The organism is Arthrobacter sp. SD76, assembly GCF_049726125.1.
GTDB lineage: Bacteria > Actinomycetota > Actinomycetes > Actinomycetales > Micrococcaceae > Arthrobacter > Arthrobacter nitrophenolicus.
The window spans coordinates 4,414,542-4,471,224 of the sequence record NZ_JBNBLR010000001.1 but is presented as its reverse complement, the minus strand read 5'-3'; the positions used below and the strand labels follow the sequence as shown (position 1 = coordinate 4,471,224).

The 56,683-nt window shown below is 66.6% G+C and carries 43 protein-coding genes and 15 pseudogenes (1 of these 58 running past the window's edge); 27 read left to right on the top strand and 31 right to left on the bottom strand.

Annotation, left to right across the window (positions count from 1 at the left end; translation table 11 throughout):
• Positions 1–227: 227 nt before the first annotated feature.
• From rpsN to ACPEE0_RS21605, 5 genes are all read right to left on the bottom strand, one after another.
• On the bottom strand, positions 228–533 hold the full coding sequence (gene rpsN, locus ACPEE0_RS21625; protein ID WP_009358853.1) for a 30S ribosomal protein S14: 306 nt from the start codon (positions 531–533) through the stop codon (positions 228–230).
• 2 nt (positions 534–535) lie between these two features.
• Positions 536–703 (bottom strand): 50S ribosomal protein L33, encoded by a 168-nt coding sequence (gene rpmG, locus ACPEE0_RS21620; RefSeq protein WP_003798558.1) that lies wholly within the window; start codon positions 701–703, stop codon positions 536–538.
• The gene (rpmB, locus tag ACPEE0_RS21615) at positions 703–939 is read right to left on the bottom strand and encodes a 50S ribosomal protein L28 (RefSeq protein ID WP_009358852.1); all 237 of its coding nucleotides are present in this window, start codon (positions 937–939) and stop codon (positions 703–705) included. The genes rpmG and rpmB overlap by 1 nt, the downstream gene beginning before the upstream one ends.
• A gap of 273 nt (positions 940–1,212) precedes the next feature.
• On the bottom strand, positions 1,213–1,974 hold the full coding sequence (locus tag ACPEE0_RS21610) for an SGNH/GDSL hydrolase family protein (protein WP_009358851.1): 762 nt from the start codon (positions 1,972–1,974) through the stop codon (positions 1,213–1,215).
• Positions 1,975–2,038: 64 nt separating this feature from the next.
• Positions 2,039–2,518: a MarR family winged helix-turn-helix transcriptional regulator gene (locus ACPEE0_RS21605; protein ID WP_009358850.1), complete on the bottom strand. Its 480-nt coding sequence runs from the start codon at positions 2,516–2,518 to the stop codon at positions 2,039–2,041.
• A gap of 74 nt (positions 2,519–2,592) precedes the next feature.
• Between ACPEE0_RS21605 and ACPEE0_RS21600 the strand changes: the two genes are divergently transcribed.
• Complete coding sequence (locus ACPEE0_RS21600; RefSeq protein WP_009358849.1) at positions 2,593–2,898, top strand: YciI family protein; 306 nt, start codon at positions 2,593–2,595, stop codon at positions 2,896–2,898.
• Here ACPEE0_RS21600 and ACPEE0_RS21595 read toward each other — a convergent pair.
• From ACPEE0_RS21595 to ACPEE0_RS21570, 6 genes and pseudogenes are all read right to left on the bottom strand, one after another.
• Positions 2,895–3,757: pseudogene (locus tag ACPEE0_RS21595) on the bottom strand (SGNH/GDSL hydrolase family protein). The gene ACPEE0_RS21600 and the pseudogene ACPEE0_RS21595 sit on opposite strands and share 4 nt — an antisense overlap.
• A gap of 253 nt (positions 3,758–4,010) precedes the next feature.
• Entirely contained in the window at positions 4,011–5,048 is a 1,038-nt protein-coding gene (locus tag ACPEE0_RS21590; protein WP_407710477.1) for a siderophore-interacting protein, read from the bottom strand.
• 44 nt (positions 5,049–5,092) lie between these two features.
• Positions 5,093–5,903 (bottom strand): annotated as a pseudogene (locus tag ACPEE0_RS21585) (ABC transporter ATP-binding protein).
• Position 5,904: 1 nt separating this feature from the next.
• Positions 5,905–6,949, bottom strand: a pseudogene (locus tag ACPEE0_RS21580) (FecCD family ABC transporter permease).
• Positions 6,950–6,963: 14 nt separating this feature from the next.
• Positions 6,964–8,001, bottom strand: a complete 1,038-nt coding sequence (locus ACPEE0_RS21575) for a FecCD family ABC transporter permease (protein WP_235046970.1) — start codon at positions 7,999–8,001, stop codon at positions 6,964–6,966.
• 64 nt (positions 8,002–8,065) lie between these two features.
• On the bottom strand, positions 8,066–9,157 hold the full coding sequence (locus ACPEE0_RS21570) for an iron-siderophore ABC transporter substrate-binding protein (RefSeq protein ID WP_009358843.1): 1,092 nt from the start codon (positions 9,155–9,157) through the stop codon (positions 8,066–8,068).
• 352 nt (positions 9,158–9,509) lie between these two features.
• Between ACPEE0_RS21570 and ACPEE0_RS21565 the strand changes: the two genes are divergently transcribed.
• Positions 9,510–10,007, top strand: a complete 498-nt coding sequence (locus ACPEE0_RS21565; RefSeq protein WP_009358842.1) for an FBP domain-containing protein — start codon at positions 9,510–9,512, stop codon at positions 10,005–10,007.
• Here ACPEE0_RS21565 and ACPEE0_RS21560 read toward each other — a convergent pair.
• The 5 genes and pseudogenes from ACPEE0_RS21560 to ACPEE0_RS21540 form a co-directional block, all read right to left on the bottom strand.
• Positions 9,998–10,747 (bottom strand): hypothetical protein, encoded by a 750-nt coding sequence (locus ACPEE0_RS21560; protein ID WP_035753383.1) that lies wholly within the window; start codon positions 10,745–10,747, stop codon positions 9,998–10,000. The two genes, ACPEE0_RS21565 and ACPEE0_RS21560, sit on opposite strands and share 10 nt — an antisense overlap.
• Positions 10,748–10,827: 80 nt before the next feature.
• Positions 10,828–11,508, bottom strand: coding sequence for a hypothetical protein (locus tag ACPEE0_RS21555; protein ID WP_354176224.1), 681 nt, complete (start codon positions 11,506–11,508; stop codon positions 10,828–10,830).
• Between the two features lie 185 nt (positions 11,509–11,693).
• The gene (locus tag ACPEE0_RS21550) at positions 11,694–15,158 is read right to left on the bottom strand and encodes an ATP-binding protein (RefSeq protein WP_009358840.1); all 3,465 of its coding nucleotides are present in this window, start codon (positions 15,156–15,158) and stop codon (positions 11,694–11,696) included.
• Positions 15,155–15,957: pseudogene (locus ACPEE0_RS21545) on the bottom strand (DUF4194 domain-containing protein). The gene ACPEE0_RS21550 and the pseudogene ACPEE0_RS21545 overlap by 4 nt, the downstream one beginning before the upstream one ends.
• Positions 15,950–17,407, bottom strand: coding sequence for a DUF3375 family protein (locus ACPEE0_RS21540; protein WP_009358838.1), 1,458 nt, complete (start codon positions 17,405–17,407; stop codon positions 15,950–15,952). The pseudogene ACPEE0_RS21545 and the gene ACPEE0_RS21540 overlap by 8 nt, the downstream one beginning before the upstream one ends.
• A 230-nt stretch (positions 17,408–17,637) precedes the next feature.
• Between ACPEE0_RS21540 and ACPEE0_RS21535 the strand changes: the two genes are divergently transcribed.
• The 3 genes and pseudogenes from ACPEE0_RS21535 to ACPEE0_RS21525 all read left to right on the top strand — a co-directional run bounded on the left by ACPEE0_RS21535 (position 17,638) and on the right by ACPEE0_RS21525 (position 20,881).
• Positions 17,638–17,940: a hypothetical protein gene (locus tag ACPEE0_RS21535; RefSeq protein WP_009358837.1), complete on the top strand. Its 303-nt coding sequence runs from the start codon at positions 17,638–17,640 to the stop codon at positions 17,938–17,940.
• 61 nt (positions 17,941–18,001) lie between these two features.
• Positions 18,002–20,001, top strand: a pseudogene (locus tag ACPEE0_RS21530) (acyl-CoA dehydrogenase family protein).
• A 64-nt stretch (positions 20,002–20,065) separates the two neighbouring features.
• Positions 20,066–20,881, top strand: a complete 816-nt coding sequence (locus tag ACPEE0_RS21525) for a TIGR04086 family membrane protein (protein WP_009358835.1) — start codon at positions 20,066–20,068, stop codon at positions 20,879–20,881.
• A 42-nt stretch (positions 20,882–20,923) separates the two neighbouring features.
• Here the strand turns inward: ACPEE0_RS21525 and ACPEE0_RS21520 are convergent, their stop codons facing one another.
• The gene (locus ACPEE0_RS21520) at positions 20,924–21,322 is read right to left on the bottom strand and encodes a YchJ family protein (RefSeq protein ID WP_035753380.1); all 399 of its coding nucleotides are present in this window, start codon (positions 21,320–21,322) and stop codon (positions 20,924–20,926) included.
• Positions 21,323–21,485: 163 nt separating this feature from the next.
• Here ACPEE0_RS21520 and ACPEE0_RS21515 point away from each other — a divergent pair, with 163 nt between their 5' ends.
• From ACPEE0_RS21515 to ACPEE0_RS21495, 5 genes and pseudogenes are all read left to right on the top strand, one after another.
• Entirely contained in the window at positions 21,486–22,214 is a 729-nt protein-coding gene (locus tag ACPEE0_RS21515) for a hypothetical protein (protein ID WP_424575210.1), read from the top strand.
• 80 nt (positions 22,215–22,294) lie between these two features.
• Complete coding sequence (locus ACPEE0_RS21510) at positions 22,295–23,299, top strand: aldo/keto reductase family protein (RefSeq protein ID WP_424575209.1); 1,005 nt, start codon at positions 22,295–22,297, stop codon at positions 23,297–23,299.
• A 66-nt stretch (positions 23,300–23,365) separates the two neighbouring features.
• Positions 23,366–24,161, top strand: a pseudogene (locus tag ACPEE0_RS21505) (NmrA family NAD(P)-binding protein).
• 58 nt (positions 24,162–24,219) lie between these two features.
• The gene (locus tag ACPEE0_RS21500; RefSeq protein WP_009358831.1) at positions 24,220–25,338 is read left to right on the top strand and encodes a sulfite oxidase; all 1,119 of its coding nucleotides are present in this window, start codon (positions 24,220–24,222) and stop codon (positions 25,336–25,338) included.
• 47 nt (positions 25,339–25,385) lie between these two features.
• The gene (locus ACPEE0_RS21495; protein WP_009358830.1) at positions 25,386–25,769 is read left to right on the top strand and encodes an RNA-binding S4 domain-containing protein; all 384 of its coding nucleotides are present in this window, start codon (positions 25,386–25,388) and stop codon (positions 25,767–25,769) included.
• A 50-nt stretch (positions 25,770–25,819) separates the two neighbouring features.
• Here the strand turns inward: ACPEE0_RS21495 and ACPEE0_RS21490 are convergent.
• A pseudogene (locus ACPEE0_RS21490) lies at positions 25,820–26,331 on the bottom strand (hypothetical protein).
• A gap of 280 nt (positions 26,332–26,611) precedes the next feature.
• Between ACPEE0_RS21490 and ACPEE0_RS21485 the strand changes: the two are divergent.
• Both ACPEE0_RS21485 and ACPEE0_RS21480 read left to right on the top strand, forming a co-directional pair.
• Positions 26,612–27,124, top strand: coding sequence for a uracil-DNA glycosylase (locus tag ACPEE0_RS21485; RefSeq protein ID WP_424575208.1), 513 nt, complete (start codon positions 26,612–26,614; stop codon positions 27,122–27,124).
• Entirely contained in the window at positions 27,121–28,071 is a 951-nt protein-coding gene (locus ACPEE0_RS21480) for a hypothetical protein (RefSeq protein ID WP_009358827.1), read from the top strand. Before ACPEE0_RS21485 ends, ACPEE0_RS21480 begins: the two co-directional genes overlap by 4 nt.
• A gap of 22 nt (positions 28,072–28,093) precedes the next feature.
• Here the strand turns inward: ACPEE0_RS21480 and ACPEE0_RS21475 are convergent, their stop codons facing one another.
• Both ACPEE0_RS21475 and ACPEE0_RS21470 read right to left on the bottom strand, forming a co-directional pair.
• Positions 28,094–29,338: a type II toxin-antitoxin system HipA family toxin gene (locus ACPEE0_RS21475; RefSeq protein ID WP_009358826.1), complete on the bottom strand. Its 1,245-nt coding sequence runs from the start codon at positions 29,336–29,338 to the stop codon at positions 28,094–28,096.
• Positions 29,335–29,601, bottom strand: coding sequence for a helix-turn-helix transcriptional regulator (locus tag ACPEE0_RS21470; protein WP_009358825.1), 267 nt, complete (start codon positions 29,599–29,601; stop codon positions 29,335–29,337). The genes ACPEE0_RS21475 and ACPEE0_RS21470 overlap by 4 nt, the downstream gene beginning before the upstream one ends.
• Before the next feature lie 183 nt (positions 29,602–29,784).
• Between ACPEE0_RS21470 and ACPEE0_RS21465 the strand changes: the two genes are divergently transcribed.
• The 4 genes and pseudogenes from ACPEE0_RS21465 (at position 29,785) to ACPEE0_RS21450 (ending at position 34,570) form a co-directional block, all read left to right on the top strand.
• The gene (locus tag ACPEE0_RS21465) at positions 29,785–30,492 is read left to right on the top strand and encodes a FadR/GntR family transcriptional regulator (RefSeq protein ID WP_009358824.1); all 708 of its coding nucleotides are present in this window, start codon (positions 29,785–29,787) and stop codon (positions 30,490–30,492) included.
• Between the two features lie 24 nt (positions 30,493–30,516).
• The gene (locus tag ACPEE0_RS21460; RefSeq protein ID WP_009358823.1) at positions 30,517–31,578 is read left to right on the top strand and encodes an asparaginase; all 1,062 of its coding nucleotides are present in this window, start codon (positions 30,517–30,519) and stop codon (positions 31,576–31,578) included.
• Positions 31,579–31,586: 8 nt separating this feature from the next.
• Positions 31,587–33,043 (top strand): annotated as a pseudogene (locus tag ACPEE0_RS21455) (aspartate ammonia-lyase).
• Positions 33,044–33,062: 19 nt separating this feature from the next.
• Positions 33,063–34,570, top strand: a pseudogene (locus ACPEE0_RS21450) (amino acid permease).
• A gap of 89 nt (positions 34,571–34,659) precedes the next feature.
• Here the strand turns inward: ACPEE0_RS21450 and ggt are convergent.
• Positions 34,660–36,512: pseudogene (gene ggt / locus ACPEE0_RS21445) on the bottom strand (gamma-glutamyltransferase).
• Between the two features lie 184 nt (positions 36,513–36,696).
• Between ggt and ACPEE0_RS21440 the strand changes: the two are divergent.
• From ACPEE0_RS21440 to ACPEE0_RS21425, 4 genes are all read left to right on the top strand, one after another.
• Positions 36,697–37,644 carry an L-lactate dehydrogenase gene (locus ACPEE0_RS21440; RefSeq protein ID WP_424575207.1) on the top strand — a complete coding sequence of 316 codons (948 nt, stop codon included), beginning with the start codon at positions 36,697–36,699 and terminating at the stop codon, positions 37,642–37,644.
• Between the two features lie 137 nt (positions 37,645–37,781).
• Positions 37,782–39,098: an ATP-binding protein gene (locus ACPEE0_RS21435; RefSeq protein ID WP_009359186.1), complete on the top strand. Its 1,317-nt coding sequence runs from the start codon at positions 37,782–37,784 to the stop codon at positions 39,096–39,098.
• A 56-nt stretch (positions 39,099–39,154) separates the two neighbouring features.
• Positions 39,155–39,706 (top strand): flavodoxin domain-containing protein, encoded by a 552-nt coding sequence (locus ACPEE0_RS21430; RefSeq protein ID WP_354176216.1) that lies wholly within the window; start codon positions 39,155–39,157, stop codon positions 39,704–39,706.
• 3 nt (positions 39,707–39,709) lie between these two features.
• Entirely contained in the window at positions 39,710–40,966 is a 1,257-nt protein-coding gene (locus ACPEE0_RS21425; protein ID WP_354176214.1) for a low temperature requirement protein A, read from the top strand.
• On the opposite strand, the gene ACPEE0_RS21420 is transcribed toward ACPEE0_RS21425, so the two are convergent.
• Positions 40,947–41,594 (bottom strand): HD domain-containing protein, encoded by a 648-nt coding sequence (locus ACPEE0_RS21420; RefSeq protein WP_407710232.1) that lies wholly within the window; start codon positions 41,592–41,594, stop codon positions 40,947–40,949. The genes ACPEE0_RS21425 and ACPEE0_RS21420 overlap by 20 nt on opposite strands.
• Positions 41,595–41,603: 9 nt before the next feature.
• Positions 41,604–42,484: pseudogene (gene gluQRS / locus ACPEE0_RS21415) on the bottom strand (tRNA glutamyl-Q(34) synthetase GluQRS).
• A gap of 326 nt (positions 42,485–42,810) precedes the next feature.
• On the opposite strand from gluQRS, the gene ACPEE0_RS21410 reads away from it, so the two are divergent.
• From ACPEE0_RS21410 to ACPEE0_RS21400, 3 genes are all read left to right on the top strand, one after another.
• Positions 42,811–43,272 (top strand): Lrp/AsnC family transcriptional regulator, encoded by a 462-nt coding sequence (locus ACPEE0_RS21410; protein WP_009359183.1) that lies wholly within the window; start codon positions 42,811–42,813, stop codon positions 43,270–43,272.
• A 107-nt stretch (positions 43,273–43,379) separates the two neighbouring features.
• Positions 43,380–44,402, top strand: coding sequence for a WXG100 family type VII secretion target (locus ACPEE0_RS21405; RefSeq protein ID WP_424575206.1), 1,023 nt, complete (start codon positions 43,380–43,382; stop codon positions 44,400–44,402).
• A gap of 489 nt (positions 44,403–44,891) precedes the next feature.
• The gene (locus ACPEE0_RS21400) at positions 44,892–45,563 is read left to right on the top strand and encodes a hypothetical protein (protein ID WP_009359182.1); all 672 of its coding nucleotides are present in this window, start codon (positions 44,892–44,894) and stop codon (positions 45,561–45,563) included.
• 8 nt (positions 45,564–45,571) lie between these two features.
• On the opposite strand, the gene ACPEE0_RS21395 is transcribed toward ACPEE0_RS21400, so the two are convergent.
• Entirely contained in the window at positions 45,572–46,027 is a 456-nt protein-coding gene (locus ACPEE0_RS21395) for an Lrp/AsnC family transcriptional regulator (RefSeq protein WP_083875100.1), read from the bottom strand.
• Between the two features lie 105 nt (positions 46,028–46,132).
• Between ACPEE0_RS21395 and ACPEE0_RS21390 the strand changes: the two genes are divergently transcribed.
• Positions 46,133–46,789: a LysE family translocator gene (locus ACPEE0_RS21390; protein WP_009359180.1), complete on the top strand. Its 657-nt coding sequence runs from the start codon at positions 46,133–46,135 to the stop codon at positions 46,787–46,789.
• Here ACPEE0_RS21390 and ACPEE0_RS21385 read toward each other — a convergent pair.
• From ACPEE0_RS21385 to ACPEE0_RS21360, 6 genes and pseudogenes are all read right to left on the bottom strand, one after another.
• Positions 46,776–47,754, bottom strand: a pseudogene (locus ACPEE0_RS21385) (hypothetical protein). The gene ACPEE0_RS21390 and the pseudogene ACPEE0_RS21385 sit on opposite strands and share 14 nt — an antisense overlap.
• A 9-nt stretch (positions 47,755–47,763) precedes the next feature.
• On the bottom strand, positions 47,764–48,141 hold the full coding sequence (locus ACPEE0_RS21380; protein ID WP_035753655.1) for a nuclear transport factor 2 family protein: 378 nt from the start codon (positions 48,139–48,141) through the stop codon (positions 47,764–47,766).
• Between the two features lie 41 nt (positions 48,142–48,182).
• Positions 48,183–48,686 (bottom strand): DUF456 domain-containing protein, encoded by a 504-nt coding sequence (locus ACPEE0_RS21375; protein WP_009359178.1) that lies wholly within the window; start codon positions 48,684–48,686, stop codon positions 48,183–48,185.
• Positions 48,687–48,773: 87 nt separating this feature from the next.
• Positions 48,774–49,972 (bottom strand): annotated as a pseudogene (locus ACPEE0_RS21370) (NAD(P)-dependent malic enzyme).
• A 274-nt stretch (positions 49,973–50,246) separates the two neighbouring features.
• Positions 50,247–50,873: a TetR/AcrR family transcriptional regulator gene (locus ACPEE0_RS21365; protein WP_424575205.1), complete on the bottom strand. Its 627-nt coding sequence runs from the start codon at positions 50,871–50,873 to the stop codon at positions 50,247–50,249.
• Positions 50,874–51,013: 140 nt separating this feature from the next.
• A pseudogene (locus tag ACPEE0_RS21360) lies at positions 51,014–52,299 on the bottom strand (MFS transporter).
• Between the two features lie 111 nt (positions 52,300–52,410).
• Between ACPEE0_RS21360 and rraA the strand changes: the two are divergent.
• The 3 genes and pseudogenes from rraA (at position 52,411) to ACPEE0_RS21345 (ending at position 56,286) form a co-directional block, all read left to right on the top strand.
• Positions 52,411–52,905: a ribonuclease E activity regulator RraA gene (gene rraA / locus ACPEE0_RS21355; protein WP_009359173.1), complete on the top strand. Its 495-nt coding sequence runs from the start codon at positions 52,411–52,413 to the stop codon at positions 52,903–52,905.
• A 95-nt stretch (positions 52,906–53,000) separates the two neighbouring features.
• Complete coding sequence (locus ACPEE0_RS21350; protein WP_009359172.1) at positions 53,001–54,656, top strand: MDR family MFS transporter; 1,656 nt, start codon at positions 53,001–53,003, stop codon at positions 54,654–54,656.
• A gap of 192 nt (positions 54,657–54,848) precedes the next feature.
• Positions 54,849–56,286 (top strand): annotated as a pseudogene (locus ACPEE0_RS21345) (sugar porter family MFS transporter).
• A gap of 22 nt (positions 56,287–56,308) precedes the next feature.
• Here the strand turns inward: ACPEE0_RS21345 and ACPEE0_RS21340 are convergent.
• Positions 56,309–56,683: the 3' portion of a GNAT family N-acetyltransferase gene (locus ACPEE0_RS21340; RefSeq protein ID WP_009359170.1), read on the bottom strand. Its footprint extends 147 nt past the window's final position; only the last 375 of its 522 coding nucleotides appear in the window; its start codon lies beyond the right edge, outside the window; it ends in the stop codon at positions 56,309–56,311.

The following is a 56,683-nucleotide window of genomic DNA, read 5'->3' as shown; positions in this document are numbered from 1 at the left end:
CCCCGAACCCCACCGCAACCCGACCCCACCACCCCACCAAAACCCCGCAAACACGCGCCAAAACCACCCACCACAACCCCCAAACCACCACCCGCCGTCGCAATAACTTCCTGTGGGCTGCAACACAGGCCGAACTCCGGCAGTTCCGGCTGTGGGTTAAGCAAGAAGGGCCGGCAACCGTGATGGTTGCCGGCCCTTCCCGAGCAGCTGGTATCAGCTTTGCGGGATTACCAGGAAGACTTGGTGATGCCCGGGAGTTCGCCCTTGTGGGCCATGTCGCGGAAGCGGACACGGGAGATGCCGAACTTCTGGAAGGTGCCACGGGGGCGGCCATCGATGATGTCGCGGTTACGCAGACGGATCGGGGACGCGTTGCGGGGCAGCTTCTGCAGGCCCAGGCGGGCTGCTTCGCGTGCTTCGTCGGTTGCGTTTTCGTCAACCAGGGTCTTCTTCAGTTCGAGGCGCTTGGCAGCGTAACGCTCAACGATGACCTTGCGCTGCTCGTTGCGAGCAATCTTGGACTTCTTAGCCATGTTTAGCGCTCCTCTCGGAATTCGACGTGCTGGCGGATCTTGGGGTCGTACTTCTTCAGGACCAGGCGGTCCGGGTCGTTACGACGGTTCTTGCGGGTTACGTAGGTGTAACCCGTGCCCGCAGTCGACTTGAGCTTGATGATCGGACGTACGTCCTTGTCCTTTGCCATTAGAGCTTCACCCCACGAGCCAGGATTTCGGCGACGACTGCGTCGATGCCGCGTACGTCGATGGTCTTGATGCCACGAGCAGAGACCTGCAGTGTGACGTTACGGCGCAGGGACGGAACCCAGTAGCGCTTCTTCTGGATGTTCGGATCGAACCGGCGCTTGTTGCGGCGGTGCGAGTGCGAAATGCTGTGCCCAAAGCCCGGCTCGGCCCCGGTCACTTGGCAGTGTGCTGCCATGACTTCTCCTCAAGAATTGAATGTAATGATCCGCATATCTGCTGCTGGACCATGCTGCTAAGGGCGACCCAAAAATAAAGAAGGGCGAACGGTTAGTCACGCAACTTGAGCCCCTAACTACCGGCCACCCTGGAGAAAATACCGGGCAACCGGAGCAATTGCGCACGCTCCGCGCACTTAGCGCCTACCAAGTCTACGAGTTCGCGCAATTAAAGACCAATCCGGGGGAAATGGGTGTATAAGCGGGCCCGACGGCGGCACCTGCCCGTGCGCCTAAAGCCGGGTCAGCTGGGGGTACTTGGGCGAGAGGTTGTCTCCCGACGATTTGCCTGTGACGCGGCGGACCACCCACGGCCCGGCGTATTCGCGGAACCACTGGGCGTTGGCGCGCAGGGCCTCGGCACCGCGAAGTTCCGGTACCGGGGTCATGGGCGGGATGTCGATGGAGTGGTCATACTTGAGCACCTCCATCACCCGCTTGGCCATATTGGCGTGCCCCGCAGCGGACATGTGCATGCGGTCCTTCGCCCACATGCCCCAGTCGTAGTACTCGCTGAAGCGCCAGTAGTCGACCAGAAGGGCCCCATGATCACCTGCGATGCCGCGGACCAGCTCGTTGTAGATGGCTGTGCGGCCGCGCATCGTGCCGAAGACCTTGGAGCCGCGGGCGTCGAATCCGGTGAACATCAGCACTGTGGCGCCGGTGGCAGCCAGCTTACGGATGCCGTCGTCGTACTCTGCCAGCAGGTCGTCGATGTCGATGCGGGGGCGCAGGATGTCGTTTGCGCCCGCGTAGATGCTCGCCAGGGTGGGTTTGAGCTCGACGGCGGCGTCCACCTGTTCGGCAAGGATCTGCCGGAGCTTCCTGCCGCGGATGGCGAGGTTGGCGTAGCCGAATCCCGGGTCCGCAGCACCAAGCTGCTCTGCCACCCGGTCAGCCCAGCCCCGGACGCCGTTGGGACGGGTGGGATCGTCGTCGCCCACCCCTTCGGTGAAGGAGTCGCCGAGGGCCACGAACCGGGAGGTGAAATCCATAGCGGCTAGTTTGCCATCCGTTGCCGGGAGCAACCAACCGGGCGGGAGCCCCGCGGTCGGGTGACTAGTTTTCGCGGAGGATCCAGTGGTCCGCGTCCAGGCGGCCCACAACTTTTTCGCCGATCCGGGCGAGGTCCAGGACGTCCTGCTCGGTCAGGGCGTCAAGGAAGAGGTCGCGTACCGATTCCACGTGGTCCGGCGCCAGGCCGACGATGGTGGCCATCCCTTCATCGGTGAGGTGGGCGATGGTGACCCGGGCGTCGTGGGGATGCGGCCGGCGCTCCACCCATCCGCGCTTCTGCAGCTTGGTCACCACGTGGGACAGCCGGGACAGGGACGCGCTGCTCCGGGCAGCGAGTTCGCTCATGGGCAGGAACCGCTCGTCCGCCTCGGACAGCATTGCCAGAACGGTGTAGTCGAACAGCGAGAGTTTGCCGGCAGCGTGCAGTTTTGTGTCCAGGGCTGCGGGCAGCAGGGTGTTGATGCTCACCAGGGCCAGCCAGGCACGTCGTTCATCGGGGTTGAGCCACCGCGGTTCGGTCATTCCCATATTCTACGATTGATCTTTCAAGCGAAGCCCCCGGGCCCGGCTGTCCGGGCGCCGGTAGGCTATGGCGCATGTATGTTGTCTCCCTGACCTACCGGGTTCCGCAGGACATCGTCGATTTCCACAATGACGCGCACATCAGCTGGCTGCAGAAAGCATTCGACGACGGCGTCTTCATCGCCGCAGGCCGCAAGGTTCCCCGGACCGGCGGGCTGCTGCTGTCCCGGGCGGACCGCGCCACGCTGGACGCCAGCCTGGCGCAGGACCCGTTCTACACCAATGGCGTGGCCGATTTCGAAGTGGTGGAGTTCCACGCCGGCCGGGTGGCGCCGGGCTTCGAGAACCTGCTGGACACTCCTCCCCCAGCCACCAGCTAAGACGGCTGGGTCGGCTGCCGCGCGGTGCCGCCGTCGAACGACTCCGCCGCCAGCTTCTTCAGCCCGCCTTTCCTGGGACTTTGACCGGTTGGGGCCAGCGCGGGCTCAGTTGGTCCCCCAACGTGACGCCGCGCAACTTGCGTCCGAAAAGCGGCAGGACCCAGTCGTTCACCCAGCGGCGCTGCCGCCGTTCCCATTCCCGCAGCGTGACAGGCGTTGGCGGCTCCCAGTCCATGGGTTTGATCTTGTGCGGCACGCCCAGCTGGTCCAGCACCTGCCCGGCCAGGTACTTGTGTCCGGCCTTTGACATGTGGAGCCGGTCCGAGTCCCACATCCGCCGGTCGTGGAAGGCATCCAGGCACCAGTCAATCCACCAGGACCGCCCCGTACTTGGCGGCTATGTCACGGACGCGTTGGTTGTAGAAGGAATTGCGCTTCCTCAGCGGTTCGAGCAGCGCGGACACCTTGACGTCGAAGCCGGTGAACAGCACAACGGTGGCTCCGGTTCCCGCCAACTGGCGGACGAACTCCTCATAGTCAGCCATCAGCACAGCCATATCTGTCTTGAGGTCAAGGATGTCGTTGCCGCCGGCGTAGAGGGTGACCAGCGTCGGCCGCATCTGCAACGCAGGCTCCAGCTGCTCATCGATGATCTGCCGGAGCCGCTTGCTGCGGATGGCCAGGTTTGCGTACTTCCACCCCGGCTGTGCCTTGGCGAGTTTCTCCGCCACGCGGTCGGCCCAGCCCCGGACCCCGTTGGGCAGCCGCTCGTCCCGGTCCCCCACTCCCTCGGTGAATGAGTCCCCAGGGCAACGAACACCCGCCGCCCGAAGTCAGGAAGCAAAGGTTCACGCACCACAGCGCCAACCTAGCCACCAAAAGAAAAGGAAGTACGACGCCGAAATGAACAGTAAGTGCGAGAGCGTCGGGTTTTACGCCGCCAAACGTGAGCGGGCGGTTGGTGACGTGCGGATAAGCCGTGACTGGCGGCTTGCGTAGGAGCGCATCGCCGACCAGAGCTGAATGAGGCCGCCCGCGGCCGAAGGAAGCGGCGGGAGGTGTCTAAGCGACGGCAAGCCGGCAGTCACGGTGACCCAACCACGCGGATGGGCTTACCCCTCGGCTTTGCCCTGCCTCCAGTACCCCATGAACGCAACCTGCTTCCGGTCGATGCCCACGTCGCGGACGAGGTACCGGCGCATGTCCTTGATGACGGCTGCTTCGCCGGCGATCCACGCGTAGAAGGGCATGGCACCGGCCGGCATGTCCGGGTTCTTGGTGGCGATGATCTCGGACGTTTCCATGCGGGACGGGGTTTCCCAGAGGATGTCCACGTCCACGTTGACGTCCTCGGGCTCGGGTCCGGCGCCGCCGTCCACTTCTTTGATCCCCACCCAGCCGGGTACGGGAACGGCTTTGCGGACTGCTTCCTGCAGCAGTTCTCCGTGCGGCCGGGACCGGCCGATCTGCGCGCCCCTGGCCAGCCAGGTGATTTCGACGTCGGCCGGTGAGGTGAGTTCCAGGAAGTCGCCCGCCTCGGGGACCTCGAGGAAGGCGTGGCCGGTCATGTACTCCGGCAGGCTTTGCAGGATGGCGGAGATGGCCGGGACAGCCGTTTCGTCGCCGGCAAGCAGGATCCGCTGGGCCAGGCCGGGCCGCCATTCGATGCCGGAGTAGATCTCGGCGGTGACGCAGTGCGCGGCGCGGTTGTTCGGGCCGATGATGGTGATGGCGTCGCCCGGCTTGGCGTTGAGGGCCCAGTTGGCAGCCGGACCGCCGTGGCCGTGGTCATCGAAATGCATCACGAAGTCGACGTCGATCTCCGGGTACACGGCGTCCAGCCGGGCCTGCCGGACCGTATAGGTGCGCATCGAACCGCGGACGGCGGGGTCCATCTCCAGCCATTCGCGGTACCACCCTGCCTCGGCCATTTCGAAGACCGGCAGCGGAATCTGCGTGCCGTCTGCGGCGAGGGACGGGATCATGAGCTTGATCCGCAGGTCCAGGGTGCCCCCGTGGACGCCGAAGTCCCGCAGCGAGTAGCCGCCGAACGTGATCCTGCGGAAGTTGGGGCTGAGTTCCTGGACGGATGAGACGGTGACCTCGAACGCCAGGGTCATCGGCTCCGTGTTCATCGGTTTGGTGTTCATCGGCTTGGTGTTCATCGGCTTGGCGGACGCAGCATCTCGGGTCTTCATGAAACAAGCTCCAGTTCGGTGGGGACGTGGTGGCGGCCGATGGGAATGATCAGGGGTGTTCCGGACACGGGTCCGGGATGACGCGGGAGTCGAGGTTAAAGACGCTGCGGACCAGGCTTTCGGTGACCACCTCACGCGGGTTGCCCACGGCCACCACGGCGCCTGCTTTCATGGCGATGACGTTGTCCGCGTAGCGGGCAGCGAGGTTGAGGTCGTGCAGGACGATTGCCACAGTGGTGCCGCGCTTGCGGTTCAGGTCCGTCACCAGGTCCAGGACCTCCACTTGGTGGGCGAGGTCCAGGTAGGTGGTGGGTTCATCCAGCAGCAGGACGTCGGTTTCCTGGGCGAGGGCCATGGCGATCCACACCCGCTGCCGCTGCCCGCCGGAGAGTTCATCCACGTCCCGCTCGGCGAGGGCCAGCGTCTCGGTTGCTTCCAGCGCGCGCTGGACGGCGGCGTCGTCCCCTCCCTCCAGCTGCGGAAGAAGCCCTGGTGCGGGTAGCGGCCGCGGCCCACCAGGTCGCGGACGGTGATGCCGTCCGGAGCAGTGGGGTGCTGCGGCAGGAGGCCCAGGATACGGGCCAGCTCACGGGCGGGCCGGGAGTGGATGTCCTTCCCGTCCAGCGTGACGGCACCGGATGCGGGTTTCAGGAGCCGGGACAGGCCGCGGAGCAGCGTGGACTTCCCGCAGGCATTGGCGCCGACGATCATGGTCACCTTGCCCTCGGGGATTTCGACACTCAGGCCGTCCACCACGCAGCGCTGGTCGTATTTCAGCGTCAGGTCCTTGGCATTGAGAACAGCCACGTCAGGCGTCCTTTCGGTTGGCCGTGACGCAGGAGCCACAGCAGGAAGGGGGCGCCGAGCGCGCCGGTGATGACGCCGACCGGCAGGACGGTGCCGTCCAGCAGCAGCGGGGCAAGGTTGGCGGCGAAGTAGTCGGCCGCGAGGACGATGAGCGCGCCCACCAGGGCCGACGCCGGGAGGCTGGCCTTGCCGGTGAAGCGGCGGGCGATGGGCCCGGCAAGGAAGGCGACGAACGCTACCGGGCCCGCTGCCGCCGTCGCGACGGCCGCGAGGGTGACGGCGATGATCACGAGGGCGAGGCGCGACGCGTTGACGCGGACGCCCAGGCCGGCGGCGGCGTCGTCCCCGAGTTCAAGGATGCGCAGCGGCCCGGCGATGACGGCCACGGCGGGGATGAGGACCACCAGCGCGAAGAACAATACGCCGGCGCGGTCCCAGTTGGCGGAGTTCAGGGAGCCGTTGAGCCAGACCAGGGCGTCGGCGGCGGTGCGGATATCGGCGCGGGTCATCAGGAAGTTGACCACCGCGTGGAGTGCGGCCGCGATGCCCACGCCGGCCAGGACCAGCCGGTTGCCGGCAGCGCTGCCGCGGCTGGTTCCGCGCAGGGCTCCCCCGGCGGAGATTGCGTAGATGAGCCCGGCCACGGCCAGGGCACCGGCCAGGGCCGCCCCGGAGACGACCGCGCCGGACGCGCCGAAGATCACGATGGCGATGACGGCGGCGGCGCTGGCACCGTAGCTGATCCCAATGACGTCGGGGCTGGCCAGCGGATTACGGAGCATTGTCTGGAACAGCGCACCGGCGAGGCCGAACGCGAGCCCGATCATGGTGCCGATGACCGCCCGCGGAAGCTTGTTTTCCATAACGATGAAGCTGGCACCGGGAATCTTCTCGCCGCCCGTCAGGTGCGCGGCCAGGATCCTGAAGAAGTCCGGGATGGTGACGGTGTAGCTGCCGAGCAGGACGTACACCGCAAACAGGATCACGACGCCGGCAGCCAGCACGGCGGTCCGGTTCAGGGACAGGCGGCCGCGGCGTTGCTCCATCACGGGGGCGAGGGTCACAGTCCGGCCCCTTTCCCGCGGCGGATCAGCCAGACGAACACGGGAGCACCCACAAGGGCGGTCATGATGCCTGCGGGAACTTCGCCGGGGAGCAGCACAACCCGGCCGATGATGTCGGCGGCAAGCAACAGCACGGGAGCAGCCACCAGGGAGAACGGCAGGATCCACCGGTAGTCGGGTCCGGTGAGGAACCGGACGGCGTGCGGAACCACCAGGCCAACGAAGGCGATCGGCCCGGCAAGGGCGGTGGCCGTCCCGCAGAGCAGGACGATGCCCAGTGCAGTGACCGCGCGGGTCAGGCCCACGCGCTGGCCGAGTCCCCGGGCAATATCATCGCCGAGGGCAAGGCTGTTGAGGATGCGTCCGGTCAGGAGCACAATGACGGCGCCCACGGCCAGGAAAGGTATCCCGGGAATGACTACGGACCAGTCACGGCCGGCCACGCCGCCCACCTGCCAGAAGCGGAAACGGTCCAGGGTGTCCTGGCTGGAGACCAGGATGACGTTCATCAATGAGTAGAGGCCTGCGCTGAGCGCGGCACCGGCGAGTGCCAGCTTTACGGGCGTGGCACCGTCCCGGCCGAGCGATGCGATGAGGTACACCACGACGGCGGCAACCGCGGCGCCGATGAAGGCGAACCAGATGTAGCCGGAGAAGGTGGCGACCCCGAAGACGTAGATGCCGGTCACCACTGCCAGTGCGGCTCCGGCGTTAACGCCCATAATGCCGGGATCGGCGAGCGGGTTGCGGGCGACGCCCTGCATGGCCGCGCCCGCGAGGCCCAGCGCGCCGCCGGCCAGGAGGCCGAGCACGGTCCGGGGGATCCGGGCGTGGACTACTGCGTGGTCCCCGTTCGCGGGATCAAAGGAGGTCAGCGCCTCCCATACGGTGCCGAGGGGAATGCCCCGGGCGCCAATGGCCAGGGACGCCCCGGCCAGGATCGCCAGCACGACGACGGCGGCCAGCAGCCAGGCGGCCCGCTTTCCTCCAGAGGCGGGGCCGCGGGAGGGACCCTTCGGTCCTTTCACCTGCACCGCGGTGCCGGTGTCCCCTCCCCGGGAGGCCGCCGTCGTCGTACTGTGCGTCACGGAACGGTGCTTACTTCACTGCGTCCGCTGCGCTGGCCAGCTGCGGCAGGAACGTGTCCAGCGACCACGGCAGGCTCAGCGGGGAGGCGGCGGAGATGGACAGCGTCAGCGTGTTGTCCGAATCTGCAACCAGGGCACCGTTCTTGATGGCGGGGATCTGGCTCAGCAGCGGGTCGGCCTTGATGGCGTCCGCGGTGGAGGAATCCGGAACCCAGGTCACGAAAACGTCGGATTCGAGCTCATTTGCCTTCTCGGCAGACCACGGGATGAAGAACTCCTTGGAGTCCTTGGAGTTTTCCTCCACCACGGGGGCAAGCGTCATGCCGATGTCGGAGAGGAAACGGGGGCGGTTGTCGTTGGCCGTGTAGACGTTGACACCGTCACCCTTGGCCGGCTCCAGGTTGCCGTAGATAAAGCTCTTGCCTTCGATCTGCGGGTACTCGGCGACCTTCTCCTTGATGGTGGCCTCAGTGTCGGAGATTAGCTTGGTGGCTTCGGCGTCCTTGCCGAGGGCCTTGCCGATGATGGAGGTGGAGTCCTGCCAGGAGGTGCCGTAGGCCAGTTCCGGGTGGGCAACGACCGGTGCGATCTCGCTGAGCTTCTTGTAGTCCTCTTCGGTCAGGCCCGAGTAGGCGGCCAGGATGACGTCCGGGGTGAGCTTGGCGATCTCGGTGAAGTTGATGCCGTCCGCCTCGGAGTACTGGACCGGGGCCTTGTCTGAGCCGAAGCCGGCGCCGAGCTCCTCGAGGGCTGCGTCCTTCCAGGGGGTGGAGCCCTGCTCGTTGCCGCCCCACTCATTCTTGGGGACACCAACGGGAACAACACCCAGGGCAATGGCGACGTCGTCATTGACCCAGGAGACGGTGGCTACGCGGGTGGGCTGCTTCTCAATGGTGGTTTTGCCGAATGCGTGTTCGATGGTGACCGGGAACTGCGAGCTGCTGGAGCTGGAGGCGCCGGCGTCCGTGGTGGAGGACGCGGGGCCGGTGGAGCAGGCCGAGAGGGTGAGTGCCGCTGCGGCCAGAACAGCCGTCGCCTTGCCGGCTGATTTGAACAGCGTGCGGCGTGTGGCACTAAGGCCTGTGAAGAGGGGGGAAGTCACGGAACTCCTTAAGTGAACGATGCGAACTTAAGTAAGGCTAGCCTACCCTCCACTGCATTACGCAACGTTTACGTGTCTTATTCCCCATCGTGACGAAGGACACAAGGACAGGCGCGTGCCGCTGCCTTGGACAGGGCATGCCTCTTTTGGCAGGATGACACTGCTGGTTCCGCAAGTGGCCAGCCAGCCGGCAGAAGAGACGGGATACACGGAGAAATGTGCACGCGCAGGGCCTTGGGCGCCGCCGCTGCCATGGGAAGCGGGGCGGCCGCTTTGGCCTGCTCCGCGGGGAATGACTGACCCCTTTTTTCCTGACCCACCATCGGGTCCAATCTCTTACGAAAGTACAGCCATGCAATCAGTCACGCCCCAACAGATCCGGGCATCCTTCATCAATGCAAGCCGCTCCGAGGCGGCCAAACTCAACCTGCCCAAGGATTTCGACTCCCTCGACTGGGACAACCTCGAGTTCCTGGGCTGGCGGGACGGGAAGATGCCCCTCCGCGGGTACCTGGTAGTCCCCGGCCCCAAGGGCCTGACCGGCATCATGCTGCGTGCCCCCGAAGGCGGCGCCCGGAAGAACCGTTCAGTCCTCTGCGAGCTCTGCCGGGACGTCTTTTCCAAGGAGGACGTGCTCCTGTGGGTGGCCAGGCGGGCCGGCCAGTCCGGACGCGACGGCAACACCGTAGGCACCCTCATCTGCGCCGACTTCCTGTGCTGCGGAAACGTGCGCAAGGAACCGCCGGCCAACGAGATCAATCCGGACCCTGCCGCCGTCGTCCTTCGCCAGATTGAAGGCCTGAAGGACCGCACCGCCCAGTTCCTGGGTCGGGTGCAGGATCAGCGGTAGGAAAAGCTCATCAGCACTTCTTTGAGGGCCTGTCCTTCTGCGCCGGCGAACCACGCCTTCGCCGCCTCGTCGCCGGCAAAGGGGCCTCCGGTGAATACGACGCCGGCCATCAGGATGCGGTTTCCGCCGATGATGGAAGCGTCAGCAACTTCCCTGCCGTCAGGCGAGAGGGCCGCTCCTGCAGTGAGGGACAACTTGTAATGGAGTTCGCCGTAGATGTTGTCCACATAGAAAGAGGCATGGGTGTCCGCCGGGCCTGACTGCCCCTGCAACCCCGGGACCGGCTCTGAAAAGAACACGGTCCTGGTGAGGGGGCCGGCAACGGCACCGCCCACCTCGCTGTAGAAGATCCTGATCTGTTCGTTTCCGGCGGCGTCATACACGGTGGCATGTTCAACGGAGGGTGATTCCACACCCTGGCTGTGCGCCACCCGCCAGCCGGCCGGATGCGCAAAGGCCAGGCGGCCATCGGGAAAGGTATAGGTCACGGAAGCGGCGGGGGCTGGAGCGGAAGCCGACGACGGAGGCGGGGCGGCCGGCGCAGCTTCCTCTACCGGTGTGGTGGCAGGGGACGTGGTGACGCCGGGCAGGGCCGGTTGCGGGGCGGGGGCCGATTGCGACGCCGGGCCCGTGGCTGTGCCGCCGCTTCCGGGCTCGGCATTGGCCATGCAGCCGGTCAGCGACAGTGCGGCGGAGGCAGTAGCCGCGAGGAAAAAGATCACACGTCGTGCCGAGCGCATGTAAGTGCCTTCCAGTAAAAGGGATGTGGTGCGGAAGCCCGCCCTGGCGGAATGCCAGGACGGGCTTCCCTGACTGCCGGTCAGTGGTAGGAGAAGCTCATGAGCACGGACTTCAGGGCCCGGCCCTCGGCACTCCAGTACCAGGTTTGCGCCGCCTCAGGACCCTCGAACCGTGGTTCATCGAACAGCACATCTGCGGTCAGAATGCGGTCGCCGATTCTGACGAGGCCGTATTGCACCTGCCCGTCGGGCGAGACGGGCGATCCTGGCGTGAGTCCCATCCGGTAAGTAACCACGCCATCGGCGCGATCAATGAAGAACGAAGAACTGGGTGTGGGAACGGAGGCGCCGATCAGCCCTGGCACCGGATCCGTCTCAATGATGTTCCTGCTGACGTTTCCGGCCGTGGCGTCGCCGACCTGGCTGTAGTACACGGCGATCTGCTCCTTGCCGCTGGCATCCAGGACGGTCGCCGTCTCCACGGCGGGGGACGCTGACACCTGCTCGTGCTTCACGCTCCAGCCCGCCGGGTACGCAAATGACAGGCGGCCGTCTGCGAACGTGAAGGCCTCCGGCCCCTGGGGCACGGGAGAGGAGGTGGCGGCGGGAACAATGGACGGCTCCGGGCTGGGCGCGGCCGTTGAGGCGGAGGGCGCCGGGGACGCGCTCCCCGCAGGGGTGCCGGCAGCACAGCCCGCGAGGGACAGCGCCGCCGCAGCGACCGCGGCCAGGAGGAAGGATGCTCGTTGTTGTGGGTGCATCGGAATGCCTTTCAAGATGACGCCATCGTCCTCTTGGGGAACAGTGCGGAACCCCAGATTGTCCGCAGTACCTATGGGATTTACTAAGGCGAGGTGGGTTGGTAGAGCCAAGAGTGGCACATCAAAATCGCAGCCCACCAGAGCCGGAGCAATAAATCCATCAATTTGTTATATATGGTTTCGGATCAGCGGAGGACGATATCCACCGGGTTGGCTTCGGACCGCCAGGCCCCCTCCTCACCAGGCCGGGGCTTGATCACCGGGGCTGTCAGGACGCCGGACCGGTTGGTGCGCCGGTCCCGGAGGATCTCGGTCACCGAGCCCAGGTGCCGGGACAGGTCAATCACGTTTTCCGGGGCAGCCAGCAGCAGCTGGAATCCGAACTCGTGCAGCGCCTTGATGCCGGCACCGGCGAATTCCTCCGAGGCCAGGACGAAGGCCTCATCCATCATCACAGTGCCGTACGTGGTGAACCCCTGTTCGGCGATGCCCAGCTGGTAGCTCAGGGCAGCGGCCATGATGAAGGCGGTGAAGCGCTGCCGCTCACCGCCGGACATGGAGCCCGTGTCCGCATGCATGAAGACGTCGGTCTTCTTGCCGCTGTTTTTCCCGTTTGACGGGGTTCCGGCCACCTCACGGTGCTCCTTGCACTGGATGAACAGGTGTCCACGGACGTCCAGCACCTCGGCCCGCCAGCGCCGGTCCTCCGGCGCCTGCGAACCCAACCGCTTCACCAGCGTCTCCAGCGACTTGTAGCGCGCGGTGAGCTCGTCGTCGTCGTTCTTGTCCCCGCCCGCGGCATCGGGACGGGAAGGCCGGGCGTGGCGGGCCTTGAGCGCGTTCTGGATGGCGTCCTTGAACTGCTTGGCCGTGGGCGGCAGGGTCTGCTTGATGTCCAGTTCCAGGTAGCTGCCCTCGTGGAAGTTCACCTGCGACAGGATGCCGTTGAGGGGCAGGATCCGGCTGGTGATGGAGCGGCGCTCCTCGTCCAGGAGGTGCAGCAGGGTGCTGAAGGACTCGTGCGTGCGCTGGTTGAAGAACTGCCGGAACTCGGCTTCCTGCGCCGGCAGCCCGTCGCTCACAATCGCGTGGTACCGGCTTTCGAATTCACTGGCAGCACCGATGGAAGTGCCGTGGTCGGCGGAGATGGCACTCCCCCAGTCCCGTACGAAGCCCTCGAAGATACGGGTCAGCCGCTCGGCGGTGGCCTGCCCGCGGGACTCGGCCGCATGCAGCTCGCCCAGCAGCGCAGTCCGCACCCGGTTGGCCAGGTTGTCCAGTTCGTGCATTTCGGTCACGTCGCCAAAGTCGGCGAAGTACGGTTCCAGCGCGGCAACCGTGGCGTCCGACGGCGGCGACTGGGCCAGGCGTTCACGCGCGCCTTCCAGCATGGAATCGGCGGCGGTCAGCTGCCGGTCCAGTGCCTTGTACTCACTCTGCAGGACCGCGGCGGCCTCCGTGCTGGACTGGTGCTTCTGGCGTACCTCCTCGATGGTGGCGCGCAGGGGTTCAAGGTCGGCCTGGGCGGCAAGGGCGTCCTTGAGCCGCTGCTCAATGCGCGCCAGCTCATCCGCTGCCACCGCGGCAGACACCTGTTCCCACGGGCGGTCGTCCTCCGCGATGCGGCGCAGGGCGTCAAGCTGCCGGCTCATGCCCTGGTGCGAATCCTCGCGGCTTTGTGCGAGTTCGGCGGCCTTGGCCACTTCCTGCCGGAGATCCTCCACCTGGCCGGCCACGAGTTCCAGCTTGGCGGCGTTGTCGAAGCCCAGGACGTAATCCTGCCGGCTGGTGAAGCGGTCGTCCTTTTCCACGGTGTGGCGGTTTCGCTTGACTACGCCGCCCAGGCTCAGGCCCTTGTCCAGCCCGGCCAGTTCGTCGGGGTCCTCCACGCAGGGGTAGGCGAAGTCGAGGGCGATCCGTTCCCGGATCCATGCCCCTGGTTCAGCAGCCGCACCCGTGGCGAGGATGTCCAGCTTGGTGAGCAGGTCGCCGTCGCGCACGTCCTCCACGGCCAGCGCGCCGCCGGCCAGCGGCTTGGAGACATCCACTGCCCGCAAGGCGCCGCGCACCTTGTTGTCATTCAGGTACCGCGTGACGGCGGCGAAGTGCTCGCCCGGAACCAGCAGCGTGGTGGCCAGGCTGCGGAGCGCGCGTTCGGCCGCCGGCCGCCAGCGCTCCTCCCCCTCAGCCAGGTCCATCAGCTCACCGGCGAACGGCATCCGCTCTTCCGGGATGCCGGTGGCGGCAGCAATCGCGGAACGGTTTTCAATGCTCGACGGCGGCAGCAGGGACTTGCGCGTCTTCAGTGAGACGAGTTCCTGCTCAGCCGCTGCCAGTTCGCGTTTCTTCGTCGCGTGGGCGTCGAAGGCCTCGAACCGCAGCTCCTGCAGGGCCTGCGAATCGTCCTTCAGCTCGGCAGACCGTGCCGCCGCCTGCTCATGCGCCTGCTCCCAGCCCCCGGCCGTCCACTCAAGCCGCAACCCGGCGTCGGCGAGCGCCTGCTGGGCCGATTCCTCCACCTGCTGGCGGAGCTTCAACCCCACCCGGGCGTTTTCCAGCGACTGCTCGATGGCGGAAATCGCGTTGCCGCCCTGGCTGTTGTAGTCGGTCTCCAGCTGGCGCAGTTCCTTGGCCAGGCCGTCCCGGACGGCGCGCTCGGCCCCAAGCTCCTTGGCCTTCGCCTGGGCCAGCTCCTTGAACCGGACCAGCGTCTTCTCGTGGACCGTGACGGCCAGCCGCTGCCGGTACGCCTCGAACTCCTCGCCGGCAAGCTCCCGCAGCCGGTTCGCGTCCAGGAGCGACTGCGCATACTCACGGTTCAGCCCTGGAACGGGAGCCAGCTGGTCGCGCTGCTGCCGTACGTCCTCCAGCCGCTGCCGGATGGACATCAGGTTGCTGAACTCCTCCACCACGTCGTCCGCGGCGGCAAGGGTGGCGGGCGCATCCAGCACCTGGTCGCGGAAGAACGTGTTGACGCTGCCGCCCAGTCCCTTGCCCGCCTGGATGACGCGCAGGAGCGGAAGCGCCTGGTCCGAGTTGATGCCCAGCAGGCGGCGGAAGCGCTCGGCGAAAGCCTTGTGCACGTCGAAAACCTGGGCGTGCGGGAACGTCGACTCAAGCACAGCCTTGGTGAACCGCTTGTCGGCGATGCCCTCCACGGCCTCCAGGTCCAGGGGCGTGCTGTCGATCAGGTAGAACCGGCCCACGCTGGATTCCGTGCCGTTCTTCGGCAGGTCGAACAGCGCCGAGACCGTCACCCTGGTGCCGGCCGCGTTGTCGAACGTCAGCGCGACGGCGGACCAGGTGGCACCCGGGCGCTGGAACGCACTCGCCGATCCCTCGCCCACGGCCTTGTCACCCACCTTGCCGCGCATGTAGGTGAAGGTGGTCCGCTTGTCCTCCACGGCCCCGCCCGAACGCTGCGCCGCCGCTTCGTTGGACCGCGGCCGGGCATCGAACACCCGGAGCATGGCATCGAACAGCGTCGACTTGCCCACGCCGGAGTTGCCGGTGAGCAGCGTGCCGTCCCGGTCCACGTGCATGGTGTGCGCCCCGTGGAAGGTTCCCCAGTTGACCACCTGCACCAGCGCAAGCCGCATCTGGCCCGGGTTGGTCACCTCGCCCATCGGAAGCATGCTGGCGATACTCACTGTGCTGACTCCGCTTCGTCTTCCTCGGTTTCGACGGGCTCAACCACCGGATCGGCGTCGAGGTCGAGGAGGGGTTCTGTTCCTGACTGGTCTGCTGATGCTGCCACCAGGGCTTCGATGTGGGCCGGGATGTCGCCGATGTTTTCGAACGGGAGGGCCAGGGGCAGGGCGTTGGAGATGGTGTAGACATCATCCAGGCCCGTGGGAAGCAGGAGCTGGCGGGCCAGGAGCTTGGTGACGGCGCGGGTGACGACGTCAGAGTCGCGCAGGGCGTCCTGCTGGCCGGCGGGCTGGTAGTGGGCCACCAGGTCGGCGATCTCCTCGCGGGTGATGGTGGGATCCGTCTGGGCCGTGACGTGTCGGTCCAGCAGCAGGCGCAGCCGGAGCAGCACGATGGTCTCCACCCGGCTGAGTGCGCGTTGTTGCCGCAGGATGCTGGAGCGGGCGCCGCCGCCGATCACCTCCGGATCCACCGGGCGCAGGACCGCGATCTTGCGCTCATGGTCCAGCTGCATGGCCAGGAACAGCTCGGAAAGCCTGCTCCGCAGGATCACCTGGTTGTCCAGCAGCACCGTCCACAGCTTCTCGTCCCGGCCGCCGTCGATGTACGGGCCCTTCAGGAGCTTCACCAGCGCCTGCCGCACCTTCATGGACAGCACGCCGGTGTCCCCGGGGAACAGGGCAGCACCGTCAACGAACGTGTCGCGCGGAGTGACTGCTCCGGTGATTGAGCCAGTCGAAATCGGGGCTTCCCTGTTTCGACGGGCTCAACCACCGGCGTCGTGATTTCTTCAGTCATTTGAATCCTTTGCGAGCGTGACCATGGGCAGGTAGGCCCTGCGCGTGGTGCCGTCTATCTGTTCGAAATCCAGGCCATCCCAGGCCCCGCGGTTGAAGTCGGCCCCGGCGTGCAGGGCTTCCGACAGGAGGGCACGGATGCTGTTGATGTGCTGCTCCTCGGGCGGCAGGTTCTGCCACGCCTCCGCGAGGGTTTCGGCACCTGCCATTGCCAAGCGGATGGCCTGGGGTTTGGCCTTGCCCGTCCGCACGGAGCGCACCCTGTCCGAGTCGCTGAAGGCGATGGGGTCCGCGAGTTTTGGCGGGGCGGCGAACTCGTCGGGGTCGAAGAGTTTCACCATGGAGAGGGACTCGAAGCCCGCGTTGTAGAGCACGGGTCCCGGCACCAGCCCCGGGCGGTCGCGCTCATAAGGCAGGGCGCGGATGGCCTGCTCGGCCTCGCGCAGGACCTGGCGGAGGCGGAGGGATTGGCGGAAGTCGTCGCTCTGGATGTAAGTGTTGAGGCTTTCGCTGAGCTTGCCGTAGATGCGCTGGATCTGGCTGTGCTGCTGGCGCAGTTCAGCCACCAGGTTCTTCAGGGTTTCGCGGTCCTCGGCGGAAAGCTCGTCCGCGAACTGCCGGCTCAGCACCTCGCCGATGGCGGAGCGGAACCGCAGTTGCTGCTGGGGATCCTCAAGGAAGGCCGTGAACGAGCGGAAGGTCCTGCCCTCCGGGCTCTGGCGGAGCCGCTTGTCCGCCTCCAGCACCTGGGCCATGGTGGCGCCCTTGGTCAGGGATTCCTCGATGATCTGGTTGCGCAGCTCACCCACCAGCTCCTCGATCCGGTCACGCATCTTCTTGTAGTCCGCCGGCAGGCTCGCGGCGAGGTCAAGGATGTTGCCGGCGGCCTCCACCGCTTCGTCATCGTCCAGCAGCCCGTCGAACTCGCCGCTGCTGATGTCCTGGATCAGCTGCTGGCGTTCCTCGATCTCCTCTTCCAGGGATTCGAGGCGCGCGCTCTGGTCCGGGTTTGTCTCGTTGGCGAGCTTTTCCACGTCCCCCAGGAGGGTGCCCAGGCGGGAGCCGTTGAGGGTTGAGCGTTCGCTGGACAGGCTGTCCAGGAAGGCGAGGACGCGGGCGGCAGGCTCGGTCACCTCGTACACGATCTGGCCTGACTGGTTCCGTCGGGTCAGGAACTGGCGGCGCGTCCACTCATCGCCGAAGGATTTGCCGTTGGCTCCGCCGCCCAGCCCGGGATCCTGCCGGCGCAGCTCTTCAAGGAAGGAGTCGACGTCGGCGTGGAACTCCTCAAGCGGAGCCTGCGGACGGGTGCGGGTGAAGGATGCCTGCAGCACCGCGATCACCCAGGGCGCCGAGCGCGTCAGGGCCCAGGCGGGCCCTTTGGTGAGGAGTTCGAGGTCCCGGAGCCGGGCGCTGATGGCGTCAGCTGATGACCTGGCGGAGCGGGGCACACACTCTCCTTGGGCTGTTTACGGGGCGGGGGCGGCGGCTTGGAACGGAAAACTGCCAGCTACAAGGTTAACCCAGCAGCCGCGACCGCTCCGTGACCTACTGCGCCGTAGGATTTCGATCCCATATCAACAGCTGTTTCCGGACGCCGGGGCTCTGGCCCCCCGCGAAGAAGTACCCCTACGCTTCTGCTACTGATCTTCGCCACCGCAACGCCGCAGCAGGGGGATTCATGCAGTTCGACCTAAGCACACTGGAAACCGGCACTCTTGTCTTTATCGGAACGCTGGTCTTTGCGCTCATCCTGGCAGCCTTCGTCCTTGCCGCAGGGCTGGCAGCGCTGGTGCTGCTGGGCGTGGGCAAGCTGGCATGGGTGGTGGTTGTGAACTCGCTCCTGGCGGTGGTCCATGGCATCAACGCGGGCTGGGACCGGCTGGTGCACCACGCCTCCACAGTGGACGTTGCCGGCGAACTCCAGGCCCAGTCCACCCCTAGCACCGGAACCTACCCGCGGGTAATATTGAGAGACAGCTAAAGGGTTCTCCAACCCGGCGGATCCATGGCTTCACCGGCCATTCCGGCCAAGGAGATAACCCATGACCTCCGCCACTGAGTCCCCGTCCACAGACGCCCCTGCCGAGGAAACTCCCGTACCGGCCGGCCATATCGGAGCCGGCGCCACGTCAGCGGACGCCCGGGCCGTCGCAGAGGCCGCCCGGCAGACAGACTGGGACCGCCCCAGCTTCGCCAAGGGCCTGTATTTGGGCAGCTTCGACCTCAGCCTGGTCCATCCGTGGCCCACCCCGGACCCCCGGGATGTGGAGCGGGGCGAAGCGTTCATGGCCCGCCTCACTGAATATGCGCGGACCATGGACGGCCGCATTATTGAGCGCGAGGCGAAGATCCCGGACGAATACATCCGGGGCCTGGCCGATCTCGGCGTCTTCGGCATGAAGATCCCGGAGGAGTACGGCGGGCTGGGATTGTCCCTGGTCTACTACGGACGCGCACTCGCCCTGCTGGGCAGCGTGCATCCCAGCCTCGGCGCCCTGCTCTCGGCGCACCAGTCGATCGGCGTTCCCGAACCGGTCAAGGTGTTCGGCAGCCCGGAGCAGAAACGGGAGTACCTGCCGCGCTGCGCGGCCGGAGCCATCACCGCGTTCCTCCTCACCGAACCGGATGTGGGCAGCGACCCCGCCCGGATGGGCAGCACCGCGACGCCAACGGACGACGGCGAGGCGTACCTCCTGGACGGCGTGAAGCTTTGGACTACCAACGGGGTGATCGCCGAGCTGGTGGTGGTGATGGCGGTAGTTCCGGCCTACACGGCCGCCGACGGAACAGGCACAAGGGCGGGATCAGCGCCTTCGTGGTGGACATGGACTCGCCCGGCATCACGGTGGAAAACCGGAACGCCTTCATGGGCCTGCGCGGGATCGAAAACGGGGTCACCCGGTTCCACCAGGTCCGCGTACCCGCGGCCAACCGGCTGGGACGCGAAGGCCAGGGCCTGAAGATCGCGCTGACCACCCTTAATACAGGGCGGCTCTCCATCCCCGCGCTCTGTGTGGCGTCGGGGCGCTGGAGCCTGAAGATCGCCCGCGAATGGTCCAACGCCCGCACCCAGTGGGGCCGGCCGGTGGGTGAACATGAGGCCGTGGGCAAGAAGATCGCCTTCATCGCCGCCTCCGCGTTCGCTTTGGATGCCGTCTTTGAACTCTCCGCCGAGCTCGCCGACGCCGGCCAGAAGGACGTGCGGATCGAAGCCGCGCTGGCCAAGCTGTGGGCAACCGAGATCAGTTGCCGGATCGCCGACGAACTGGTCCAGGTCCGCGGCGGGCGCGGCTTCGAGACGGCGGAATCACTGGCGGCACGCGGTGAACGGGCAGTGCCGGCGGAGCAGCAGCTGCGGGACCTGCGCATCAACAGGATCTTCGAAGGATCTTCCGAGATCATGCGCCTGCTGATCGCACGGGAAGCGGTGGATGCGCACCTGGCCGCAGCGGGTGACCTCGCGTCCCTGGACGCGAGCCTGTCGGACAAAGCGAAGGCCGCCGTCGGCGCGTCAGGCTTCTACGCCAAGTGGCTGCCCAAGCTCGTGGCCGGGGCCGGCATGGACCCGCGGTCCTACGGGGAGTTCGGAAGGCTGGCCAAACAGTTGCGCTTCGTGGAGCGCTCGTCCCGCCGCCTGGCCCGGCAGACCTTTTACGGCATGGGCCGCTGGCAGGCCAAAATGGAGCGGAAACAGGCCTTCCTCGGCCGCGTGGTGGATATCGGTGCCGAGCTGTTCGCCATTACTGCCTGCTGCGTCCGCGCCGAGATGCTCCTGCACACTGCCCCGGAACGGGCCGCGAGCGCCTATGAGCTCGCCGAAGCGTACTGCGAGCAGGCGCGGGTGCGCGTGGAGGAATACTTCGACCAGCTGTGGCGTAACACGGACGACGCCGACCGGGGACTCACGCGCAAGGTCCTCGCCGGTGACTACACATGGCTGGAGGAAGGCGTCCTGGACCAGTCCGAAGGGACCGGTCCGTGGATCGCCGACGCCTCTCCAGGCCCCTCCAAGAAGGACAATCTGCACCGCCGGTACCGGTAAAACCGCAGGTCACAAAATAGTAAGCACGCTTGCTACTGGCTCGGCTGGGTGGTTGAGTTGAGCCATGAGCAGCTCAACTGACCCAGAGAACCTGCCTCCGCGGCGCGCCCGGGAGGACGACACCCCGAGCGGGAGCTACCGCACCGCAGACGCGGACAGCCAGAGCACCCGCTCCTTCGACCAGGTACCGGCAACGGACACCACGCCGGCCTCCGCATATTCGGAGCGGCCGGCAGCCTATGCCGAACGGGACTACACTCCCGCCGCAGCCCCGGCCGTGGACCCGAACCTCACCGACCGGCAGACCGCAGTGGCGCGGGAAAAGGAACAGTTCGGCGGGATCAAGGTGGGCTCGGCGTTCTTCGGCTGGCTCACCGCCACCGGCATGGCTGTCCTGCTGACCGCCCTGGTGGCAGCCGCGGGAACGGCAGTGGGCCTTGCCAGCAACACTGATGTCAACGAGGCAGTGAACCAGGCGGCGCAAAACCAGGGCACGGTTGGACTGGTGGGCATTATCGTCCTGCTGGTGATCCTCTTCCTGTCCTACTACTGCGGCGGCTACGTGGCCGGGCGCATGGCCCGCTTCAACGGCGCCAAGCAGGGACTCATGGTCTGGATCTGGGCACTGATCGCGGCGATCATCATCGCTGTCCTGGGGATGGTGGCCGGGCAGCAGTTCAATGTCCTGGCCAACCTCAACAGCTTCCCGCGCATCCCCGTCAACGAGGGCCAGCTGACAACCACCAGCATCATCGCCGCCGTCGTGGTTGCGGCCGTCGCCCTGGTGGGTGCGGTCCTGGGCGGACTCGCCGGCATGAGGTTCCACCGCAAAGTGGACCGGGCCGGGTTCACTCCGGACAGCGACTACGACGACGAGTAAGCCGGTGGGACAGCCGTGGCTTCACCAGCACACCCGCATCCGTCAGGCGCGGACGTCCCCGTCCACGTAGTACCACCGGCCGTCCTCCCGGACGAACCTGCTGACCTCGTGCAGGACTCCGCGCACGCCGTCGTGCCGGTAGTGGGCCTTGAACTCAACCGTCCCCGCGCTGTCGAACGGACCGCCTCCGCTGGTGGACAGGATGTCCAGGCGGCGCCAGCCCATCCCGCGATCCAGTTCCAGGGTGGCAGGGGCCGTGTCCGGATGCCAGGTGCGCAGCAGGTAGTCCGCGTCCAGGCGCACAAACGCGCTGTAGCGGGACCGCATGAGCTGCTCCGCGGTGGCGGCCTCCGCCGCGCCGGAGTGGAAGCGCCCGCAGCACTGCGCGTACGGCTCCCCGGACAGGCACACGCAGTTTTCCTGCCCCGCACTTTTTGTCATACCGGGATGCTGTCATATCCGATAACAGCTTTGCTACAACAGCCGGACCGCCGCCTCCACCGGCGGCACGGGACAGCAAAAATCCGTATGGTGGAGAAGGTGCCATGGCCCGGGCACAGTGGCAGAGGCGTGTGTTCCGCTGCCTGCAGAAAGGAGAGGTGACGTGGAAAATCCGGATACGCTCGTCCTCAACCTGACCTTCCTGGGCACCGTGGGCGTTGCCTTCCTGATGTTCTTCATCCTCTTCCTCCTGGGCGTCATCACCCTGGTGCTCGCAGGCGTGGGACGGCTGGCCGCCATTATCCTGATGGGCCTGTTCGGCTGGCGTCCGCGGAAGGAATCCATACCGCTTGTCCAGCTCTACGGCACCCGGGTGGAGGACCGGAAGGACACCGTCGACGGCGGTGCTGCCGCGGCACCGGCATCCGGCCCGGCACGCCCGGGGCTGCTTGCCCGCGCCTTCGGGAAACCCGCTGCCGGGCAGACCGGCGGGAGTCGGCCGCGCGATTGGCGCGCCGCGTTGAAGCCCGCACACCTTAGAACGGCGCTGCGCACCGCCGTCGACCATCACCCTGCGCTGACCGCCGCGCGGCGCGAACCGCCCGTCCTGGCCGAGGACTGGGCCTCCGCCGTTGCCGAGGCCGACGCCCGCGCCATTGCGCGGGCACGGGCAGCCGCGCCCGAGATCAAACTCTCCGTGCGGGACCTGCCGGATCCCCGGGTGCCGGCCGAGAAGTGGCCGAGGTGGCCCCGCTGGTGGAGTCCGCCCTGCACAACCACCAGCCCCTGCACGAGGTTCCGAGGTCCTTCAAGAAACCTCCGCACCCGCCAACCCTTGCGCCGCTGGACACCGGGTCGCTTGTGTCCCTGGCCGGCCCGCCGCACATGCTGAAGGAAACATCGCCCGCCGGCGAACAGGGAGATGGGAAGAAGCCCTTACCCTGAGCAACCATCTGGGCTAGCGTGAAACGCATGGAATTCAGATACCTCGGAAACAGCGGTTTCAAAGTCTCGGAAATCACGTTCGGCAACTGGCTCACCCACGGCTCCCAGGTGGAGAACGACGTCGCCACCCAGTGCGTGCGGGCGGCCCTGGACGCCGGAATCAGCACCTTCGACACGGCCGATGTCTATGCCAATACCGCGGCGGAGACTGTCCTGGGCGAGGCGCTGAAGGGCGAGCGCCGTGAATCGCTGGAGATCTTCACCAAGGTCTACGGACCCGCCGGCCCCAAGGGCAAGAACGATCTTGGCCTGTCCCGCAAGCACATCATGGAATCCATCAACGGCTCGCTGCGCAGGCTGCAGACAGACTACGTGGACCTCTACCAGGCCCACCGCTACGACTTCGAAACGCCGCTGGAAGAAACCATGCAGGCGTTCGCGGACATCGTCCGCCAGGGCAAGGCCCTGTACATCGGGGTCAGCGAGTGGACGGCAGATCAGCTGCGCGAAGGCCACGCCCTCTCCAAAGAGCTCGGCTTCCAGCTCATTTCCAACCAGCCGCAGTACTCCATGCTGTGGCGGGTCATCGAGGCCGAGGTAGTGCCGGCATCGGAGGAACTGGGCGTGTCCCAGATCGTTTGGTCTCCCATGGCCCAGGGCGTCCTCAGCGGCAAGTACCTTCCCGGCCAGCCCGCCCCTGAGGGCAGCCGCGCGACGGATGACAAGGGCGGGGCCAAAATGATCGAGCGCTGGATGCGCGACGACGTCCTGTCCGGCGTGCAGGACCTCAAGCCGATCGCGGAGGAAGCCGGCCTCTCCATGCCGCAGCTGGCCGTCGCCTGGGTGCTGCAGAACCCCAACGTGGCATCGGCCATCGTGGGCGCCAGCCGTCCGGAGCAGATCGCGGACAGCGTGGCGGCGGCCGGGGTGACGCTGGAGCCGGAGGTCCTGAAGAGGATTGACGACGCCATCGGTTCGCTGGCTGAACGCGACCCGGCAAAGACCCAGTCCCCGCCCAAGCGGGAAGCGTAACCGGTGGCTTCCGCTGCCGCGCTGCCGGACCTGGCGGTCACGGGTTCCACCGGGGGGCTGGGCGGGATGGTGGCGCGGCAGCTGGCCGACGCCGGATTCGCCCAGCGCCTGCTGGTGCGCGACACCAAGCGGGCACCCGCGCTGGGGGATACCTTTCCCCTGGCCTGCTCCTACGCGGACTCCGGGGCGGCGCGGTCCGCCCTCGAAGGGGTCAAGACCCTGTTCATGGTGTCCGCCGCGGAGAACGCGGAACGGGTGCAGGAGCACTATGCCTTTGTGGACGCCGCTGCCGCAGCCGGAGTGGAGCACGTGGTGTACACGTCCCTCTTCGGGGCGGCCCCGGACGCGGCCTTTACGCTGGCGCGGGACCACTACGCCACCGAGGAGCGCATCAAGGCGTCCGGGATGGCTTACACCTTCCTGCGGGACAACCTCTACCTGGATGTCCTGCCGCTGCTCGCCGGCACGCGCGGGGTCATCCAGGGGCCCGCCGGCAGCGGCACCTTTGCCGGCGTGGCCCGCGAGGACATCGCCCGCTGCGCCGTTGCGGTGCTCCGGGATCCGGCAATCCACAAGGGCAAGACCTACAACCTGACGGGCCCGGAGGAACTGTCCCTGGCACGGGCTGCCGAGGTCCTGACGCAGGGTACCGGCCGGACCGTCACGTACCAGCCGGAGACGGTGGACGAGGCCTATGCATCCCGCGCCTCCTATAACGCGCCGCAGTGGCAGCTGGACGCCTGGGTGAGCACCTACACCTCCATCGCCCGCGGGGAGATGGCCGAGTCTCCCGGATGTGCATGGGCTGACGGGGCAGGACCCGATCAGCCTGGCGGAGTTCCTCACCCGTCCGGTCCTGTAGTTCCGGGCTCCCGGGAAGAGGCGTTGACGTGCCGGCGGTGCGGGCGTAGACCTGTGGCATGACCCAGACGTCCCGGCACGAGCAGTCCACCGGAGCCAGTGAAGCATCCGCCCAGCCGGGGGCCGGCCCCACCACCGGCCCCCTGACCCGGGAAGAGCTGCAGCTGTCAGCCCGGAACCATTCCATGCCGCTGGAGGCACTGCGCAGGGATGTCACGCCGCCCGGCCTTCACTACGTCCTCACGCACTTCGACATCCCGGACCTGGACGCCGGTTCCTGGCACCTGAGAATCAGCGGTGCTGTGGAGCGCGCACTGGAACTGAGCATGGCAGCGCTCCGGAAGGACCCCGCCATCACTGTGCCCGTGACGCTGGAGTGCGCCGGCAACGGCCGTTCCCTCCTCTCACCCCGGCCCATGAGCCAGCCCTGGATCCAGGAAGGGGTAGGCACCGCGCACTGGACCGGCGTTCCGCTCGCCTACCTCCTGGGCAAGGCGGGTGTTCACCAGAACGCCGTGGAGGTGGTCTTCACCGGTGCCGATGCCGGGGTGCAGGGCGGCGTCCCCCACCACTACGCGCGGAGCCTGCCGATCCGTGAAGCGCTGCGTGCCGACGTCGTACTCGCATACACAATGAACGGCGCCGAGCTGCCGCCCCAGCACGGCTACCCCCTCCGCCTGGTGGTCCCGGGCTGGTACGGCATGGCCAGCGTGAAGTGGCTTGAGTCCATCGAGGTGGTCACTGCTCCCTTCACCGGATACCAGCAGCAGGTGGCGTACCGCTACCAGGAGACCGCGGACGACGCCGGCACTCCGGTTTCACGGATCAGGGTGCGTTCGCTGATGGTTCCGCCGGGGGTCCCCGACTTCTTCACCCGGAACCGCATCCTGGCCCCGGGCCCGGTGCTGCTGCAGGGCCGTGCCTGGTCCGGAGAGGGTGCGGTGACGGGCGTGGAGGTGGGGATCGACGGTACGTGGCTGCCCGCCCAGCTGGACAAGCCGGCCGGCGGGTTCGCGTGGCGGAAGTGGACGCTGCCCTGGGTGGCGGACCCGGGCGTGCACATCCTGTCCTGCCGTGCCACGGATGCCACCGGAGCCACCCAGCCCCTGGAGCAGAACTGGAACTACCAGGGGATGGGCAACAACATGGTGCAGCAGGTCAGCGTGACGGTGGAATGACGCTGCACTGATTGCCGGCGCGCCCGGGGCTATACTCGGTGCCAGCCATGACCAGCCTTCCTTCCTCCCCCGCCAGCGTCCGTATCGATGCGTGGTTGTGGGCGATCCGCGCCTATAAGACCCGTTCCGCCGCCACCGCAGCCTGCCGGGCGGGGCACGTCCGGTTGAACGGCAGCCCGGCCAAAGCCTCTGCCACCCTGGTGACCGGCGATACCGTGACAGTCAGGATGCCGGGCTATGAACGCACCCTCGAAGTGCGGCGGCTCATTGCCAAGCGTGTGGGGGCGGAAGCGGCGTCCCACTGCTTTACTGACCACACCCCTCCCCGGCCGATCGCGCCGGCGCTCGGGCTGCCGCAGCGGGACAGGGGGACCGGGCGGCCCACCAAGAAGGACCGCCGCGAAATGGAGCGGCTCCGCGGGCAGGCCTGAATCCAGCGGGCGGGGACGCCGGGTTGTGTCCGTTTGTTGTGTCCCTGCCGTCAGCGGCCGGTCTTTGCCCGCGCCTGCACGAGGTTGGCGAACGGCAGCTTCCCGAATTCCGCCAGGAACGCTGCGTGGTAGCCGGCTTCCGCGTCACCCAGCTGTTCCGGGGCCAGCTCCTTCCAAGCAATGGAGAGCGATCCGGCATCGGCGAGCTGCCAGATGGTCCGGCCATCCCAGTGCCCGGGCGGTTTTCCCTGCCCGAAGTCCACGAATTCCTGGATCTGCCGCCGCAGGCCCCTGCTGCCCTTGCTTCCCGGTCCGGCCTTCCCGATGTAAAGAACGACGGCGTCCTCCACCCACTCCGCGGTCAGCGCGGCTTCGGGAAGGGTCGGGTCCTTTTTCTTGAAGGTGCCCGCGGTGCTCTTCTTCAGGAAACGCGGCTGGAATCCTTGCGGGGCAACCACGGCGAACAGGCCTGTCCCTGCGGGATCCGCATGGTTTCGAGGTCGCGGACAGGGCGGAAGCCGGTGAAGCCGTCGGCTTTCAGGCCCTTCCTGGTGAACTGCATAGTGTCATTCAACAGCACCCGTGCTGCTGCCTTCTGTTTCTGCAGCGCGCACTTTGAACAGCTGCTCCGGGCATGGGGGTGCCATGGCCAAATTTCCCTGCCCACCCTCAGGGCGGAAGCGTAGAGTGGCCTAAGACGCCTGATTCTGACCACCTTGCTGTGAGGGAGAGATCGTGACGATTGACTGGGACGAAAAAAAAAGGCCCTGCTACAGGAACCGAACATCGCGAAGGTAACCCAGCTTTGCGACGAACTCATGGAGAGGAAGCCCGGCTCTACCGTGCCGTACATCGACCCCGTCCACGATGAGGATGAATGCCGGCTCGTCAGCCTGCAGGGGAGCCCCGGAAAAGGCACCGAGTCCGGTTTTGTCTCGCACAACAATGACGATGAAGCCGCCCGTCGGGCCACCCAGATCTACGAACTGGCCGAGCTCGACCCCCGCTACGTGATGCCGTGGAACGCCTACCCTTGGGTCCGGGAGCCCGGCAGCCCGTCAGCGCTGAGCGTTCAGGAAAAAACCGACGGCCTCCGCCCGTTCCGCCAGTTCCTCAAGATCAACGCACGCGTCTCGGCGATCATCGCCCACGGCACCGACGCCTCCGCCTTCCTCACCCTGTACGAAAAGACCTACCACTCCGCCCTGAAGAACAGCGGCATCAAGATCTACAAGGCGACAGCGCTCGGAGGCCGGGCGTTCGCAGTCTCCGAAGCCAAGCAGGAAGAACTCCTGGCCAAGAACGTCGAGACCTATAAAGACGCCATGCAGCGGGCCGGCATCCAGCACCTGTGACACCTGCCGCGCAGCAGGACGTCCTGGACTGGCTCCTGGCCGGTGACCCGGCCATCCGCTGGCAGACCCTGCGGGACCTGGCTGTTGCCCCTGCCGCGGAAGTCAGGGCCGAACGGAACCGGGTCGCCACCGAGGGCTGGGGGTCCCGCTTGCTTTCCCTGCAGGGATCGGACGGGCAGTGGGCGGGCGGCACGTACTGGCCGGCAGTGGACGATGACCCCGTCAACCAGCCCTGGACCGCAACCACCTACAGCCTCCTGCTCCTCCGCGATTTCGGCCTGGTCCCGGACAGCCCGCAGGCCCGCCGAGCCGTCTCACTCGTCAGGGAAAACAGCCGCTGGGAACAAGGAAACCAGCCGTTTTTCGAAGGTGAAGTTGAACCGTGCATCAACGGCATGGCCGCCGCGCTGGGCGCCTACTTCGGGCAACACGTGGACAGTGTGGTGCAGCGGCTGACGGGTGACCAGTTGCCCGACGGCGGCTGGAACTGCGAGGCCGAACGGGGATCCTTACGGTCCTCGTTCCACAGCACCATCTGCGTCCTCGAAGGACTCCTGGAGTACGAGCAGGCCACCGGAGGGACGCCGGCATCCCGGGCTGCCCGGGAAGGGGCTGAGGAATACCTCCTGGAGCGCCGGCTGATGCGTCGGAAATCAACCGGTGGCATCATCAGCGAGGACTGGCTGCTCTTCTCCTATCCGACCCGCTGGTTTTATGACGTCCTCCGCGGGCTGGACTACTTCCGGGCCACAGGAGCTGCCCCGGACCGGCGCCTGGCAGATGCTGTGGAGCTGGTCCGCATAAAACAGCAGCCAGACGGAACCTGGCTGCTGGAGAACACGCATCCCGGAAAGGTCCACTTCGAGCTGGAGGACGGCGATGGAAGCCCCAGCCGCTGGAACACACTGCGCGCCCTGCGGGTGCTGCGCTGGTGGGACGGTTCCTGACCCTCCACCACACGGGGTTTGCCTAACCCTCGAGGAGACGCCGCCGGTGCTTCAACTCTTTGACCCACGCCCTGGTGACCATGTCCGGGAAGGGCGAGCCGCCGTCGTCGTCCCCCTGTGAACCTTTGACGACGGCGAAGGCCGTTCCCGCCTCAAGGTCCGCCAGCAGCGGTCCCGACGCTTTAAGGGCTAGCTCCAGCACCTGGACGGCCGAGCGTTCCGGGAGTCCGAGCTCCGTTGCCCAGCCCAGGAAGTGGCGGCGCGAGATCCCCGTCCGCTTGCCGTCCAGGGTCAGGGCCAGGGTTTTGTCGCCGTAGACCACTGTGGAGGGGATGTCGTAGACGGGTGCGATCGCCCACTCGCCATGCGGCTGCTGGACCATGGAGACGTTCTTCGCATGCAGGTCGCCGTTGCCGGTGAGCCATGCGAAGGCGCCCTGGATGGCGAGGTTCCGGAGCGCGGGAAGCGGCGCCGAGCAATGTTCGGCCAGCGCATGGCAGACCTGCCCGTACCCCACGTTGTACTTGTCCGCCGGATAGAGCTTCAGAACCTGGGCCCCGTCCTCGACCGCCAGGCGCAGCACGTCATCCAGGCCTCCGCCGGGCAGGGGCACCCGGTCGAAGCGTTCCACCAGCAGGCCCGGCCGGCCGGCGATGTCGCGGATCAGCTGGACGCGGCTGAGCGGAATCCGGAGCCTGGCGGCATAGCGGAACATGACCAGTTCGTTCTCCACCACATGCGGGAACTCCGGGGCGTTGAGTTTGAGGATGAACCTTTTGCCAGCACTGGCCACCGGAAGCGAAATCATGCCTGCGGACAGCTTGTCCTGAACGCCGGCAAGCGCCACCGGGTCGATCAGGTCCGGATCACCCAGCAACTGGCCGAAATCCACGGGCTGTTTCTGGTCCAGCTCCACCGCGTGTTCGTCGGGGTCCAGCGGTTCCCCGTGGCCCACGATCTGCACGTCCCCCACCGGGTTTCCGCCCGCGGCGATGAGCAGGGACAGGTCATCGTCAGCACTGGTTTTGATGGAACGCCGCAGCGCGTTGAGCCGGCGGCCCTCGGGCAGCAGCCCCGTGAAGTATGGCGGGGCGGCCCCCGCGGCGGACAGGACAGGCTCGGGGCTGAGTGGCAGGGAGGAGGCGACGGCGGGTCCCCCGGACGCGAGGTAGGCCGGGAGGTAGCTGAACCGGGTTCCGCCGTCGTACCGTTCCAGCCTCGCCGCCAGGACGCCTGCCTTGTAGATATCGGCGATCCGGTGCCTCATGATGGTCCGCCTTCAGCACGTCCCGCTCCCGCCCGGGTACGGGCGGCCTGGCTGGTCCGGGTGGTGAGGTGCAGTTCAAGCCCCAGGGTGTCGAGGACCGCGACCAGCGAATCCAGCTGGATACTGGGCTTGCCCTGTTCCACGAACCGGACGAACCGTTCGGAGACACCTGCCATGTCGGCCAGGTCCCGCTGGGTAAGGCCGAGGACGGTGCGGCGAGAGCGCACTTCGCCAGCCAGGAAGTCCGTGAAGTGCTTGTCCATGATCGCCCTATAGGTACGTTCGTGCCGGTTAATGCTGTATCTGGAAGCTTAGTCCCGAAGCGGCCTGGAGAAAGAGAAAACCGGTACGAACGTGCCGCTAAACCCGGGCAACAACGAACCCTGCCGCCAACCGCAGGGGCATCCCGCATTGACACCAGTTGTGACCGGTGCCATGCTTAAAGCGTGAACCTGTCAGACAGCCGGACAGCAGGACAGCCTGCTCCCCTCCCCCTCGCGCGGCTCAGTGCTGCCGAGGCGGTGTTCAACGCCATCCGCGGCGACATTGAGGCCGGACAGATTCCCGTGGGCGGCAAGCTCAGCTCCGAGGCGACGCTCGCACAGCAGTACGGGGTGAGCCGGTCGGTGATCCGGGAAGCGCTGCGCTCCTGCACTGCTTTGGGCCTGACGGTCACCAAGACGGGCAAGGGCACGTTCGTCGTCGCCAACAAGGTGGCCAACGACCTCACCCTCGGCCAGTACTCGGCCCGGGACCTGACCGAGGCGCGCCCGCACATTGAAGTTCCGGCAGCCGGGCTGGCGGCGGAACGCCGGTCCGACGAGGAGCTCGAGACCCTCCGCCACATCGTGGCCGCCATGGCCACCGAAACGGATCCCGAGTCCTGGGTGGCCCTGGACTCCAGCTTCCACGCCACCATCGCGCGTGCCAGCGGCAACAAGGTGTTCGAAAGCGTGGTGGCGGACATCCGTGATGCCCAGGCACACCAGTCGGAAACACTGAATATGGTGGCCGACCGGCAGCACGCCTCAGACATTGAACACCAGCAGATCCTTGCAGCCATCGAGGCCGGCTCCGCCGCTGACGCGAGTGCGGCCATGGCCAACCACCTGCGCGCCGTGGGCGAGGCCCTCGACTCCATCCTCAACAACTAGCAACAAAGCAACCCCAAGGACCCCATGCCCTCCCCTGTGTTTTCCGCTGCCCGCATTGATGCCCCGGCACCATCAAGCCTGCCGCAGCACACTCCCCTGGTCGCCGCCATCCGCGACGGCCTGGTGGAGAGCGTCCACTACGGCTCGGCCATCGCCCTCGACGCCGACGGTTCCACGCTGGCAGCCGCTGGGGACCCGGCGACCCCCTTCTACCCCCGGTCCTCACTCAAGCCGCTGCAGGCCGTCGCCATGATCCGGGCCGGGCTCGAGCTCCCGGCAGACCTCCTGGCGCTGGCAGCGGCCAGCCACTCCGGCGCGGCAGAACACCGTGACGGCGCCCTGCGCATCCTCGACATGCACGGCCTGTCCGTCACCGACCTGGAAAACAGCACCGACCTCCCCTACGGCGGGGCCGAACGCGAAGACTGGCTGCGCACCGGCGGCCGCGCCACCCAGCTCACCCAGAACTGTTCCGGCAAGCATGCCGCCATGGCCGCAACCTGCGTCATCAACGGCTGGCCCGTCCAGGGCTACCTCCACCCGCAGCACCCGCTGCAGCAGCTCGTCCGGTCCACTGTCGTCGAACTGGCCGGCGAGGAACCGCCCGCCGTCAGCACGGACGGCTGCGGCACCCCGCTCTTCGCGCTGACGCTGGGCGGCATGGCCCGCGCCTTCGGCCGGATCGCCCAGGCCGCCTCCTTCGCGGCCCGAGACGACGACGGCGGCGCGGAAGCCGCCGTCGGCCTCGCCATGCAGCAGCACCCGGAGATGGTGGCCGGGGAAGGGCGCGACGTCACCGACCTCATGCGGCTGCTCCCGGGGGCCGTCGCCAAGGACGGCTTTGAAGGCGTCCAGCTGGTGGGCCTGCCCGACGGCCGCGCCGTGGCCGTGAAGATTTCCGACGGCGGCGACCGCGCCCGGATGCCCGCCACCGTGAGCCTGCTGGAGGCGATCGGCGTCGACACCGCCGCGCTGGCCGGCATCGCCACCGCCCCCGTGCTGGGCGGCGGACACCAGGTGGGCCTGCTGCAGGCCACCGACTTTTTGAGCAACAGCCTGTCCAAACCCGACAACGAAGCCCTGTGAGGACTCCCATGACCATCGTCGAAACCGCCGCGGACGACACTTCCGTTCCGACAACCCGGTCCGAGCACGACCTGCTCGGCGACAGGGACGTCCCGGCCAACGCCTACTGGGGCGTCCACACCCTCCGGGCCGTGGAAAACTTCCCCATCACCGGCCAGAAGCTCTGCTCCAACATGCACCTGGTCCGCGGCCTGGCAGCGGTCAAGCTTGCCGCCGCCCGCACCAACCGGGAGCTCGGGCTCCTCGACGCCGAACGCGCGGAAGCCATCGAGCAGGCGTGCCAGGACATCCTGAACGGGCACCTGGCCGACCAGTTCGTCGTCGACGTCATCCAGGGCGGTGCCGGCACGTCGTCGAACATGAACGCCAACGAGGTCATCGCCAACCGTGCCCTGGAAATCCTGGGCCATCCCAAGGGCGACTACGCGCGGCTGCACCCCAACGACCACGTCAACCTCAGCCAGTCCACCAATGACGTCTACCCCACCGCCGTGAAGCTGGGCACCATCTTCGCTGCACGGGAACTGGTGGACGCGCTGGCCGAACTTGAGGAAGCCTGCGCCGCCAAGGCCCTGGAATTCCGCACCGTGGTGAAAATGGGCCGCACCCAGCTGCAGGACGCCGTCCCCATGACCCTGGGACAGGAGTTCGGCACGTACGCCATCACCATCGGCGAGGACCGGCTGCGCCTGGCCGAAGCTGAACTGCTGATCCACGAGATCAACCTCGGCGCCACCGCCATCGGCACGGGCCTGAACGCACCCGCCGGCTACGCGGAGGCAGCCTGCCGGCACCTGGCCGAAGTTACCGGCCTGCCGCTGGTCACCGCCGTCGACCTCATTGAAGCAACCCAGGATGTGGGCGCCTTCGTCCACCTTTCCGGCGTGCTGAAGCGCGTGGCCGTGAAACTCTCCAAGATCTGCAACGACCTCCGCCTCCTCTCATCCGGCCCGCGTGCCGGCTTCGGCGAAATCAACCTGCCGGCCGTCCAGTCCGGCTCCTCCATCATGCCCGGCAAGATCAACCCGGTGATCCCGGAAGTGGTCTCGCAGGTGGCCTACGAAGTCATCGGCAACGACGTCACCATCACCATGGCCGCCGAAGCCGGGCAGCTCCAGCTCAACGCCTTCGAACCCGTCATTGTCCATAGCCTCCACAAGAGCATCTCCCACCTGGAAGCGGCGTGCCGCACCCTCACCGCACGCTGCATCCGGGGCATCACCGCCAACACCGAACACCTCCGCCGCACCGTGGAACAGTCCATCGGCCTGGTCACAGCCCTGAATCCCCACCTGGGCTATGCCACCGCGACCGCCATCGCGAAGGAAGCACTCGCCACCGGCAAGGGCGTGGCAGAACTCGTCCTTGAGCACGGCTCCTTACCGGTGCCCAGCTTCAGGAACTCCTCAGCCCCGAACGCCTGGCAAACCTCAGCAAGTCAGTCCCCGAACATCCCCGGACTTAGAAGGACACACCCATGACAAATCCCCCCCGTCACAGACCACACCATTCCCCCGCAGGCGCATGCATCGGAGCAGGCGCTGCACGCGGAGGATAAGGGTTACCACAAGAATTTGAAGCCGCGGCAGATCCAGATGATCGCGATCGGCGGTGCGATCGGGACCGGCCTGTTCCTGGGCGCCGGCGGCCGGCTCAACGCGGCCGGCCCGTCCCTGGTCATCGCCTACGCCGTGTGCGGGTTCTTCGCGTTCCTGATCCTGCGCGCCCTGGGCGAACTGGTCCTGCACCGGCCCTCCTCGGGCTCCTTCGTCTCCTACGCCCGCGAATTCTTCGGCGAAAAAGCAGCCTTCGTCTCCGGCTGGTTCTACTGGATCAACTGGGCCACCACCACCATCGTGGACATCACCGCCGCAGCCCTCTACATGAACTTCTTCGGCAACTACATCCCCTGGATGGCAGCCGTCCCGCAATGGGCCTGGGCCCTGACCGCCCTCATCGTCGTCCTCGCCCTGAACCTCGTCTCGGTCAAGGTCTTCGGCGAAATGGAATTCTGGTTCGCCCTGATCAAAGTCGCCGCCCTGGTCATCTTCCTCATCGTCGGCACCTACTTCGTCATCTTCGGCACCCCCGTCGACGGCCAACAAGTCGGCATCAGCCTCATCACCGACAACGGCGGCATCTTCCCCAACGGCCTGCTCCCCATGATCATCCTCATGCAAGGCGTCCTGTTCGCCTACGCCTCCATCGAACTCGTCGGCACCGCCGCCGGCGAAACCGAAAACCCCGAAAAAAATCATGCCCAAGGCCATCAACTCCGTCGTCTTCCGCATCGCCGTGTTCTACGTCGGCTCCGTCATCCTCCTGGCCCTGCTCCTGCCCTACACCTCCTACGAAAAAGGCGTCAGCCCCTTCGTCACCTTCTTCGGCTCCATCGGCATCCAAGGCGTAGACGTCATCATGAACCTCGTCGTCCTCACCGCCGCCCTGTCCTCCCTCAACGCCGGCCTCTACTCCACCGGCCGGATCCTGCGCTCCATGTCCGTCAACGGATTCGCCCCCCCAATTCGCCTCCCGCATGAACAAAGCAGGCGTCCCCTACGGCGGCATCGCCATCACCGCCGCCGTCTCCCTCCTCGGCGTCCCCCTGAACTACCTCGTCCCCGCCCAAGCCTTCGAAATCGTCCTCAACGTCGCCTCCGTCGGCATCATCATGACCTGGGCCACCATCGTCCTGTGCCAAATCCAACTCAAACGCTGGGCAGACAAAGGCTGGCTGCAACGCCCCACCTTCCGCATGATCGGCGCCCCCTACACCGGCTACCTCTCCCTGCTCTTCCTCGCAGGCGTCCTGGCCATGGTCTTCATCGAATCCCCCCTCACCATGCTCGTCACCGCCATCGCATCCATCCTCATGGTCATCGGCTGGTACGCCTGCCGCACCCGCATCCACGAAATCGCCGCAACCCGCGACGGCCACACCGGAGTATCTCCGGTGGTCGCGAACCCGCCCGCGGAGACGTTCAAGAAGTAACCCTTCGGAACGTCCGACGGCGGCACCCCGGGTTCCACAACCATGGAACCCGGGGTGCCGCCGTCAGGGTTTAAGCAGTAAGCCGGAAGCTACCGCTCCGGTTTGACCACCATCGCCGAGCCTCCGCCACGCCTGACCGGTTCGGCGACAGCCGTCACGGTTCTTCCGTCGAGGTCGAACTCGATGGCCGTGGCGGCGCCGATCTCGGCGGCTGAGGTAAAGGCATCGCCTGCCGGCACCAGCTTGTGTCCAAACCGGGCCGTAAGGTCAGTTCCGTACTGGTCGATAAATGCCGGTTCGGCAGTCACGTTGGCGGTATTCCTCTGCGTGGCCCGGGGTGCGGCCAAGGCATCCTCGATGCTCATGCCGAAGTCGATCCGGTTGATCAGCGTCTGCAGGACGGTGGTGATGATGGTGGAACCACCCGGCGAACCGAGTGCCAGGAAGGGCTCGCCGTCCTTGAGCACAATGGTGGGCGACATCGAGGAGCGCGGCCGCTTGCCCGGCTCGATGCGGTTGGCTTCCGTCGGGTTGTAAACGGTGTTGAAGTCGGTGAGCTCGTTGTTGAGGATGAAGCCGCGGCCCGGAACCGTGATGCCTGATCCGCCGGTCTGCTCGATGGTGAGCGTGTACTCCACCACATTGCCCCATTTGTCGGAGACAGTGAGGTTGGTGGTGGAGATGTTCTCCGTGTCCTTCTCATCCGCGAGCGCTGCCGGTTTGACCGGGCAGACGCCGTCGTACGAGGTGACGTCGCCAGCGGGGACCGGCTTGGTTGCCGCCTTCAGCGGATTGATTTCGCAGGCCCGTTCCTTGCCGAAAACCTCGTCCAGGAGCGCTTCCGTTGGTACGTCCACGAACGCCGGATCACCCACGTACTTCCCGCGGTCGGCGAAAGCCAAGGCCGTTGCCTCGAGATAGTGGTGGAGGGCAGCGGCCCGGTCCGCCTTGGCCACGGCCGGCAGGTCGAACGTCTCGAGGATATTCAACGCTTCACCCACGGTAGTACCGCCACTGCTGGAGGGTGCCATCCCGTACACGTCGTAGCCGCGGTAGTTCACATGCGTGGGGTCCTGGTCGATGGCACGGTACTTTGCGAGGTCCTGCGCGGTCATGAAGCCCTTGGGAACGGGAAGCTTCGTGGCCGGGTCCTTCGGCGGGTTCTGCACTGTCTTGGCGATCTCATCCGCGAGCGGGCCCTCGTAGAACGCCCGTGTTCCCTCATCTGCCAACAGCCGGTAGGTGTCGGCGAGGTCCTCGTTTTTCAGTACTGAGCCAACAACCGGAAGTTGACCGCCCGGCAGGAAGAGCTCAGTGGTGGCCGGGAATGCCCTGAAACGCTCGTCATTGTCATCAGTCTGCTGGCGGAAGGTCTCGTCCACCACGAACCCGCGCTCAGCTACCTCGATGGCCGGTTCCAGTGCCTTCGCCAGGCTGAATTTGCCCAGCGTTCCAGCGCCCGCTCCCACGTGGCCGGGGTTCCCGGGACGCCCACCGAGACTCCGCTGGTGACCAGTTCGGGCGTGAAGTTGTACGGCTTGCCGTTGGCGGGATCAATAAACGCATTGGTGGGCATTGCCGCCGGCGCCGTCTCTCGGCCGTCGATAGTGTGGATTTTCCCGCTGTTCGCGTCGTAGTAGACAAAATAGCCGCCGCCGCCGATCCCGGCGCTGTATGGCTCCGTGACGCCGAGGGTGGCGGCAGCTGCGACGGCGGCGTCAACAGCGTTTCCGCCCTTGCTGAGAACTTCGATGGCGGCAGCCGAAGCCTCGGGGTCGACAGTGCTGACGGCACCTCCGCGGCCTTCGGCTACAGGTTCCTTGGCGGTTTGGTACTGATGGTCGGCTTTGTGGGCAGAGGCAGGGCTCATGATCGCCCCTGTGGTCACGCTCATCGCCAGCGCAGCCGTAACGGCTCCTAGCCGGCGTCCCAGATGTGGCATGGTTGCTCCTGATGGGGGTGCGGGTGAGGTGGGGCACACGTTACTCCTCAGGGATGGGACACTCAACGGCTCCGCCTACCCCGCCGGCGGCCCGCCCTACCCTTTATCGGTGCCATGCTGGCATTGTTGGCTTACACCAAGAGCGCGGGTCCTGGCGCCAGGACCCGGAAAGGCGGGAAGGCTGATGCCCGGATCCAAACTTGCCATCGTCGGGGCCGGCAGCGTGGGAACCTCCCTGGCCTATGCCGCACTCATCCGCGGTTCGGCCAGCAACATTGCGCTGTTCGACGTCAACTCCGGCAAAGCGGAAGCAGAAGTGCTGGACCTCGCGCACGGCACGCAGTTCGCAGCGGGGGCCACTTCAGTCACGGGCGGAGGTGACATCGGCGTGACGGAGGGTGCCGACGTCGTGGTCATCACAGCCGGCGCCAAGCAGGAACCGGGACAGACCCGGCTCGACCTGGCCGGGACCAACGTCCGCATCCTCGAACAGCTGATGCCGAAGCTGCTGGAGAGAGCACCTGATGCGGTCTACGTCCTGGTCACCAATCCCTGCGATGTGCTCACCGTCGCTGCCCGGCAAATTACCGGACTGCCGGCGGGCCGGATCTTCTCGTCCGGCACTGTGCTGGATACGTCCCGGCTCCGCTGGCTCCTGGCACGCCACGCCGGTGTTTCGGTGGCAAGCGTCCACGCCAGCATGGTGGGCGAACACGGAGACACCGAATTCCCAGTGTGGTCCGGGGCCAGGATCGGGCCGGTGCCCATCCGCGAATGGACGTCCGGCAGCGGGCGGACGTTCACCCAGGAGCACCTCACTGACACCGCGCGGGAAGTGACCCAGGCGGCCTACAAGGTCATCGCCGGCAAAGGAGCAACCAACTACGCGATAGGCCTGTCCGGTGCCCGCATCGTGGAAGCCCTGCTCCGGGACGAGAATGCTGTCCTGCCTGTGTCCACCGTTCTTGACGGCCAGTACGGGATTTCAGGAGTGGCGCTCTCATTGCCCAGCATCGTGGGCGCCAAGGGTGTCCTGCGCGTCCTGGACACCCCAATGGACCAGGACGAGCTGGCAGCCCTGCAACACTCCGCGGACACCCTGCGGAACACCCTCTCCACCCTCGGGCTCTGAATCCACGCGGGCGGCAATCCTTCCAGGAAGCCGTAATGCAACGCCGCCGCAACCTTCCGCCCGCCGCCGTTCGCTAAGCTCGGCAGTGGCACGAACATGCCGGCTCAATGACGAACCACCCGGGAGATTAGGCGGCTATGACCAACTGGCGAATCAGGGACTTCCACTCGGCTGACCTGGACGGGATCCTGCATCTCTGGGAAACCCTTAAGGCGAGCAACGTCGAGCCGGTCTACGCCCTCTCCGAGGTGCTTGCCTCCTGCGAGAAGGACCATGCCGTGGTGGCGGTGCAGGGCGAGCAGGTGGTGGGCGCCGCCGTCGGACGCGCCGCGCACGACCAGGGCTGGATCGTCTTCCTGGCCACCCTCCCCGAATACCGCGGCCGCGGGATAGGCACCTCGCTGCTGGCCGCCGTCGAAAACCGGATGGCACCCCACGGCCTGAACAAGCTTTCGGCGCTGATGCCGGACTCCGAAACGCGCGTGGAGGCATTCCTGGGCCGCGGCTTCGCGCTGAAGAAGAACCTGCGGTACTTCGAGCGGACCATCCCCGTCCAGCGGCAGGAGCTGGGTGCGCTGGGCCAGCTGGGTGGCCGCGTCCTGGCCCGCGACCTGTGGGAAAACGTGGCCGGCATGCACCGGGAGAAGGAACTGCTGGAACGCCGGCTGGTGCTTCCACTGGCCGAAGCGGACCTGGCCGATGAATTCGGCGTGGTCCCGCCACGCGCCGTGGTCCTCTTTGGCCCGCCCGGCACCGGCAAGACCACCTTCGCGAAGGCCATCGCTTCCCGCCTGGAATGGCCATTTGTCGAAGTCTTTCCGTCCCGCCTGGCGGCTGATCCCCAGGGCCTGGCCGGGGCGCTGCGCGAAACTTTCCTGGAGATCGCGGAACTGGAACACGCGGTGGTGTTCATCGATGAAGTGGAAGAGATCGCCTCGCAGCGGTCCGGTGAACCGCCGTCGCCGCTGCAGGGCGTCACCAACGAACTCCTGAAGATCATCCCCGCCTTCCGCGAACAGCCGGGCCGCCTGCTGGTGTGCGCCACCAACTTCATCCGCGCGCTCGATTCGGCGTTCCTGCGGCACGGCCGGTTCGATTACGTCATCCCCATCGGCCTGCCCGACCGCCACGCACGCGAAGCCATGTGGCAGCGCTTCATCCCCGCACCCGTGGTGGACGACGTGGACGTCGAGCTCCTGGTGGAACGCACCGAGGGCTTCTCCCCCGCGGACATCGAGTATGCCGCCCGCAGCGCCTCCCAGCGCGCGCTGGAAAAGGCCGTGTACGACGACGGCGGGCTGGCCTCCGGAGCGCGGCCGTCAGTCCGGGAAGCGGTGCGGAAAGGACCGTCCACCCAGGACTACCTGGATGCCATCGGCGAAACCCGCACCACCGTCAGCGAGGAAGTCCACCAGGACTTCCTCGAGGACATCGACGCCCTCGCGCGCGTCTGAAAGGCCCGGGACTTTCTGCCCTTACCTCCGCACCGGGCGGGCACCAGTATCGAGGTATGGCACACATTGTTATCCCTTACGGGACCTCCGAGGGCCAGACGGCCCGGATCGCGGAGTTTATTGCCGACGTCCTGCGGGCCCACGGACACGACGTGGAGCCCGTGGACCTGAAACACTCGGACCACCTTCTGGCCGGCAAGTATGACGCCGCCATCGTGGGCGCTTCCATCCACATGGGGAAGCACGAGGAATACGTCCGGGACTTCGTGCTGAAGAACCGCGAAGCGCTGGAAGGGATCCCTTCTGCGCTGTTCTCCGTCAGCCTGGCCGCGCACGGCGACATGGAAAACGCCGAACAATACGTTGCCCAGTTCGAGGAGGAGACGGGCTGGCACCCTGCCCGGGTGGCCCTTTTCAGCGGGGCCCTGCTGTATACACAGTACGGGTTCCTCAAGCGCATGGTGATGAAGAAGATCGCTCAGGACAAAGGCGGCCTGGACACCGATACGTCCCGCGACTACATCTATACGGAATGGGACGGCGTCCGGCGGTTTGCCGAGGACTTCGCTGCCGGCCTGGAGCCGAAAGCGGTCCAGAGTAATCTTTGAGGCATGTCCTCGAACCCTCTCCGGCATGCCTTCGCGCGCATGGGCGGCCGTGATCCGCATGAAAAACATCGGGCCGCGACGCCCCTGGAACTCTTCTTTGACCTGACCTTTGTCATCGCCTTCGGGGTGGCGGGCAGCCAGTTCGCCCACGAGATCGCCGAGGCCCACTTTGTGGAGGGCCTCATGGCGTTTTCCTTTGCGATGTTTGCGGTGATCTGGGCCTGGATCAACTTCACCTGGTTTGCCAGCGCCTATGACACGGACGACTGGGTGTTCCGGGTGGTCACCATGGTCCAGATCGTGGGGGTGCTGATCCTCACGATGGGGATCGAACCGATGTTCCACTCGATTGTGGAGGGTCGGCACGTGGACAACCGCGTCATCGTGGCCGGCTACGTGATCATGCGGCTTGCCCTGGTAACGCAGTGGATCCGGGCGTCCCGCCAGGATCCCGCGCGCCGCCAGACGTGCCTGCGCTACGCCAAATACCTTGCCCTCGTACAGCTCGGCTGGATCGCCGTGCTGGTTGTGGACACCGATGTAGCCACCACATTCCTTCTGGTGATCCCCCTGGTGGCACTGGAAATGGCCACGCCCTATGCGGCGGAACGCGATGAGAGGACCCCATGGCACGCACACCATATCGCCGAGCGGTACGGGCTGCTGGCCATCATCGCCTTGGGCGAGTGCCTGATCGGCGCGATTGAAACCCTGCGGGCGATCGTGGCGAACCACGGCTGGAGCGTGGACGCGGCACTGGTCGGCTTCGGCGGTACGGCCCTGGCCTTCGGGATGTGGTGGGTGTACTTCATGCTGCCGGCCGGACGGGCCCTGCACCTGAGGCGGCACCGCTCATTCCTTTTCGGCTACGGCCACATTCCCATCTTCGCGGCGATTGCGGCCACCGGCGCAGGGCTGCATGTGGCGGCGTACTACATCGACCATGAGGCACACATCAGTGCGGCAGCGGCCGTCGCCTCCATCGCCGTCCCGGTTGCTGTCTTCAAACTTGCCCTGACCTGGCTGTACAGCACCATGATGGGGCCGGACCGGACGGTGATTGCGGTTGCCGCCGGAATCATGGTGGTCCTGGCCGGGGCCGTTGCCATGGCGGCTTTGGGGGCCTCGGTCCCGGTGTGCATGCTGGTCATGGTGCTGGGGCTGGCGGCGTCCATCGTCATCGATGAGCGCCGCGGAGCCGAGCGGCTGCACACCGCGCTGCAACGGCTTGAAGCAGGAACTACCGCTCCCCAGCCCTAACGTCAGCCGATGCGGCGCCGGCGCCCGCTTCACCATAGGAGAGATTCTCGTAGTCGGTGGTGTCTTCCTCGTCCAGGCGGTCGTCCAGCTCCTCCAGCAGCCACGGATTCACCCGGGCCAGGATCTTGCGGACCTCCTCCACCTCGACGGCGGCGTACAGCACGGGCCGGGCGTCGCGGTATTTGGTGACCGGCGGTTTGTCCGGCCATTTCTCAGCAAGGGCTTTGACCCTTTCCGGCAGGGAGTTGTGGGCGTTGTCCGCAATCTTGACCAGGGCAGCGTCGTGGTCCTCGGCGATCTCGCGAATCCCGGCCTGGTAATCGTCCGGGTTGCTGTGAAGCCGGTTGGTGACCCGCTCAATAATCTCCACGGCGCGCTCGGAAACGCCCATGTCCAGCAAGGCCTGCCGGGTGATCGGAGTGTCCTCGGCGATATCGTGCAGGTATCCCGCGATCCGGATATCGTCGTCGAAGTCGGCCAGGGCGTCGCCCACAGCCAGGACGTGTTCCCGGTAAGGCCTCTTCAACTTGTCCTTCTGCCGGTTGTGGGCCACCTCGGCAAGGACTTTGGCAGTCTCTACGGTGAACCTTGGGGCCGGACCGTGGGCCGGAAAATGGTCATCTGACATACCCCAAGCCTACGGGCCGCTCCAGACCCATGGCTGCCGCGGGAGCGTAGCCGGATTGAACGCTGCCAACGCCTGCTCCAGGGTGCCGGCGGGAAGGTTCAGGGAGGCGAGAAGACGGTCCCGCACGGCATTAGCGGAGACGCCCGCCCCGGCAAGGTCGGCAAGCGTCACTGCCCCGTCCCGCTTTGCCAGCCGGGCGCCGTCGGAGTTGACCACCAAGGGAACATGGGCATATTCCGGAAGCGGAATATTCAAGAGGGATGCCAGATAGGCCTGCCGTGGCGTGGACGGAAGCAGGTCGTCACCCCGGACCACCTGGTCCACGCCCTGGTCCGCATCGTCCACCACCACGGCAAGGTTGTAAGCCACCACGCCGTCGTTTCGGCGCAGGACAAAGTCGTCCACCACGCCAGGAAATTCGCCGTGCAGGACATCGTGGACGGTGAACTCCTGGACCGCAGACCGCAGCCGGATGGCCGCGGGCCGGATGGAGCGCTTGAACTCCCGCTCCGCGGGTCCAGGTTCCGGCAGGTGCCGGGGTAGGCGCCCTGCGGGGCGTGCGGGGCCGAGGGCGCCTCCTGAATTTCCCGGCGGGTGCAGAAGCACTCGTAGGTAAGGCCGGCATCACCGAGCCGCCGGATGGCATCCTCGTAGAGCCGGCCACGGGCAGTCTGCCGGACCACGCCGCCGTCCCATGTCACCCCGACCGCCTCAAGGTCCCGCAACTGCACTGCCTCCGCACCGGCCCGCGCACGGTCCAGGTCCTCGACCCGGAGCAGGAAGCTCCGCCCCGTGGAGCGGGCAAACAGCCACGCCAGCATGGCGGTGCGCAGATTGCCCACGTGAAGCTCACCGGAAGGACTGGGGGCAAAGCGGCCGGCAGACGTCATGGATCCAGCCTATGCGGACAACACAAGAGCCCCTCAGCTACCGATTGCTACGGAAATCCGATGATCGGTGGCTCAGGGGCTCTTGCCGTGAAAGGTGCGGAATGACGATGCGTGAACAAGAGTCAATCAGCGGCGGCCTCCTTGCGGGAAGCGGTCTGCAGCGTCCGGGTGGTGTGCCGAAATGCCGTTGGCCTGCGGGTTCCGGCGGTAGCCGTTGCCCAGTTGCCAATATTTCAGCAGAGATCCTACAGTTGGTGCAACCGGCACGGATTGCACTGGTCAATCCGATCAATCTCTCCCCGCTTCAGAGACAGGAACTGATCAGATTGCAGGAACTGGACCCGACCGACAAGCGGATTCTTCGCGCCCTCGACGAGGACCCGCGCGTGCCCATCATGGTGCTGGCACAGCGGTTGGGACTGGCGCGCGGAACGGTGCAGACGCGGTTGGAACGCATGGCGGCGTCAGGTGCGCTTCGCCCCAACAGCAGCAGGGTGCTCCCCGCCGCCCTGGGACGCGGGGTGGCCGCATCCGTCAGTGCGGAGCTCGACCAGAGCCACCTCAACGAGGCCATCGCGGCTCTGCGCAAAATCCCCGAAGTCCTCGAATGCCACGCCCCGGCCGGGGATACCGACCTGCTGATCAGGGTTGTCGCCACCAGCCCGGACGACCTTTACCGGGTTTCCGAGGAGATCCGGCTGTGCCCGGGCATCGTGCGCACCTCCACCAGCATGTTCCTCCGGGAAGTCATCCCTTACCGCACCACCGGGCTGCTCGCAGCAGACTGACCAAGCCCCGGCCGCCCCTTCGACGGGCACCGGGGACCTCTCCCCATCGCCGCCTGCCACCCGTCCCGGTTAGGCTGACAGCCGGGATATCCAATCGGGGGGGAATCATGGCGGGGACGTTCTACGGTGGCGACGTTGGGCAGCTCCGGCAGCTGGCCAAGGAGCTGGCGGGCGGGGCCAACAAACTGGACGCCCTGAGCCAGCAGCTGGGCAGTACCATCAGCGCCGGCCTGTGGAAGGGGCGCGACGGCGACCGGTTCCGCGGCGAATGGTCCTCATCCCACGTGAAGCTCCTAAAGTCCGCGACAGCCGGGCTCGAGGCGGCATCCAAGGTGCTTCTCGCCAATGCAGACGAACAGGAGCGGGCCAGCACGGGCAGCGGCCCGGGCGGTTCAGGGGGCGCCGGCGGTTCAGTGGGCGCCGGTGGTTCCGGGGGCGCTGGCGGTTCCGGCGATGGGACAGCCCAGAACCTGACCGATACCCTCACCGCCATGACACCGGAGGAACGCCGGGAGTACCTGCAAAGCGGCGAATTCGAACGGTGGGCGCTGGCCAACCCTGACGCGGCGAAGGCTGCCCTGGATGCGGCCGCGGACTCAGGCCTGATCGACAAGAACTCGCCGGAATACGCGGACTTCCTCAGCTCCTACTGGAACAACCAGGCCATGCTGGACATGGGCATCGACCCCGCCAGCTGGGATACCTCCAGGGGCACGGAGCCCAACTGGGAAACCATCCGGAGCGTCTACGACTTCTACGGCCAGGCCTACCTTGCCAACCCCGACCTGCAGTGGGCCGGAATGGCGAACATGATTGGTCCGTCCTTCGCCGGCGGCTTCCGTGACATGGCCATGCTGCGTGACCTCGCGCAGCAGATCGCCGATAACCCCGCCGCCGATATCCCCGTGCCGGTCCTCGACGAGATCGAGCAGTTGGCCGGCATGACGGACGCAGGAGATCCGCTTTTACGAAACCAGCATGCTGGACATGAACAAGGAGATCTTCCTGGACCAGGCCCGGCAGCACCAGGCCTACCTCAACGGCGGACTGGACGAAATCAACCGGCTCAGGGACTCCGGCGCCATCGACGCCGGAACGGCCGATGCGTGGGCGGACATCGACTCCGGTGACCCGGACCGCGTGCAGGAAGGAAACACGGCCCTGCTGTACCGGGAGCAGAACGAGATCATCGCCGACGACTACGACAACATGCGCGGGCACCCGGGAGGGGAAGCCGTGACGTACATGGTGACCCTGGCCGGCGACCCCTCCATCCCGGGAGCCAGGAGCTACCCGGAGGTGTTCCCTTACACCTTCAGCGTGGAGAGCCCCGGCCCAGAGAACATTCCGCTGACCAGCTGGGACAACCCCGCGCAGTTCCGCACCGACTTCACCACCGGCTTCCCGGACGGCAACATCGCCAATGCGGACCAGCGCTGGGAACTGATCCGGCAGGATACGCTGCCGGCCTACCAGGACCTGCTGGCCACGGACCCGGACCAGGCAGCCCGGATCATCGGTTCGGACTTCGATGCCCGCGTGGACCAGTACCGTCCCACCAACAACATCCCGGGAATCATGGACAGGTTCCTGGGCGGCTTTGACACGGAGGTCCACCAGTGACTCCACCCTGCACAGCACCGGCCCGCCACACAAGGCGCGCCATCGCCGTCGTTCTCTTCCTCCTGCCCGCGCTGGCCGCAACACTTGCCCTCAGCGCCTGCCAGCCCGCCGGACCCGCCGATCCCACCTCCGCCTCATCCTCGCCAGGGAGCACCGTGAAAACTTCAGAATTCTCCACACTCGATGCCCCCGGCGTGGACACCATCCGCGAAACACAGGCGGCCCGCCTGGACATGAGCTCCGGCCGGCTCGACAAAGCCGCCGTCCGGGTGGCGGCTGACAGCTATGGCCCCGAAATCAACACCCGCGGCGCCGGCAAGATCAGCCTGAGCATCGCGGCGCCCCACGGCGAAATCACCGCGGAGACGGACCGGATCAGGTTCAACACCACGGCCAGGCGCGCCGACTTCAGCGAGGTGACCTACTTCCTCACCGCGGATTCCCTCGACGAGTACGTGGCACTCATCCGCGACGGCGTGGAACGGTACGGGATCTCCGAGGCCTCGGCAGAGGACTGGATCAGCAGCACCCAGGCAGCTCCGGATTCAAAAAGCGACTTCTCCATCACGCCAGGCACGGCCACCGGACTGACGGTCAACTACGACCTGAGGTACGACGGCGGCAAGGACACCCAGGTGATCATCGTCCACGTCCTGCCTGCGGAGTGAGCGGACGGTTAGACAGGCGGGCCGGCGTTGGACTTCAGGTTCTTCATCACCAGTGTTGAGGTGAGCCGTTCGACGCCGGGCAGGGACGTCAGTTCGGCGTCGTAGAAGCGCTGGTAGGCGGGCAAGTCCTCCGCGATGACCTTGAGCAGGTAATCCGGCGAGCCGAAGAGACGCTGCGCCTCCACGATGTTGGGATGGTCCGCCACCCGGTTCTCGAAAATCTCCATGGTGGGCCTGTCCACCTGCCGGAGCGTCACGAACACGATCGCCTCAAACCCCAGGCCCACCGCCGCGGGGTCGATGTCCGCCTTGTACCCCCGGATCACGCCCGACTTCTCCAGGTCGCGCAGCCGCCGGTGGCAGGGCGCCACGGTCAGGCCCACCTTTGCGGCGAGTGCGGTGGCAGTCATCCTGCCGTCCTCTTTCAGGTGGCGCAATATATTCCTGTCAACAGCGTCAATCACGCAATAATCCTACTGCCCATGCCGGGTGGCGGGCGAAAAGAGGACAGCACTTCCGGGCCGGAAGTCCCTATCGTTTCTCCTGAGAGAACCGACAGGAGAAACCCCATGAATCCGGAGCTGTTCCTGGCCTTCATACTGGTAGCGGCCGCCCTGGCGTGCACTCCAGGCGTGGACTGGGCCTACACCATCACCGCCGGCTTAAGGCAGCGCAGCTTCGTTCCCGCGGTGGCCGGCCTCTGCGGCGGGTACGTCCTCCATACCGTCCTGCTGGTCGCGGGACTGGCGGCGCTGCTGGCCGGAATGCCCGGGGTCCTGGGATGGATCACCCTGGCCGGCGCCGCCTACCTGATGTGGCTGGGCGTCAGCACCCTGCGCTCGTGGCGCGGCGCGTCCTTCAGTGCGGCAGGCGCCGTCGTCCCTCCCGCCGGAAGCCAGCTCCGCGCATTCTTCCAGGGCATGGGCACCAGCGGGATCAACCCGAAGGGCCTCCTTTTCTATGTGGCCCTGATCCCGCAGTTCGTCAGCGCCGAGGCATCCCTGCCCGTGCCCGTGCAGTCCGGGCTGCTGGGCATGACCTTCGTGGCGCTGGCGGGCCTGGTGTACACCGCCGTCGCACTGCTCTCCCGGACGCTGCTGCAGAGCCGGCCCGGGGCAGCACGCGCCGTGACCCTGGCAAGCGGTGTCATCATGGTGCTGCTTGCCGTGGTCCTGCTGGGCGAGCAGCTGGTGCCGCTGCTCGCCGCCGCAGCTAGTCCCCGCTGAGCTTCTTCCAGTCCTGTTCCCAGATGCGGCGCATCTCCTCGTCCTTGCGGATGGGAATGGGTGCGGCGATCTCACGCTGCGGCTCGGGATCCGGCCGGCGCCTGCCCCAGTCGCGCGGGTTCAGGGACCGGCGGCTGGACTCCAGCACCAGCAGTGCCCGGTCCGTCATGGCATCGTTCCGCAGCACCATGTGCGTCTTGCGGCGGCGCAGGACCTCACCGATTGCCTCATGGGCGGCCTCATAGCGCCCCTCCCTGCGCAGGGCGCGCGCCCGCACGAGGAGCAGCGCCGCGGAGAGGTCATCCGCGTTCAGCAGCCCTTCCGTCCAGTCGATCACGGTCCGGCTGCGTCCCAGCGTCAGCGCCAGCGAGCAGCGCGTCAGGGCCATGGGGAGCGACGGCGGCAGGCCGGTCAGCGCGTCCAGCGCCGCTTCCGTCCGGCCGGTTTCGCGCAGCGAGTGGGACAGGGCAAGGAACACGGATTCTTCGCTGAAGAGGACCGGTATCTCCACTCGCTCGGCAAGTTCGATCCGGGTGACGATCCTGGTGAGGTAGGTGGACGAGTAGCGGTTCGCATCCTCGTCATTGCGGATGGTGAGCCCGCGGTGCAGCAGCTCGGAGGCGCGCAGGTAGCCACCGTGCTTGTACGCGAGCAGCCCGGCCATCAGGTAGCACAGTCCCGCCCAGCCGGGGTGGGCGCGGGCCAGCGTGATCAACCGCTCGGGCTCCCGGCTGGTGAAGACGGCTTCGTGGACGGCCTTGGCCGGCTTGGGCAGGAGGAGCTTCAGGCGGGGGACGTCGCCGTCGATGGACAGCAGGGCAGGGTTCCGGCCACCCAGCACGCCGGTGAGCAGGCCCCCCCACTCCCCCGGCCAGGTCGTGGACGGGCGTACGGAGCTGCGGGTTCCCGAAAGGGGTGAGGTCCCGGCTGTCCCAGTAGATCGGTGCAGTGTCCCCGGCGGTCATCTTTCCATGCTAACCGGACCGTTGCATGAACCATTCGGTGAAGGAGGCGGCACGGCCGGTGCCGTCAAACCGGATCACCCACAGGTTGTCATAGGTGGGCCGGTCACCCGAATAGGTGGTAAGCCCCTGGACGAAGGCGGTATTGCCGTCGGTTCCCAGCAGCTCCCAGCTGAACGTCCAGTCCCCGGGCTCGTCCCGGGCGGCCAGCCAGCGGTCCACAATGTCGTCGCGGCCCACCCAGGGGTCCGGGTCCGCGGGCCGGGTCTCGTACCGGGCGTCTGGTGTGAACAGGGCGCTGATGTCCTCGGGCAGGTTGCTGCTCCAGGCCGCCTGGTACTTTTCCATCCAGGCCTGGACCTGTTCCAAAGCTGAACTTGGCTCGATCATGCCTCCGGTTTTACGCGGCAGTATTCCTGGCTGCAAGCCGTTCAACCGCCGGCGGCGGCAATCCACACCCCGATGACCCACGTGCTGGCCGCAAGGGACGCGAGCCCGAATTCGGCCAGCATGCCCAGCCCCGTGGCTTTGAGGGCTGCCCAGCTGGAGGTGGCCGCCCGGCCGATGTTGCGGGTGCGAAGGAATTCGCTGAGCAGCAGGCCGGCCGCGAAGCCGACGAAGAGTCCCACGACCGGGATGATGAACATGCCGATCACCCCGGCCACGAGGGCAGCCACGATGCTGTGGCTTGGAATGGCGTGTTGCTTGAGTTTCCTGCCGGTGAGCACGGCACTGGCGGCCATGCCGGCGGCGACGAACAGCATGGCGACGGCGAAGACCACCCAGCCTGCCGTCCCCGCGCCGCCCCAGATGGCCCAGGCCAGGAGGCTGGCTCCGATCAGGATGCTGCCCGGAAGGACCGGGATGACGGTGCCGGCCACCCCCACGAGGATCGCCAGGCCGCACAGGACGGTCACCACGGTCTCGGAGTTCATGCACCCCAGTGTATGGCCGCCGCCCTTAACCCCCGACGGCGGCGCCTCCTGTCGCAAGGAGGCACCGCCGTCGTAATTTCAGGGGAGCTACTGTGCTGCCGCCGCGGCGGCAACGGCTGCGGTGACGGCGGGGCAACCCGCGGATCCAGCGGGCTGGGAACGATGTAGTCCGCGGACAGGTCCTCGGCCGCAAGTTCGGCGATGGCCCGGGCTGCCGCCAGTTTCATGGCGGGGGTGATGCGGCGGGCACCGGCGTCCAGGGCACCCCGGAAGATGCCGGGGAAGGCCAGGACGTTGTTGATCTGGTTGGGGAAGTCGCTGCGCCCGGTGGCCACCACGGCGGCGTACTTCACGGCCACCTCCGGGAGGACTTCGGGGTCCGGGTTGGAGAGCGCGAACACGATGGAGTCCTGGTTCATGAGCGCGAGGTGGTCCTCGTCCAGCTTGGAGGAGGAGACGCCGATGAAGACGTCAGCGCCGGCGAGTGCCTCGGCCGGCCCCCCGGCCACGCCGCGCGGGTTGCTGCGGCCGGCGATATCGGCCTTCTTGCTGGTGGCGTCCGCGGCCAGGTCCGGGCGCTGGCTGTTGATGACGCCGCGGGAGTCCAGCAGGACAACATCGCTGATGCCGGCGGCCAGCAGGATTTCGGCGACGGCGATGCCGGCGGCACCTGCGCCGGACACCACCACGCGGAGGCCCGCAAGGCCGCGGCCGGTGACCTTGGCGGCGTTGGTCAGGGCGGCGAGGGCCACCACGGCGGTGCCGTGCTGGTCGTCGTGCATGACGGGGCAGTCCAGTGCTTCGATGAGCTTTTCCTCGAGTTCGAAGCAGCGCGGCGCCGAAATGTCCTCAAGGTTGACGGCGCCGAAGCTGGGGCGGAGCCGGACCAGGGTTTCCACGATCTCGTCAACATCGCTGGTGTTGAGGACCAAGGGGATGGAGTCGAGGTCGCCGAAGGTCTTGAACAGGGCCGACTTGCCCTCCATGACGGGCAGGGAGGCGCTGGGGCCGATGTTGCCCAGGCCCAGCACGGCGGTGCCATCGCTGACCACGACCACCAGGCGCTCGGCCCAGGTCAGGGTGCGGGCGAGTTCCGGCTGCTTGTGGATGGCACGGCTGACTTCGGCCACACCGGGCGTGTAGGCGATGGACAGGTCCCGCTTGTTGGACAGCGGGGCGGTGGTGCCGATGGTCAGCTTGCCGCCCTGGTGGGCGCTGAAGATCTCGTCCTCGGTCAGCGGGGTGGCAGCGGAATCGTCGATGGCGGTGATTGCGTCAATGGACACGTCGTTGTCTCCTGGTGCTCGCCGTGCGCGCACGGCACATGGAAGCCCGGCGCCCGGGCGGGCGCAGGCAAGGGGAATGGTGCGACAGGAAACCCAGGGGTGGCGGGTCCGCGGGAGCGTGGGGCTGTTGTGTTCCTCCCTGTTGCTCCGGTTCCTCCATGGTAGGCAGCGGTTTCCGGGGCCGGCCGACGATTTGACACAGCCTGCGGCCGCCAAAACGCTTGAGCAAGCGCACTTGTGACCCACGTCACGTGATAAAGGCGTACTTATTGGGTTATTGGTCTAGGCCGGTTACGCACTTTGGGACAGTGTGAACCCGGCTTCGGCGCCCGGAGAGAGGCGGGCGCAGGCCTTTTTTGAGGTCTTCTTCGGCCTCGAAGAGGGAAAGGCGCCGGTTCCGGACGGACTGGACCAGACCAGTGACGGTCAAGAGCAGGACGCGCGCAGCAACAGCGTCCGTGGCTGCCGCGCCCACCACCTTTTCGGCCAGTGCGTCGATCTCCCGCAGCAGCGCAGTGGTGTCGCGGTCCGGAAGGTAGACGCCCCGGCTCAAGCACTGCTCCACGGCAGGCTGCATGACGCGCATGTGGAAGATTTCCATCACCAGCCCCGGCAGGGCGCGACCGCGGAACCGGGCAGGCCCGGTCCGGGCGCCTGCCTGCAGCTCATCCAGCTGGTGGCGGTACAGGGCAAGCATCAGGTGGGTGGGGGAAGGAAAATACCGGTAGAGCGTTCCCAGCGGCACATCGGCCTTGGCGGCAACTTCGGCAAGTTCCACGGAATCCAGGCCTTTGCGGGCGAACGCCGCTGCGGACTCCAGGATGCGGGTATAGCGGAGCCGCTGGCGAGGAGCGGAGGGCCTGGCGGCCATGGGCGGATGGTCTGAAATGGTTTCGGGCATCAGCATTCCGGGGTTGTGATCCTGTAGTGCAGCAGCCGGGAGCGTCCCCATCCCGAATCCGCCTGCAGTCCGGGATCAACTATACGACACAGTTGTGTGACGTTATTTGTCAGTGACCTTACTACCCGGTCTTCCGCCGGTCAGGCGACGCTCTTGATCTTGACCACGAAAACGGCCCCCAGGAGTCCGATGATGGCTGCAGTTGTGAAGAGCGTGCCGTACCCGCCGAATTGCGTCACCGCGAGGAAAGCGAGGCCCGTCGCGAACACTTGCGGCAGCGAAGCGGCCACGTTGATGACCCCCATATCCTTGCCACGGTCCGCGGCCTGCGGGAGCACCTGCGTCAGCAGGGCGAAGTCAACGGCCTGGTAGGCGCCGAAGCCGATGCCCAGGATGCAGGCCCCAATCAAGGCGCCGGTCCATACGGGGAAGAACGCCATGGTGAGGCCCGCCATGGCGATCATGACCGAGGAGGCGATCACGAATGGCTTGCGCTTGCCCACCCGGTCGCTCCACGGCCCCGCGATCACCGCAGTAATCATCACCAACGCCGCATAAATGCCGGTAAGGGTCAGGACTCCCAGCGCTGGGTTCTCATGCTTGATGACGTCCGCGAGGAAAAAGATCAGGTACACAATGGTTAGCTGGTTGCAGACGTTGACCAGGAAGCGGGTGAGCCAGGCCCACGCGAAGTCCGGGTGGCGAACCGGGCTGATCCAGAAGCCGCGGAGGAAATTGCCCAAGGAAAACGGCGGGCGGAGCTCCCTGGGCAGCGGCGGGTCATTCCGGTGGAACAGGTATGGCAGCACGGAGAGCAGCAGGGCGGCCGCACACAGCCAGTAACCCACCATGAAGTTGCCGGAAACTACCGCACCGAAAACCGCGCCGAGGAGGATTCCCACCGTCTGGCCCAGGGCCGCCAGTCCCCCACGCCGCCGCGCTGCAGCACCGGCACGCGGTCCGGAATGGCGGCGGTAATGGCCGCATAGGCCGCGTTGGCGCCCAGCTGGACAAGGCACCAGAACAGGACCATCAGGGCAACAGCCGCGGCCCCGGACATTGCCAGCAACGCTGCCGTGGCCAGGATGGTACCCGCCAGGACCCAGGGGGAGCGCCGGCCGAAACCCGAGACCGTCCGGTCGGACAGCGCACCGAAGAGCGGATTGGCAACCAGGGATACGGCGGCCCCGCACCCAAGTACGAGGGAGGCGATGGCTTCCTTGTTGGCTTCGTCGATGCCAGTGGCCTGCTGGGCGACAAAGACGTTGATGGGTCCGAAGAACGCGGCGTTGATGCCGACGTTGACCAGGACGAGGCCGGTCACCCACCGCGCGGTGACCTTCCGCGTGGGCTCGGCGAGCGCCGCCGTCGAGCTTGCTTTGGCAGCGTGCGGATCCGGCGGAGCGGGCGTGTCGGACAGGCTCATGTCAGGCTCCCCTGGTGCAGCAGATGATGGTGGAAGTCAGACTATCGTGGGCGGTACCGCATTCCCACGCCGTTTCAGCGGGGCGGCAAGACGGATCCAGAGGAGAACCACATGAGCGCAGCGTCCACCCCCGAAAGCACCACCGTCAACACCGCGGATCTGTACGACGAGCGCGGTGACGAGCTGGCGTCCGTGGCGCTGCAGTTCCAGTCCCTGGGCGGACGCTCCCACTTCAGCGGGCCCATCCGGACCATCCGCTGCTTCCAGGACAACGCCCTGGTCAAGTCCACCCTGGCCACGCCGGGCAACGGCAGCGTGCTGGTCGTGGACGGCGGCGGCTCCCTGGGCACGGCCCTGATGGGGGACATGATCGCCGAAAGCGCAGTGGCCAACGGCTGGGCCGGCGTCGTGATTCACGGGGCCATCCGGGACCGTGAGGCCATCGCCCGCCTGGAGCTCGGGGTGAAGGCGCTCGGCAGCAACCCGAGGAAAAGCGCCAAAGCCGGCGCGGGCGAAGTGGATGTGGACGTGGTGGTGGACGGCGTGACTTTCCGCCCCGGCGCCATGGTGTGGTGCGATCCGGACGGCATCCTCGTGGAGCGCTAGCAAAAGAATTTCCGGAGGAGGGAATAACCGGCAGGCGTACGATAGTTACTGAAAGCAACTATCCTTGCCCGGCCCTTTCCCCACCTGGAGTTTCCATGCCCAAAACCCCCGCGGCGCGTCCAGCCGGAGAAGCGCTGACGCAGCGCCAAATTGTCACCGTGATGGTGGGACTGATGCTGGGCATGTTCCTGGCCTCGCTGGACCAGACCATTGTGTCCACCTCCATCTACACCATCGCCAATGACCTGGACGGCCTGTCGCTGCAGGCGTGGGCAACCACCGCATACCTCATCACGTCCACCGTCAGCACGCCGCTGTACGGCAAACTGAGCGACATCTTTGGCCGGCGGCCCCTCTACCTCACGGCGATCGCCATCTTCCTGGTGGGCTCGCTGTACGCCGGCTCGGTCAACTCCATGACCGAACTGGCCTTCGCCCGGGGCGTCCAGGGCCTGGGTGCCGGCGGCCTGCTGGCCCTGGCGCTGACCATCATCGGCGACATCGTCTCGCTCAAGGACAGGGCCAAGTACCAGGGCTACTTCATGAGCGTGTTCGGCATCTCGTCCGTGCTCGGTCCGGTGGTGGGCGGTGCGTTCGCCGGTTCCGCGAACATCCTGGGCTTTGACGGCTGGCGCTGGGTGTTCTTCATCAACCTGCCCATCGGCCTGGCGGCACTGGCCGTGGTGTTCCTGTTCCTGCACCTGCCCGCCAAGCATGCGAAGCAGAAGATCGACTACTGGGGCGCCGCCGCCATCACGCTGGCGATCGTGCCGCTGCTGCTCGTGGCCGAACAGGGCCGCAGCTGGGGCTGGACGTCCCTGAACTCGTTCCTCTGCTACGGACTCGGCGTGGTGGGCATCATTTGGTTCCTGCTGGCCGAAAAGCGGGCCGGCGACTCCGCCCTGATCCCGCTGCGGCTCTTCCAAAACACCACCTTCGGGCTGTCCTCGCTGCTGAACTTCATCATCGGCATCGGCATGTTCGGCGCCATCGCCATGCTGCCCCTCTACCTCCAGCTGGTGAAGGGGCTGACACCCACCCAGGCCGGCCTCATGATGATCACCTTCACTGTAGGAATCCTGACCGGGTCCATCACGGCCGGGCGGACCATTTCGGCGTCGGGAACCTACCGGATCTTCCCCGTCATAGGCACCGGCATCCTCACCGCGGCGGCCACGGTGATGGGCTTCTCGCTTGGCGTGGATACAGCCCTGTGGGTTCCGGGCGTCATCGCGGTCTTCTTCGGCGTGGGGCTCGGGTTCTGCATGCAGCCGCTCACGCTGGCCATGCAGACCTCGGTTCCGGCGCGGGACATGGGCGTGGGGACATCCTCCGCGGCCTTCTTCCGGTCCATGGGCGGCGCGGTGGGAACAGCCGTATTCATCTCCCTCCTGTTCAGCCTCGCCGCCAGCCGGATCGCTGACGGAATGAAGTCGGCGATGGCCGATCCCGCGTACCTGGCCGTGCTGCAGGACCCGGCCGTCGCGGCGGACCCGGCAAACGCCAAGCTGTACGAGTTCTTCCGTGACGGCGCCTCCAACGAGTCCCTGAACGACACCAGCTGGCTGCACACCGCGAACAACGTGCTGACCCGGCCCATCACGGAGGGCTTTGCCTACTCCATCGACGTGGTGATGTTCACCGCCGCGGCCCTCACGGGCATCGCGTTCCTCATCAGCTTCGCGCTCCCCAACAAGAAGCTGACGGACCACAGGCCGTCCCCGGAGGCGGCTGCCGCGGCAGCGCACTGACCGCCCCGGGGACGACGACGGCGGCGCGGCCCGCCGTCGTCGTCCCCGGTTAAGCGGGGTGGTCGTCGCCAAGTGGAACCTCGGGCGGTGACGTGCCACACTGTTTAGCGCGTGTGCGCCGGCCCTCTTGCCGGTACCGCAGCCGACGATGTCCGCACCGCATTCCACCAGACCCCAAACCCAGGGAGAACCATGCCCACTGCACAGGAGCAGACCACCGCCCGGATACCGCAGCGGGTGATCTGGCTGGCGCTTGCAGGGGCGGTGGGCGGATTCCTATTCGGCTTCGACTCGTCCGTGGTGAACGGCGCCGTGGACGCCATGAAGGACGAATTTGCGCTGTCCGAGGCGGTGACCGGGTTTGCCGTCGCCATCGCACTGCTGGGCTGCGCCGCCGGCGCCTACCTCGCCGGCAAGGTGGCAGACCGCTACGGCCGCATCCCCGCCATGAAGCTCGGCGCCCTGCTCTTCCTGGTCAGCGCCCTCGGCACCGGGTTCGCGTTCAGCGTCTGGGACCTGATCTTCTGGCGCCTGGTGGGCGGACTGGGCATCGGCCTGGCGTCCGTGATCGCCCCGGCCTACATTTCCGAAATCTCGCCGCGCAAGATCCGTGGGCGGCTCGCGTCACTTCAGCAACTGGCCATCACCACCGGCATCTTCGCCGCCCTGCTGTCCGACGCCCTGTTTGCCACCAGTGCCGGCGGCGCGGACCAGGCCTTCTGGCTTGGCATCGAGGCCTGGCGCTGGATGTTCCTGGCCGCGGCCCTGCCGGCCGTGGTCTACGGCTGGGTTGCCTACACGCTCCCTGAGTCCCCGCGGTTCCTGGTGTTCCTGGGCAAGGAGGACGAGGCCCGCAAGGTCTTTGACGCGATTGCTCCCACAGAGGACACCGACCGGCACATCCGCGACATCCGGGAAGCCATCGAGGAAGACAAACTGGCCGGCCAGAAGGGCTCGCTCCGAGGCAAGGCGTTCGGGCTGCAGGCAGTCGTCTGGGTCGGCATCATCCTCTCCGTCCTGCAGCAGTTCGTCGGCATCAACGTCATCTTCTACTACTCCACCACCCTGTGGAAGGCCGTGGGCTTCCAGGAGAAAGACTCGCTGACCATCTCCGTGGCAACGTCCGTCACCAACATCCTGGTGACCCTGGTGGCCATCGCGCTGGTGGACCGGATCGGCCGCCGGCCCATCCTGCTGGCCGGCTCCGTGGGCATGGCCGTATCCCTGGGCGTCATGGCACTGGCCTTTGCCTCCGCTACCGGAACGGGAGCGGACATCACGCTTCCCGGCGCCTGGGCCGGTTGCCCTGGTGGCCGCCAACGTGTTCGTCATCAGCTTCGGTGCCTCGTGGGGCCCGCTGGTATGGGTACTCCTCGGCGAAATCTTCCCCTCCCGGATCCGTGCCCGCGCCCTGGGCCTGGCCGCGGCTGCCCAGTGGGTGGCAAACTTCGCCATCACCCTCAGCTTCCCTGTGATGGCTGCCGCTTCACTGCCGCTGACGTACGCCATGTACGCGCTGTTCGCCGCGGCGTCGTTCTTCTTCGTGATGTTCAAGGTGCCGGAAACGAACGGAATGTCCCTGGAACAGGCGGAGACCCTGTTCGTGCCCAAGGGCTCCGTCAAAGCCTAGAAGCCCTGCACTTCCGGTGGCATTACAGCGCCAGCTTCATGCCTTCGTGGCTGGCTTCGAAGCCGAGGCGCTCATAGAAACGGTGCGCGGCGGTACGGGACTTGTGCGTGGTCAGCTGCATGAGGGCGCAATCCCGCCGCCGGGACTCGTCAACAGCCCACCGCACCATCAGTTCGCCGACACCCCGCCCGCGCCAGCCGCCGGCCACACGGACGCCCTCAAGCTGCGAGCGCCAGGCACCCTGCCGCGATATGCCCGGGAGGAAGCTCAGCTGGAACGTGGCAATGACCGTGCCGGCCGTTTCACCGTCCGGCACTACCTCGCCCACCGCCAGCAGGTGGGCGGGGTCGCCGTCGATCGCTTCAAAAGCCCGCTCGTAAGGTGCCACGTCCCCGCC

Bases quoted from the DNA above. Each gene is read 5' to 3' on its own strand.
- ACPEE0_RS21375 (WP_009359178.1), bottom strand. From the start codon at position 48,686: ATGAACTCCGAGACCGTGGTGACCGTCCTGTGCGGCCTGGCGATCCTC.
- ACPEE0_RS21525 (WP_009358835.1), top strand. From the start codon at position 20,066: ATGAGCAGCTCAACTGACCCAGAGAACCTGCCTCCGCGGCGCGCCCGG.
- ACPEE0_RS21600 (WP_009358849.1), top strand. From the start codon at position 2,593: ATGTATGTTGTCTCCCTGACCTACCGGGTTCCGCAGGACATCGTCGAT.
- ACPEE0_RS21365 (WP_424575205.1), bottom strand. From the start codon at position 50,873: ATGCCCGAAACCATTTCAGACCATCCGCCCATGGCCGCCAGGCCCTCC.
- ACPEE0_RS21605 (WP_009358850.1), bottom strand. From the start codon at position 2,518: ATGACCGAACCGCGGTGGCTCAACCCCGATGAACGACGTGCCTGGCTG.
- ACPEE0_RS21430 (WP_354176216.1), top strand. From the start codon at position 39,155: ATGGCACACATTGTTATCCCTTACGGGACCTCCGAGGGCCAGACGGCC.
- ACPEE0_RS21590 (WP_407710477.1), bottom strand. From the start codon at position 5,048: ATGAACACCAAACCGATGAACACGGAGCCGATGACCCTGGCGTTCGAG.
- rpsN (WP_009358853.1), bottom strand. From the start codon at position 533: ATGGCTAAGAAGTCCAAGATTGCTCGCAACGAGCAGCGCAAGGTCATC.
- rpmG (WP_003798558.1), bottom strand. From the start codon at position 703: ATGGCAAAGGACAAGGACGTACGTCCGATCATCAAGCTCAAGTCGACT.
- ACPEE0_RS21405 (WP_424575206.1), top strand. From the start codon at position 43,380: ATGGCGGGGACGTTCTACGGTGGCGACGTTGGGCAGCTCCGGCAGCTG.
- ACPEE0_RS21460 (WP_009358823.1), top strand. From the start codon at position 30,517: ATGCCCTCCCCTGTGTTTTCCGCTGCCCGCATTGATGCCCCGGCACCA.
- ACPEE0_RS21535 (WP_009358837.1), top strand. From the start codon at position 17,638: ATGCAGTTCGACCTAAGCACACTGGAAACCGGCACTCTTGTCTTTATC.
- ACPEE0_RS21390 (WP_009359180.1), top strand. From the start codon at position 46,133: ATGAATCCGGAGCTGTTCCTGGCCTTCATACTGGTAGCGGCCGCCCTG.
- rraA (WP_009359173.1), top strand. From the start codon at position 52,411: ATGAGCGCAGCGTCCACCCCCGAAAGCACCACCGTCAACACCGCGGAT.
- ACPEE0_RS21520 (WP_035753380.1), bottom strand. From the start codon at position 21,322: ATGACAAAAAGTGCGGGGCAGGAAAACTGCGTGTGCCTGTCCGGGGAG.
- ACPEE0_RS21420 (WP_407710232.1), bottom strand. From the start codon at position 41,594: ATGTCAGATGACCATTTTCCGGCCCACGGTCCGGCCCCAAGGTTCACC.
- ACPEE0_RS21470 (WP_009358825.1), bottom strand. From the start codon at position 29,601: ATGGACAAGCACTTCACGGACTTCCTGGCTGGCGAAGTGCGCTCTCGC.
- ACPEE0_RS21435 (WP_009359186.1), top strand. From the start codon at position 37,782: ATGACCAACTGGCGAATCAGGGACTTCCACTCGGCTGACCTGGACGGG.
- ACPEE0_RS21350 (WP_009359172.1), top strand. From the start codon at position 53,001: ATGCCCAAAACCCCCGCGGCGCGTCCAGCCGGAGAAGCGCTGACGCAG.
- ACPEE0_RS21425 (WP_354176214.1), top strand. From the start codon at position 39,710: ATGTCCTCGAACCCTCTCCGGCATGCCTTCGCGCGCATGGGCGGCCGT.
- ACPEE0_RS21610 (WP_009358851.1), bottom strand. From the start codon at position 1,974: ATGGATTTCACCTCCCGGTTCGTGGCCCTCGGCGACTCCTTCACCGAA.
- ACPEE0_RS21565 (WP_009358842.1), top strand. From the start codon at position 9,510: ATGCAATCAGTCACGCCCCAACAGATCCGGGCATCCTTCATCAATGCA.
- ACPEE0_RS21440 (WP_424575207.1), top strand. From the start codon at position 36,697: ATGCCCGGATCCAAACTTGCCATCGTCGGGGCCGGCAGCGTGGGAACC.
- ACPEE0_RS21380 (WP_035753655.1), bottom strand. From the start codon at position 48,141: ATGATCGAGCCAAGTTCAGCTTTGGAACAGGTCCAGGCCTGGATGGAA.
- ACPEE0_RS21560 (WP_035753383.1), bottom strand. From the start codon at position 10,747: ATGCGCTCGGCACGACGTGTGATCTTTTTCCTCGCGGCTACTGCCTCC.
- rpmB (WP_009358852.1), bottom strand. From the start codon at position 939: ATGGCAGCACACTGCCAAGTGACCGGGGCCGAGCCGGGCTTTGGGCAC.
- ACPEE0_RS21510 (WP_424575209.1), top strand. From the start codon at position 22,295: ATGGAATTCAGATACCTCGGAAACAGCGGTTTCAAAGTCTCGGAAATC.
- ACPEE0_RS21555 (WP_354176224.1), bottom strand. From the start codon at position 11,508: ATGCACCCACAACAACGAGCATCCTTCCTCCTGGCCGCGGTCGCTGCG.
- ACPEE0_RS21475 (WP_009358826.1), bottom strand. From the start codon at position 29,338: ATGAGGCACCGGATCGCCGATATCTACAAGGCAGGCGTCCTGGCGGCG.
- ACPEE0_RS21495 (WP_009358830.1), top strand. From the start codon at position 25,386: ATGACCAGCCTTCCTTCCTCCCCCGCCAGCGTCCGTATCGATGCGTGG.
- ACPEE0_RS21500 (WP_009358831.1), top strand. From the start codon at position 24,220: ATGACCCAGACGTCCCGGCACGAGCAGTCCACCGGAGCCAGTGAAGCA.